Below are 56,787 nucleotides of genomic sequence, written 5' to 3' on the forward strand. Positions count from 1 at the left end.
CAGATCGCCGGTGGGAAACACGTGCGGATGGCGGCGGATCAGCTTGCGAGTGATGCTGTCGATCACCCCGGCGAATTCGAAGCGCCCTTCTTCCCTGGCCAACTGGCTGTAATAAACCACCTGAAACAGCAGATCGCCCAGTTCGCCCTGCAAGTGATCGAAGTCGCCCCGCTCGATGGCGTCGGCCACTTCGTAGGCTTCTTCGAGGGTGTGCGGGACGATGGTCGCGTAGGTTTGCTTGATGTCCCACGGGCAACCGTACTGCGGATCGCGCAGACGGCTCATCAGGTGGAGCAGGTCTTCAAGTGAATACATCTGTCTGTCTCTACAAGAACCTGTGGGAGCTGGCTTGCCAGCGATACAAACAACTCGGTCTCTCAGGAAAACCGAGGTGATGCAATCGCTGGCAAGCCAGCTCCCACAGGGATCGTGATCTCATCACGGGGTACGGTTACGCCGCGTCTCGATGATGTTCGGCAACTGCGAGATCCGCCCCAGCAAGCGTCCTAGTGCATCCAGCCCCGGGATCTCGATGGTCAGCGACATCAGCGCGGTGTTGTCTTCCTTGTTCGAGCGGGTGTTGACCGCCAGCACGTTGATGCGCTCGTTGAGCAGCACCTGCGAGACGTCACGCAGCAGACCGGAACGGTCGTAGGCGCGAATGACGATGTCCACCGGATAGGTGAGCACCGGCACCGGGCCCCAGCTGACCTGGATGATCCGCTCCGGCTCGCGCCCGGCCAGTTGCAGCACCGAGGCGCAGTCCTGACGGTGAATGCTCACGCCACGCCCCTGAGTGATATAGCCGACGATCGCGTCGCCCGGCAGCGGCTGGCAGCAGCCGGCCATCTGCGTCATCAGGTTGCCGACACCCTGAATCTGGATGTCGCCGCGCTTGCCCGGCTTGTAACCGGTGGCCTTGCGCGGGATCAGCTCCAGCTGTTCGTTGCCGCGTTCCGGCTCGACCAGTTGCTGCGCCAGGTTGACCAGTTGCGCCAGACGCAAGTCGCCGGCACCGAGAGCGGCGAACATGTCTTCGGCGGTTTTCATGTTGGCCTTTTCGGCCAGCTTGTCGAAATCCACCGCCGGCAGACCGAGGCGATTGAGTTCGCGTTCGATCAGAGTTTTACCGGCCGCGACGTTCTGGTCACGGGCCTGCAACTTGAACCAGTGAACGATTTTCGCCCGCGCCCGCGAGGTGGTGACGTAACCCAGGTTCGGGTTCAGCCAGTCGCGGCTCGGCGTACCGTGCTTGCTGGTGATGATCTCGACCTGTTCACCGGTCTGCAGGCTGTAGTTGAGCGGCACGATCCGCCCGTTGATCTTCGCGCCACGGCAGTTGTGACCGATTTCGGTGTGCACGCGGTAGGCAAAATCCAGCGGCGTCGCGCCTTTCGGCAGGTCGATGGCGTGGCCGTCCGGGGTGAAGATGTACACCCGATCCGGTTCGATATCGACCCGCAGCTGTTCGGCCAGACCACCGATATCGCCCAGCTCCTCGTGCCACTCGAGCACCTGACGCAGCCAGGAGATTTTCTCTTCGTAGTGGTTCGAGCCGGATTTGACGTCGGTGCCCTTGTAGCGCCAGTGCGCGCAGACGCCGAGTTCGGCCTCTTCGTGCATCGAGTGCGTACGGATCTGTACTTCCAGCACCTTGCCTTCCGGGCCGATTACCGCGGTGTGCAGCGAGCGGTAGCCGTTCTCTTTCGGGTTGGCGATGTAGTCGTCGAATTCTTTCGGGATGTGCCGCCACAGGGTGTGGACGATGCCGAGCGCGGTGTAGCAGTCGCGCATTTCCGGCACCAGCACGCGCACCGCGCGCACGTCGTAGATCTGGCTGAATTCCAGACCCTTGCGCTGCATTTTGCGCCAGATCGAATAGATGTGTTTGGCCCGGCCGCTGATGTCGGCGTCGACGCCGGTGGCCTGCAATTCGTCCTTGAGCTGGGTCATCACATCGCTGATGAACCGCTCGCGGTCCAGCCGTCGCTCGTGGAGCAGCTTGGCGATCTGTTTGTATTGATCGGGCTCCAGGTACCGGAAGGACAAATCCTCCAGTTCCCACTTGATATGACCGATGCCGAGCCTGTGCGCGAGCGGCGCATAGATGTCGAAAACTTCCCGGGCGACGCGGTTACGCTTCTCGTCATCGGCGGTTTTCACCGCACGAATGGCGCAGGTACGTTCGGCCAGTTTGATCAGCGCGACGCGAACATCATCGACCATCGCCACGAGCATCTTGCGCAGGTTTTCCACCTGACCCTGGGTGCCCATCACCATCGACTGGCGCGGGCTGAGGCTGGCACTGATCGCCGCCATGCGCTGCACGCCGTCGATCAGCTTGGCCACCACCGGGCCGAAGCGCTGGCCGACGGCCGCGAGCTCGATCTGGCCTTCGCGCACGCCGCGATACAGCACCGCCGCGACCAGCGAATCCTGATCGAGTTTGAGGTCGGCGAGGATCTCGGCGATCTCCAGTCCCGTGCTGAAACTGCCGGAGCCTTCGGCCCACAGATTCTTCTTGGCATTGGACTGCTGTTCGGCCTCGCGAGCGAACTCGCAGGCTTCCTTCAAGGCTTCGCGATCCAGTGCCATGTCGACACTGACCGCATGATCGAGCCAAGCCTCGAGATTGATACTGCCGTCAGTGTTGATCGGCTGGTGTGCTCTCACCTGTACCATGCTGCTTTACCTTCCCTACGACGCAGATTCAATGCGTCAAATCGCTGTCCCTCAACGCCCGTATGCGCTCGCGGGGCTAAAGCGAGCGCCGCCCGGACAGGTCAGACGGATTCAGACGAGCCATCCTGGCTCGCTTCAAATAACGCCATGGCCTCGACATGTGCCGTCTGAGGAAACATATCGAGAATCCCGGCACGTTTTAACCGGTAGCCCTGCTTGATCAATTCGACCGTATCGCGCGCCAGAGTTGCAGGGTTGCACGACACATAGACCAACCGTTTGGCACCCAGGGTCGCGAGCTTGCGCACCACCTCGAAAGCACCGTCACGCGGTGGGTCCAAGAGTACCGCAGAAAAGCCGTTTCCGATCCACTGGGCATCGGTCAAAGGCTGGGATAAATCGGCTTGAAAAAACTTTGTGTTATGCAAATTGTTGCTAGCAGCGTTTGCAGCGGCACGATCGACCATGGCCTGCACGCCCTCCACCGCCACCACTTCGCGCACGCTTTTGGCCAGCGGCAAGGCGAAGTTGCCCAGACCGCAGAACAGGTCGAGCACGCGCTCGTCACCGGTCGGCTTCAGCCAGTCCAGCGCCTGCGCGACCATCGCCTCGTTGACCCCGGCGTTGACCTGGATGAAATCCCCCGGCCGCCAGGCCAGATCCAGATTCCACTGCTCCAGGCGATAACCCAGCGACTGCGTGGCATCCACCGGTTGCGGCTCGCCTTCGCCATGCAGCCACAGCTGTGCTTCATGGAACTGGCAGAAATCCTTGAGGATCGTCAGGTCGGCTTCCGACAGCGGCGCCATGTGACGCAACAACACCGCCAGCGACGAACCACTGAACAACTCGACATGCCCCAGCGCCTGCGGTTTGCTCAAACGACGGAGCATCTCCGGCAAACGGGTCATGATCGGTTGCAAGGGCTGTACCAGCACCGGGCATTCATTGATGGCGACGATGTCCTGGCTGCCGGCGGCGCGGAAACCGACTTCAAGCTGCTTCGCCTTCATGTCCCAGCGCACGGCAATCCGCGCGCGGCGGCGATAGCCGAATTCCGGACCGGTCAACGGCGCCGCCCATTCTTCAGGCGCAACGCCTGCAACCTTCGACAACTGCTCGGCGAGCATGCGCTGTTTCAGGGCAAGCTGTTCGGTGTGGGGCAAGTGTTGCACGCTGCAACCGCCGCAACGGCCAGCGTGCTGACAGGCTGCCGGGCGACGCAACTCGCTGGCCTTGAACACGCGCTCGGTGCGCGCCTCGACCACTTTGCCGTGGGCGCCAAGCACCCGCGCCTCGACTTCTTCACCCGCCAGGGCGCCGAGGACGAACCAGGTTTTGCCTTCGAAAAACGCGATGCCGCGACCGTCATTGGCCAGGCGCTCGATGCTCAAGCGCTGTTTTTTGCCGGTCGGAATTTGCGCGGCCTTGCTGCCGCCGGTGGGCTGGAAGCGCAGGCCTCTCTCGTGCTTGGCCATCAGTTGGGCGCGTCGAAAATGCCGGTCGACAGATAACGGTCGCCACGGTCGCAGATGATCGCGACGATCACCGCGTTTTCAACTTCTTTGGACAGACGCAGCATCGCTGCCACCGCACCGCCCGAGGACACGCCACAGAAGATGCCTTCTTCGCGGGCCAGACGTCGGGTGACGTCCTCGGCTTCGCTTTGCGCCATGTCGACGATGCGGTCAACGCGGTCAGCCTGATAGATCTTCGGCAGGTATTCCTGCGGCCAGCGACGGATGCCGGGAATGGCCGAGCCTTCCATCGGCTGCAGCCCGATGATCTGCACGCTGTCGCTCTGCTCTTTCAAGTAGCGCGACACGCCCATGATGGTGCCGGTGGTGCCCATCGAACTGACGAAATGGGTGATGGTGCCCTGGGTCTGACGCCAGATTTCCGGGCCGGTGGTGGTGTAGTGCGCTTCCGGGTTATCCCCGTTGGCGAACTGGTCCAGCACCTTGCCACGGCCTTCGGCCTCCATCCGCTGGGCGAGATCGCGAGCGCCTTCCATACCCTCTTCCTGGCTGACCAGAATCAGCTCGGCACCGTAAGCGGTCATCGCCGCCTTGCGCTCGGCGCTGGAGTTGTCCGGCATGATCAGGATCATCTTGTAACCCTTGATCGCGGCGGCCATGGCCAGCGCAATCCCGGTGTTGCCCGAGGTCGCTTCGATCAGCGTGTCGCCGGCATGGATCTGCCCGCGCAGTTCGGCACGGGTAATCATCGACAGCGCCGGACGGTCCTTGACCGAACCCGCCGGGTTGTTCCCTTCGAGCTTGAGCAACAGAGTGTTGCTGGTGGCACCGGGCAGGCGCTGCAAACGCACCAGCGGAGTGTTGCCGACGCAATCGGCGATGGTTGGGTACTGCAGGGTCATGGCGTATTCGCAATCCAGACGTGCGGGGGCGCCTATCATACCGGCAAACGTTCGCAGGCCATATCACGCAAAGTGCGGTGCTTATGGTTTCTGGGAATAAGCAGAGAACTCAGCCTTCCTCTTGCCCTGCGACATTCATCGCATAGAACTCGTGCAATTTGGCTTGCAGCAATTGTTTGTCTGGCAACTGCACCTGATATTCCGCGATCAGCGCCGCAGACAAGCTGCGGTTGAGGGCGTACTCGACGACCTCATCCTCCTTGCTGGCGCACAGCAATACGCCGATGGCCGGATTCTCGTGAGGTTTGCGAACACCGCGATCCAGCGCTTCAAGGTAGAAATTCAGCTTGCCCAGATATTCAGGCTCAAAACGTCCGACCTTGAGCTCGATGGCGACAAGACAGTTGAGCCCACGATGGAAGAACAGCAGATCAAGGGCGAAATCACGGCCGCCCACTTGCACCGGATACTCCGAACCGACGAAGCAGAAATCGCGCCCCAACTCGATCAGAAATTCCTTCAGCCGCCCTAGCAAACCTCGATGCAGATCGGTTTCGGCGTGCACGCCGGGCAGATCGAGAAACTCGACCATGTAGGCGTCACGGAAGATCTCGAGCGCAGCGGGATGAGTCTGTTTGAGGACAGCAGAAGCCTTTGCTGGCTGGGTGACACTGCGTTCGAAGAGCGCAGCCTTGAGCTGGCGTTCGAGTTCGCGCTTTGACCACTTTTCCTGAATCGCCATGCGGACGTAGAACTCGCGTTCTTCTGGACGTTTGCTTTGGCTGAAAATGATCAAATTGTGAGACCAAGACAATTGTCGCACCAGTGGTGCGACTTTTTCTTCAGCGTGATAAGTCTCGTAGAACTGGCACATGCGGAACAAGTTCGAACGGGTAAACCCACGCAGCCCTGGCTGCGTTCGAGCCAGATGTTCGGCCAGTTGCCTAACCACCGCAGCGCCCCACTCAGCGCGAGCGATCTTGCGACTGATGTACCCCCCCACCTGCCAGTACAACTCGATCAGTTGAGTATTTACTGCCTGCACGGCTTGCTGCCTGGCGTTCTGAATCAGCGCCAGTACTTCATTGAAACGGTTATCGGAGGCATTGCCGGGGATGTCGGTTGCAGTCATGACCAGTTCCTTGAGGACGAGCGGAGCCCCGAGAATAAACGGTCAAGGACGGGTTAAAACGTCGATAAAGTCCTTTAGGAAAGGTCGTACAAAAATACGCGAACCCTCCCGCATGGGCTGACAGTGGTGAAGCGAAATTCCCTATCGCGAGCAGGCTCACTCCTACAGATGGCGTTTGCTATTCACACAATCTGCGGACGACCGACACCCACTGTGGGGGCGAGCCTGCTCGCGATAGCATCAGTCGATGCAACACCATCGTCAGCCACCAATCGCAAATTCAACCGCAACCCGGCCCCACCATTCTCCGCCCACAACATCCCACCCTGCCTTTGCACCGCATTCCTCGCAATGCTCAGCCCCAGACCAAACCCACCATCCCCCGGGCGCGAGCCGTCGAGGCGGGTGAAGGGTGAGAAGATCCGCTGCAGGTCGCCCTCGGCCACACCGCCGCCCTGATCTTCCAGCCACAGGTGCCAGTAGTCGCCATCGCGCCGCCCATCAAGACGAACGATGCCGCCCTCGGGGGAATGACGAATGGCGTTGCGCAAAATGTTCTCCAGCGCCTGTGCCAAAGTATTGAGATGGCCGCGCACCCAGCACGACGCCGGCACCGCGCATTGCAATTGCAGGCTCGGCCAGCCGCTTTCATAACAGGCATTATCGGTGAGCATTTCCCACAAGGCCTGAATCTGGATCGCCTCGTCCGGCAGCGGCGCACGTTCGGTGTCGAGCCACGCCAGTTGCAGGGTGTCTTCGACCAGTCGTTGCATGCCGTCGACTTCACGGCCGATGCGTTCGCGCAGTTGCAACAGATCCTGCTCGCTCTCACTGGCCACCCGCAGCCGACTCAACGGCGTGCGCAGCTCGTGGGACAAATCACGCAGCAGTTGCTGTTGCAGGGCGACGGTGGATTGCAGGCGTTCGGACATCGAGTCGAAGGCCCGGGCCAGCTCGCCGAGTTCGTCCGGGCGCTGGGTAATGCCGCTCGACAGGCGCACATTCAATTGATCGGCGCGCCACGCATTGGCCTGCTCACGCAGGTTGTTCAGCGGCACCACCAGCAAGCGATACAGGCCGACACACAGCAGCAAGGTGAACAGCCCCGGAATCACCCCGTTGGTGATCACCCGCCAGAACACCCGGTATTTCCCCGGCAGGAATCGCTCGGGCAACTCGATCACCAGACTGCCGGCAGACGGGTCCTGGGGAAACGGCACCCGCAGCCACGGCCGACCCTTCTTGTGGATCGGCCAGTCGAGGCCGCGCAAAAAGGTCAGGTGCTGGATTTCCTGTTCATTCAGCGGCTCGCTGCTCATCGACTGCAGATTGCGGTCGATCACCCCGACCCATGCGGCTTCGCGCAGCTCCATGCTCTGCAACCAGTTATCGACCCCGTCACGCTCGCCGCGTTGCCACGCCCGCTCGGCTTCGCCGGCATAGCGGCTCAGCGTGCCGCGCGCCTCATCGGAGAGGAACTGGTTGCGCTCTTCCATGTAGCGGCCCCACGACCAACTGAGCCAGATCATCAGCAGACAGAACGCCACCAGCAGAAACGCCAGTTTCCAGAACAGCGAATACCGTCCCGGCAGGTCAGAGACTTTCATCGGACGCACTCAGCACATAACCCTTGCCCCACACCGTGCGCACTTCCCGCTCGGTGTAACCGATGGCCTTGAGTTTGCGGCGGATCTGGCTGATGTGCATGTCGAGGCTGCGGTCGTGGGCCGCGTAGCCGCGCTGCAAAACGTGCTGATAAAGGAAAGCCTTGCTCAGCACTTCTTCGTCGTTGCGATTGAGGGTTTCCAGCAAACGGTATTCGCTTCGGGTCAGGCCGGCGGCTTGCGCGTTATAGAAGACTTCGCATTGTTCGTCGTCGAAACGCAGTGCGCCGTGGATCGCCGCTGGTGCAATGGCTGCCGGGCGCCGATCCAGCGCCACCCGACGCAGAATGGCTTCAATGCGCACATGCAACTCGGCCATGCTGAACGGCTTGGGCAGGTAGTCATCGGCGCCCAGACGAAAGCCGCTGATGCGATCGGCCTCGGCGCCCAGCGCCGACATCAGCAGCACTGGCGTCGAATGGCTTTGACGCAATTGCGTCAGCACCTTCAGGCCGTCGAGCCCCGGCAACAGAATGTCCATCAGCACCACGTCGAACGGCTGGTGACGCGCGATGTTCAGCCCCTCCTGACCGTTCTGGCACCAGGTCACCGCAAAGCCGCTACGGCCCAGATGTTCGTGAACGTAGGCGCCCAGCACCGGGTCGTCCTCGATGGCAAGAATGCGTGGCGAATCGATGGAGACAAGAGTCATGAGTATCTGCAAATAATTCTCAGTTGGCCGATTATTCAAGATTGCCCGCCATCGGGCAACCCAAGGTTGACCGGCCGGACAAACGAACCGTGACCTGCTGACCGATGCCGAGATGATTTTTCCGAAGATTGCCTGCCTGCAAATCGCTACACTGCGCCCATGTCGCGTGCCGGATGCACGTGCGAGTCAACAGTTCAGCGGGATGCAGGAGATGGGTGTGCTCAAGAAACTGGGAATCAAAGGTCGCGTATTGTTGCTGACCCTGTTGCCGACCAGCCTGATGGCGTTGGTCCTCGGGGGCTATTTCACCTGGATGCAACAGTCCGATCTGCAGACCCAACTGATGCAGCGCGGTGAAATGATCGCCGAGCAACTGGCGCCGCTGGTGGCGCCCGCCATGGGCCACGGCAACACCGATTTGCTGGAACGCATCGCCACCCAGTCCCTCGAACAACCCGACGTGCGCGCCGTCACCTTCCTCGCCCCCGACCGCACACCGCTGGCGCACGCCGGCCCGACCATGCTCAATCAGGCGCCTAGCGGCGACAGTGCACAACTGCAACGGCGCAGCGGCAATGACGCCACCCGCTATCTGATGCCGGTATTCGGCAAGCATCGCAACCTTGCCGGCGACGTCATCCCGCAAGAGTCCGAGCGCCTGCTCGGCTGGGTCGAACTGGAGCTGTCGCACAACGGCATGCTGCTGCGCGGTTATCGCAGCCTGTTTGCCAGCCTTTTGCTGATCGCCGCTGGCCTGGCCGGCGCGGCCCTGCTCGCGTTGCGCATGGGCCGCACCATCAATCGCCCGCTGAGCCAGATCAAACACGCGGTCGCCCAGCTCAAGGACGGTCATCTGGAAACCCGCCTGCCACCGCTCGGCAGTCAGGAACTGGACGAGTTGGCCTCGGGCATCAACCGCATGGCCGGCACCTTGCAGAACGCTCGCGAAGAACTGCAGCACAGCGTCGATCAGGCCACCGAAGACGTGCGGCAGAATCTGGAAACCATCGAGATCCAGAACATCGAACTGGATCTTGCGCGCAAAGAGGCACTGGAAGCGAGCCGGATCAAATCCGAGTTCCTCGCCAACATGAGCCACGAGATCCGCACCCCGCTCAACGGCATTCTCGGTTTCACGCATCTGTTGCAGAAAAGCGAATTGACGCCGCGCCAGCTCGACTATCTGGGCACTATCGAAAAGTCTGCCGACAGCCTGCTCGGGATCATCAACGAGATCCTCGACTTCTCGAAGATCGAGGCCGGCAAACTGGTGCTCGACCATATCCCGTTCAACCTGCGCGACCTGTTGCAGGACACTCTGACGATTCTGGCGCCGGCGGCCCACGCCAAGCAGTTGGAGCTGGTGAGTCTGGTCTATCGCGACACGCCGCTGTCGCTGGTCGGCGATCCGCTGCGCCTGAAACAGATCCTCACCAACCTGGTCAGCAATGCGATCAAATTCACCCGCGAAGGCACCATCGTCGCCCGCGCCATGCTTGAAGAAGAGCATGAAGACAGCGTGCAGTTGCGCATCAGCATTCAGGACACCGGCATCGGCCTGTCGAGTCAGGATGTGCGCGCGTTGTTCCAGGCCTTCAGTCAGGCCGACAACTCGCTGTCGCGCCAGCCCGGCGGCACCGGTCTGGGGCTGGTGATTTCCAAGCGCCTGATCGAACAGATGGGCGGCGAAATCGGCGTCGACAGCACCCCGGGCGAAGGCTCGGAGTTCTGGATCAGCCTGAGCCTGCCGAAAGCCCGCGACGACAGCGAAGACCTGCCAGCGCCGCCGCTGCTCGGACGGCGTGTGGCGGTGCTGGAAAATCACGAACTGGCGCGTCAGGCGTTGCAGCATCAACTGGAAGACTGCGGCCTCGACGTCACGCCGTTCAATACGCTGGAGAGCCTGACCAACGGTGTCACCGGCGCGCACCAGACCGATCAGGCCATCGACCTTGCGGTGCTCGGCATCACCAGCAACGACATGCTCCCGGAGCGCCTGAACCAGCACATCTGGGATCTGGAACACCTGGGTTGCAAAGTGCTGGTGCTGTGCCCGACCACCGAACAGACGCTGTTCCATCTCTCGGTGCCCAACCCACACAGCCAGCTGCAGGCCAAACCGGCCTGCACGCGCAAATTGCGTCGGGCGCTGGCGGATCTGGCCAATCCGCGCCAGCCGCGCAACGAGCCGGGCGAACCGCTGTCGAGTCGCGCACCGAAAGTGCTGTGCGTCGACGACAACCCGGCCAACCTGTTGCTGGTGCAGACCCTGCTCGAAGACATGGGCGCCAAGGTGCTTGCGGTGGAAAGCGGCTACGCGGCGGTCAAAGCGGTGCAGAGCGAGTCCTTCGATCTGGTGCTGATGGACGTGCAGATGCCGGGCATGGACGGACGCCAGACCACCGAAACCATCCGCCAGTGGGAAAGCGAACGGCATTGCACGCCGCTGCCGATCGTCGCCCTCACCGCTCATGCCATGGCCAACGAAAAACGCGCCCTGCTGCAAAGCGGCATGGATGACTACCTGACCAAACCGATCAGCGAACGGCAACTGGCGCAAGTGGTGCTGAAATGGACCGGTCTGGCCTTGCGCAATCAGGGGACGGAGCGGGCCAGCGACAGCGCGGCGGGCGCCAATGAGTTGCCGGTGCTCGACCACGAAGAAGGCCTGCGTCTGGCCGCCGGCAAGGCCGATCTGGCGGCGGACATGTTGGCCATGCTGCTCGCCTCGCTGGAAGCCGACCGCGAAGCGATTCGCGCCGCCAGTGAAGCGCGTGATCAGAACGCATTGATCGAGCGCGTGCATCGCCTGCACGGCGCGACCCGGTATTGCGGCGTCCCACAATTACGCGCGGCCTGTCAGCGCAGTGAAACCCTGCTCAAACAGGGCGATCCCAAAGCCGTGGCGGCGCTGGAAGAGCTGGAGCGGGCGATCAATCGCCTCGCGACCCAAGCCAGGATCAGCGCCTGATCCACGGCAATGCCGGCAACGGCATCCGCCGTTAAAGTGGTGGCCGTCAACGCTGACTCGCCACCCCGTTCCAGGAGGAATTCATGCGCACGCTCGTTTTCAGCAGCCAGACCTACGACCGCGACAGCTTCCTCGCCGCCGCCTGTCCGGCCGGGATAGAATTGCACTTTCAGCCGGCCCGGCTCAGTCTCGACACCGCTGCTTTGGCCGACCAGCATGAGGTGGTCTGCGCCTTCATCAACGATGACCTCAGTGCGCCGGTGCTGGAGCGCCTTGCCGCCGGTGGCACGCGGCTGATCGCCCTGCGTTCGGCGGGCTACAACCATGTCGACCTGCTCGCCGCGAAACGCCTCGGGCTGGCCGTGGTGCGGGTCCCGGCCTACTCGCCGCATGCGGTGGCCGAACATGCGGTGGCGCTGATTCTGGCGCTCAACCGGCGCCTGCACCGCGCCTACAACCGCACCCGCGAAGGCGATTTCACCCTGCACGGCCTGACCGGTTTCGATCTGGTGGGCAAAACCGTGGGGATTGTCGGCACCGGGCAGATCGGCGCGACGTTCGCGAAAATCATGCACGGTTTCGGTTGTGAATTGCTGGCCTACGACCCGTATCCAAACCCCGAGGTGGTGGCCTTGGGCGCACGTTACCTGAGTCTGCCGGAGCTGCTCGCGCAGTCACGGATCATCAGCCTGCACTGCCCGCTCAACGCCCAGAGCAAACACTTGATCAACCGCGAGTCACTGGCACACCTGCAACCGGGGGCGATGCTGATCAACACCGGCCGCGGCGGCCTGGTGGACACGCCGGCGCTGATCGACGCCTTGAAGGACGGCCAGCTGGGCTATCTGGGACTAGATGTGTATGAAGAGGAGGCGCAGCTGTTTTTCGAGGATCGCAGCGACTTGCCGTTGCAGGATGACGTGCTGGCGCGGCTGCTGACCTTCCCGAATGTGATCATCACCGCGCATCAGGCGTTTCTGACCCACGAGGCGCTGGGCGCAATTGCCGCGACCACCCTGCACAACATCGCGACCTGGGCCGCAGGCGCGCCGCAGAACCAGGTCGAAGGTTGAAGGCTTGCCGGTTTACTTCGGCGACAGCGAAGAAGCCAGGATCAACAGCGCCAGCCAGCCAAAACCGAAAAAGCGCTGCTTCATCGAGTGGCCGTTACGCAGCAGGAACCAGACAAAGACCATCGGCAACAGAAACACCATGATTTTCAACCAGCCTTCCACCAGCCGCGAACCGTCGGCGTTGGCTTGAAGTTGAGGTGCGGGTTCCGGTTGCCGACGGCGGCGACCGACCGCCGCCGGTGAAACTCGCGGCGCGGGCTCAGGGGCTGCTGGCGGGATAAACGCCTCGGGCACGGATTTGTTGCGCGGCAGGCTGCCAAATGAAATTGTCGCGGCGGCTTGCGCCGGTGTATGCGGGGGCTGCTGCGCCATCGGAGCACCACAATGAATGCACGCCTTGACTTCAGAGCTGATGCTCCGCTTGCATTCATAACATTCGATCAGCGCCATGTTCCGTTCCCTCAGAGTGAAGGGCGGCAGTTTGCCATGAGCGCCAGCCGATTTGAACCGGATCGAAGGTCGCACACGTACGCCATCCTGTAATCCAGCCCGTGCTAGCATGTCGCGCAGATTTGGAGGACCCATGGTCGAACACGATTTCCGCTACACCCTGATGAACCCGCAACACACCCTCACCGAATGCCGCGCCCTCGTACCGGGCCGCTATCAGGTCACCGGCAACGGTGGCTCGATCCGCAACGGTGACGTCCTGTTGGTCACCCTCAAAGGCAGCAAGGACTTGTCCATGCGCCTGACCGTCGACTCCGTGCGCCACCTGATCAATCCGCCGGGCCAATGGACCGCGGTGACCACCGGCCCGGTGTTCGGTGAACTGGCGATCCACACCTGGCAGGTCAACTGCGACAGCTGCGCCAAAGAGCTGAACTTCGAGTTCGCCGTGGACGCCAAGCTGGGCAAGACCGCCGAGAAACCGGCCGCCACGGCGCGCATCGCCGAGCTGGGCTGGAAAGCCGTCGGCGACAAGCATCTGTGCCCGAAATGTCAGGAGCCTGCGTGATGAAACGCCTTGCCCTGCCGCTGCTGGTCGGTGCCGCTCTGGTGGGCTGCGCCGCAGAGCCGGTGCAATTGCAGCAGAACCGCAGCTACATTCTGGAATGGATCGGCGAGCGGCCATTGATGGATTACAGCCATCTGACCGTGACCCTCGGCGACGATGGCCGCGCGTATGGCAATGGCGGCTGCAACCACTGGTTCGCACCGTACACCCTCGACGGCGACAAGCTGAGCTTCGGCCCGATCGGCAAGACCCGCAAACTCTGCGCGCCGGCGCTGATGGAGCAAGAACAACGCTTCCTGCAGGCGCTGCAAGGTGTCGAGCGCTGGGACATCTCGCCGATCGAACAGATGCGCTTCTGGCCGGCCGAAGGCAAGCCGCTGCGCTGGTGGCTGGAAGAGGGCTGATCGTTCAGCCACAGAAAAGATCGCAGCCTGCGGCAGCTCCTACAAGGTCATGAGTACACCTGTAGGAGCTGCCGCAGGCTGCGATCTTTTTTCTGAACGCCATTTACTGTGGCGAGGGAGCTTGCTCCCGCTCGACTGCGCAGCAGTCGCAAAATCGTCAACCGCACGTTGTCACAGACACCGAGTCAGCAGGGTTTGGGGCTGCTTCGCCGCCCAGCGGGAGCAAGCTCCCTCGCCACAAAAGCCCATTCAGCTCATTTTGTCGCCTGTAACGCCTCAAGCTTGGCCATCACCCCCGCCGCCGTCTGCTCGCCCATCAACTGTTCGCGCACCTTGCCCTTGTTGTCGATGATGTAGGTCACCGGCAGGGCTTCACTGCGCGGCAGGTCGAACAGGTCGGCCGGATCCTGCGCCAGCACGGTGAACTTGATGCCCAGTTTCTCGCTGGCGCTTTTCAGGTCTTCACCCTGGACGTTGTCGAAGTTGACCCCGAACACGCCGATGTTGTTGCCCTTCAGTTCGTCGGCCAGATGATTGAGCTCGGGAATTTCCGTGCGGCACGGGCCGCACCACTCGGCCCAGTAATTGAGCACTACCCATTGCTTGTCCAGACGCTCGGACGCGACTTTCTGACCGTTCTGGTCAATGCCGTAGTCGTTGCCGCAGCCCCCCAGCATCAACGCCCCGATTATCGTCAATGCCGCTGCCAATCGCCGTGTCATGTCATGTTCCCTGGTCAAAAATTGAAGGCGCCTGCGACCCATCGCCTCTGAAGGTTCTGGATTGCGCGCTGCACAGTTAGAATAGCCGCCACTTTACGCCAGAAGCGACCCGCCATGACCGATCTGACGCTTTATCACAATCCGCGCTGCTCGAAATCCCGCGGCGCGCTGGAACTTCTTGAGGCCCGTGGCCTGACCCCGAACGTGGTGCGTTACCTGGAAACGCCGCTGAACGCCGCGCAGATCAAGGCCTTGCTCGGCAAGCTGGGCATCAGTGCACGGCAACTGCTGCGCAGCGGAGAAGATGAATACAAAATGCTTCAGCTGGCTGACGAGAGCCTCAGCGAAGCGCAATTGATCGACGCCATCGCTCAGCACCCAAAACTGATGGAACGGCCAATTCTTGAAGTCGGCGACAAAGCCGTGATCGGTCGTCCGCCGGAAAATGTGCTGGAGTTGTTGCCGTGAGCTCGCCGTACATTCTGGTTCTTTATTACAGCCGCAGCGGCTCGACCAACGAAATGGCGCGGCAGATTGCCCGAGGGGTCGAACAGGCCGGCCTCGAAGCACGCCTGCGTACCGTGCCGGCAATCTCCACCGAGTGCGAAGCGGTCTCCCCGGATATCCCCGACGAAGGTGCGCTGTACGCCACCCTCGATGATCTGAAGAACTGCGCCGGCCTCGCTCTTGGCAGCCCGACCCGCTTCGGCAACATGGCTGCACCGCTGAAGTACTTCCTCGACGGCACCAGCAACCTGTGGCTGACCGGTGCGCTGGTCGGCAAACCGGCCGGCGTGTTCACCTCCACCGCCAGCCTGCACGGCGGCCAGGAAACCACCCTGCTGTCGATGATGCTGCCGCTGTTGCACCACGGCATGCTGATCACCGGCCTGCCGTACAGCGAATCGGCACTGCTGGAAACCCAGGGCGGCGGCACGCCGTATGGCGCCAGCCACCACGCCGGGGCCGATGGCAAAAAAGGTCTCGATCAACACGAGATGGCGCTGTGTCGCGCACTCGGCGCACGCCTGGCGAAAACCGCGCAAAAACTGGAGGGTTGAGCGTGGCGAAGAAGCCGAAAGTCCTGCCCTCCGTCGAGTGGCTCGAACCCCGCGTCAAGGCGATGCGGATCGTCAGCCTGTTGTGCTTCTTCGGCCTCGCCGGGCTGCTTGCCGCTTACTACCTGGTGTTCGCCGACCTGCATGGCGCCCGACCTTGGGTGATCCTGCTGGTCGAGCTGATCCCGTGGCTGATCCTTGCGCCGGGGATGCTGATGGGCAACGCGCGTGCGCACTCGTGGATGTGTTTTGTGGTGAATCTGTATTTCATCAAGGGCGCATTGGCGGCGTATGACCCGAACCGACAGCTGTTTGGCGTGCTGGAGATGGCCGCGAGCCTGGCGCTGTTCTGCTCGGCGCTGCTGTATGTGCGGTGGCGGTATCAGTTGAATCGCAAGCTGGCTGGCGAGGGCGAGATTTCCGTCGCTTGACAGATCGCTATCGCTGGCAAGCCAGCTCCCACAGTTTTTGTGTCGATCACAGAATTGTGATTCAACAAGGATCCTGTGGGAGCTGGCTTGCCAGCGATTGAAGCGACTCGATGTCAGTGATTGACGGTGTACGCCAGCATCATCGAAATCTGGCTCATCGGCCGACCGCCACTCTGTTCATGCCACTGGTTGAAAGCGTTCTGCACAATCGCCAGATCGCGCAGACTGGTCGGCACCTTGTCGACGATCTTCTGTGCATTCAGCGCGGCGACCACGTCGTAACTCGGCACGAAGGTGTCCTTGCCGACCATGCGCAAGAAGCGTGGTGCCGACAGCCCGCCCAACTGACTTCCGTGCTTTTTCAGATAGGTCCACAGACCGACGATATCGGTCACCGGCCAGTCGGCGATCAGCGCGCCGAAACTGCCCTTCTCCTTCTCGACATCAAGGATGAACTGCGCATTGCGCGGCACGCTCTTGAGCTTGCCCAGGTGACGAATGATCCGCGCATCCTGCATCAGGCGTTCGAGGTGTTCGGCGCTCATCAGCACGACTTTTTCCGGGTCGAACTTGAAGAACACTTCTTCGAAGGCCGGCCACTTGGCGTCCACCAGACTGTGCTTGAGTCCGGCGCGGAACACGCGCAGGGCCATGGTCGAGAGGTAGCGATCGTCGCTGATCTTGCGCAGTTGCGCGGGAATTTTGGGAACGGGCAGATGGGCTTCCAGTTCAGCCGCCGAACCGAAGCGGTTCAGACAGTATTCGTGCAGCCACTTGTAATCGCGCATGCCCTCTCCTAATGAATAAAACAAAAAACCAATGTGGGAGCGGCCCTGTGGTGAGGGGATTTAGCGAAACGTCGCACCGCCCCGATGGGCTGCGCAGCGGCCCCAGCTTTTCTGGGGAGCTTCGCTCCTCATCGGGGATAAATCCCCTCACCACAGGGCTCACTCCCACAATGATTGTGCTTACAGATTGACCACGTTGACAAAGCGCGAAGCCGCCGTCTCGTCGATCTTCAGGCTGGTGAAGTCGAACAGGTTGCGGTCGGCCAGTTGCGACGGCACCACGTTCTGCAGACTGCGGAAGATGCTCTCAGTTCGGCCCGGAGTCTTGCGCTCCCAGTCCTGAAGCATTTCCTTGACCACCTGACGCTGCAGGTTTTCCTGCGAACCGCAGAGGTTGCACGGGATGATCGGGAATGCCTTGAAGTCCGAGTAGGCCTGGATGTCTTTCTCGTTGCAGTAGGCCAGCGGACGGATCACCACGTTGCGCCCGTCATCGGCGCGCAGCTTGGGCGGCATCGCCTTGAGGGTGCCGTTGAAGAACATGTTGAGGAAGAACGTCTCGACGATGTCGTCACGGTGGTGACCGAGGGCCATTTTGGTCGCGCCGATTTCGTCAGCAAAGGTGTACAGCGTGCCGCGACGCAGACGCGAGCACAGCGAGCAGGTGGTCTTGCCTTCCGGCACCAGTTCCTTGACCACCGAGTAGGTGTCTTTCTCGACGATGTGGTACTCGACGCCCAGCTCTTTCAGGTAGGCCGGCAACACGTGCTCGGGGAAGCCCGGTTGCTTCTGGTCCATGTTCACCGCGACGATGTCGAACTTGATCGGTGCAACCTTCTGCAGGTGCAGCAGCACGTCGAGCATGGTGTAACTGTCCTTGCCCCCGGACAGGCAGACCATGACCTTGTCGCCGTCTTCGATCATGTTGAAATCGGCGACCGCTTCGCCGGCCAGGCGGCGCAGGCGCTTTTGCAGTTTGTTCTGGTTGACCGTAAGAGTGCCCATGACGCGAAATCCGTGAGGTGTGACGAAAGGCGGGCATTTTACGCAAAAACCCACCGGGGGCGAAGGGCCGCGGTCGCATTGACTCACCTCCCCTGTGGCGAGGGAGCTTGCTCCCGCTGAGGTGCAAAGCGCCTCCAAACCCGCACCCGCTATTTTCCTGACACACCGAACCGGAAGGATGGGCGACTGCTGCGCAGCCGAGCGGGAGCAAGCTCCCTCGCCACAGAAGTGATCCGGCCTCAAATGTGCAAGACCCTGCCGCGATTACGCCCCCTGTTTACAGCGCGATTTGCTCTAAGCCCCTAGTCCCTGTGCGGTTAAGTCCTTTCTATACTGCGACATAAGGTCGCACACATCTGAAGACCTGAATTTGCTCGGCCACCTTGGCCCGTAGGCGCTCCGCTGGGGGGCGATGGCAATAACAAGAGGAGTGACTGGCATGATCCATCACGTAGTGGGACTTTTTACCCACCCCGATCAGGAATGGAAGGAAATCCGTGGCGACCAAGAGGAAAGCATCAGCCACATGTACCTGACGCACACGCTGATTCTGGCGGCGATTCCGGCGATTTCGGCGTTTATCGGCACCACGCAGGTCGGCTGGGTGATCGGCAACCGCGCGCCGGTGATGCTCACCGTCGAAAGTGCGATCTGGATGACGGTGATGTCGTACCTGGCGATGCTCGGCGGGGTCGCGGTGATGGGCGCCTTCGTGCACTGGATGGCGCGCACCTACGACGCCAATCCGAGCCTGGCCCGTTGCGTGGCCTTCGCTACCTACACCGCGACGCCGTTGTTCGTCGGCGGGCTGGCGGCGCTGTATCCGCACATGTGGCTGGGGATGATCGTCGGCACGGCGGCCATCTGCTACACGGTGTACCTGCTCTACGTGGGGCTGCCGACGTTCATGAACATTCCGTCGGACGAAGGCTTCCTGTTTTCCAGCTCGGTGCTGGCGGTGGGTCTGGTGGTGCTGGTGGCCATCATGGCGTTCACCGTGATTGTCTGGGGCCTCGGCGTGGGGCCGGTGTACACCAACTGACAGGCTTCAACCCCGAGAAAAACAAGATCTGCCAATACAGGCCGCCGCAAGGCGGCCTTCTCGTATGCAGGATGACCATTCGGCAGGTCAGCGATTCGCAAGTCCGGGAGGTTGCGGCATACTCGACGCCTCTGGAGATCCATCAAGCATGCCCGAGCAACTCAATACCCGCGTCGAAGACTGTTACCAACTCGCTGAAGCCTTTTTCAAACGTCATTTCCAACGCCCCGTCGTCAGCCTCAAGCTGCGCGGGCAAAAAGCCGGTGTTGCGCATCTGCACGAGAACCTGCTGCGCTTCAACCCGCAGCTGTACCGGGAAAACACCGAACACTTCCTCAAGCAGACCGTGGCCCACGAAGTCGCGCACCTGATCGCCCATCAACTGTTCGGCGACCGCATCCAGCCCCACGGCGAGGAGTGGCAACTGATCATGCGTGGGGTTTACGAGCTGCCGCCGGATCGCTGCCACACCTACGCAATCAAACGCCGCAGCGTGACCCGCTACATCTACAAATGCCCGTGCGCCGACAGTGATTTTCCGTTTTCGGCGCAGCGTCATAGCCTGGTAAGGCAGGGGCGGCGGTATTTGTGCCGGCGTTGTCGCAACACCTTGGTGTTCAGTGGTGAGATGCGCGTCGAATAGCAGGTTCGTTGCTGCATTGGAGGGCCTCATCGCTGGCAAGCCAGCTCCCACAGGTTTTGTGTCGTACACAGAGTCTGTGAACACCCCGAAAAACTGTGGGAGCTGGCTTGCCAGCGAAGAGGTCGGTACAGACGCTAGAGAATCACCTTGGCACGCCGCAACTCGGCAATCCGCTCAGCACCAAACCCCAACTCCCCCAAGACCTGCTCCGTATGCTGCCCCAACCCCGCCCCGACATGCCGCGGCGCCGGCAGCGCCTCGGAAAACTTCAACGGACAGGCAATCTGCGCCTGGGTCGTGCCATCGCCACGCGGCACCTGAGTCACCAGTTCCCGCGCCTGCAACTGCGGATGCTGCAGCGCCTCGCTCAGGTTCAGCACCGGCTCGACACAAGCATCAACCCCGGCGAACAGCTCGCACAGTTCGGCAAAATCGTGTTTCTCGAATTCAACTTTCAGCGCGTCCTTCAATAACCGTTGCTGCTCGGGTTTTGGCGACAAGCCCTGCGCCGCCAGCTCCGGCCGGCCCAACGCCGAACACAGTTGCTGCATGAACCCCGGTTCCAGACTGCCCACCGACAACCAGCGCCCGTCGCGAGTGCGGTAGTAGTCGTAGAAGCTGCCGCCATTGAGCATCTGCTCTTCCCAGTGCGGCTCCTCGCCACAGGCCAGATACCCGGCGCCAGCCATGGCGTTCAGGCTGAAGGCGCAATCGGTCATGCTCACGTCCAGGTGCGTGCCCTGCCCGCTCTGCTGCCGGGCGATGACCGCCGCCAGCAGGCCGATCACCCCATGCAGCGAACCACCTGCGATATCCGCCACCTGCATGCCCAGCGGCAACGGCCCGCTGTCGGCACGACCGGTGTAGCTGGAGAGCCCGGCCAGTGCGAGGTAGTTGATGTCATGCCCGGCGCGATCCATGTACGGCCCGGTCTGGCCGTAGCCGGTGATCGACACGTAAATCAGTTTCGGGTTGATCGCCTTCAGCGCCTCGTACCCCAGGCCCAGACGCTCCATCACACCGGGACGAAACTGCTCGAGCACGATGTCGTAGTCGGCCAGCAACTGCCTGACCACCTCCAGCGCCTCCGGCTGCTTGAGATCCAGCGCTAGGCTGCGCTTGTTACGGTTGAGGTAAGCGTGGCTGGCGGACATGCCCTGATCGTGGGGCGGCAATACCCGCAGCAGGTCCATGCGCGTCGGCGATTCGATGCGCAGGACTTCGGCGCCCATGTCCGCCAGCAACAGCGAGGCGAACGGCCCCGGCAGCAGGGTCGAGAAATCCAGAATCTTCAGTGAGGCCAGCGGCGCGGACATGGGCGATCTCCTAGGGCGATACACCCAGCCTAGGCAGCGCTGCCGCGCACGGCAATCACCGGATGCATCAGCGGCAGTGACCGTAATGCTCAAATCGCAGGCAATAAAAAACCTGCCAAAGCAGGTTTTTCAGGACACCTGTGGCGAGGGAGCTTGCTCCCGCTGGGGCGCGAAGCGGCCCCGCTCGTCAAAGAGGGCCTGCTGCGCAGTCCAGCGGGAGCAAGCTCCCTCGCCACAAGGTATTAACAAATGCAGTTACTTGACGTTGCTTGGAGTAGCACCTTCAGCCACACCCAGGTCATCTTCCGGACGGGTATCAACGATACCGCGACCGCCCGAAGCCAGCTCGGATTGCAGCACGTCGGTATCCAGCTCTTTCACCCACTTGGCAACCACGATGGTCGCGACGGCGTTGCCGACCAGGTTGGTCAGGGCGCGGGCTTCGGACATGAAGCGGTCGATACCCAGAATCAGCGCCAGACCGGCCACCGGCAGGTGACCGACCGCCGACAGAGTGGCGGCCAGCACGATGAAGCCCGAACCGGTCACACCGGCGGCACCTTTGGAGGACAGCAGCAATACCACCAGCAGAGTGATCTGGTGCGTGATATCCATGTGCGTGTCGGTGGCCTGCGCAATGAACACCGCAGCCATAGTCAGGTAGATCGCGGTACCGTCGAGGTTGAACGAGTAACCGGTCGGGATCACCAGACCCACCACCGATTTCTTCGCGCCCAGACGCTCCATCTTGATCAGCATGCGTGGCAGTACCGATTCCGACGAGGAAGTACCCAGTACGATCAGCAGTTCTTCACGGATGTAGCGGATCATCTTCAGCACGCTGAAGCCGTGCATGCGAGCGATGGCACCCAGCACGATCAGGATGAACAGCACGCAAGTGATGTAGAAGCAGGCCATCAGTTGGCCCAGCTGCACCAGCGAGCCGACACCGTAGGCACCGATGGTGAACGCCATCGCACCGAAGGCACCGATCGGCGCAAGCTTCATGATCATGTTGATGATGTTGAACATCACGTGGGCGAAGCGATCGATGAAGTCGAGGATCGGACGGCCGTAGTCACCCAGGCGATGCAGGGCGAAACCGAAGATCACCGAGAACATCAGCACTTGCAGGATGTCACCGGTGGCGAACGCGCCGACGATGGTGGTCGGGATCACGTTGAGCAGGAAGCCGACTACGCTCTGGTCTGCGCCTTGCTGCACGTAGGTCGCGACTTTCGAGGCGTCCAGGGTGCTGACGTCGATGTGCATGCCGTTGCCCGGCTGCACGATGTTGACCACGATCAGACCGACCAGCAGGGCGATGGTCGAAACGATTTCGAAGTACAGGAGTGCGTAACCGCCGGTCTTGCCGACCGACTTCATGCTTTGCATGCCAGCGATGCCGCTGACCACGGTGCAGAAGATGATCGGGGCGATGATCATTTTGATCAGCTTGATGAACCCGTCACCCAGCGGCTTTACCGCCACACCGAACTGCGGGTAGTAGTGACCAAGCGCAATACCGATGATGATTGCGACGATCACCTGGAAATACAGGGATTTGTACAGTGGCTGACGAGTCGTCATTGCAAGTTTCCTCAAGCGTCCCGCGGGCAACATCCATCTGTTGAGCGCAGAACCTGAATTGCGAACCCTCCTGCACTGGAGGGATTTGTTGTTCGAGCGGCGCTTTTCCCGCGGGATAGACGCACACTTCTGTCGCTCTTATCGCAAACGCCGTGCCACTTTGGTGCAATTCGCTGCAAGCCTTTTGATATCAGGGGATGCAGACTATTTTTTGTCACTGCCCGGTGACGCCAGTGTGGCGGATTTCCGCCAACTCAGCGGATCTCGTCCTACAATTTGGCGGAAATCCGCCTTGTTGCCCTGCGCATGCCCCGGCTACCATCCGGCGCTTGAGGAAGGATCTGCCGCTTATGCGCGAACGTACCATCGCCAGTCATTTCGCCCGCGCCGCCCTCGGTGGCGCTCGCCGTTCGGGGTTCGACTATGCGCCGCTGCTGCAGCAACTGGGCATCAGCCCCGAGTTGCTGGATGAACCGCGGGCGCGCATCGCCCCGGAGCAATTCACTCAACTGATCCAGAGCCTGTGGCTGGCGCTGGATGACGAATACCTGGGTTTCGGCAATGCGCCAAGCAAGCCCGGCAGCTTCGCGATGATGTGCCACGCCCTGATCCACTGCCGCAGCCTGGAGAAGGCACTGCAACGCGGTTTATTGTTTTATAGCCTATTCCCCGACGCCCCGCGCCTGAGCCTGAGCCGCGAAGACGAATGGGTGCGCCTGAGCCTCGATGATGCGCAGTTGTGGGACCCGGATCACTTTCTCAGCGAGAGTCTGCTGGTGATCTGGCATCGCCTCGGCAGTTGGCTGATCGGCCAGCGCATTCGCCTGGAACAGGCCACCTTCAGTTACCCGAAACCGGCGCACGGTGCCGAGTACGACCTGCTGTTTCCCTGCCCGCTGGTGTTTTCGGCCCAGCAGAGCAGCCTGCTGTTTCACAGCCGCTATCTGCACATGCCGTTGTTACAGGATGAACGCACGCTGAAGCATTTCCTCGAACGCTCCCCCGCCGACCTGCTGTCACGCCCGGACGACGGCGACAGCCTCAGCAGTCGCCTGCGCCGCTTGCTCAGCCGCGACAGCGCGCAGTGGCCGGACCTCGAAGCCGTGGCCGCGCAGTTGCACATCAGCCCGCAAACCCTGCGTCGGCATTTGCGTGAGGAAGGCAGCAGTTTTCAGGAATTGAAGGATCAGTTGCGCCGAGACATCGCGATCTATCACTTGGGACGGGCAGATCTGTCGTTGCAACAGATTGCCGAGCAATTGGGGTTTTCCGAGCCGTCGGCGTTTCACCGGGCGTTCAAAAAATGGACCGGGCTGACACCGGGGGCGTATCGGGCGCAGGAGCAGTGATCTGTTCGCCGTCTGTGGCGCCTTGACTGGCCTCATCGCTGGCAAGCCAGCTCCCACAGGTTTTGATGTCGTTCAAGGAGTTTGTATACGACTCGGACACTGTGGGAGCTGGCTTGCCAGCGATAGCGCCCGAAAGACCAACACCTAAACAGCAGGAAACTGAATCCTGAACGCCGCCCCGCCCATCGGCGAATCCCCGAGCATCAGCTTGGCGTTATAGCTCTCGATGATGTCCTTGACCACCGCCAGGCCGATGCCCTGCCCCGGATGCTGACGATCCAGGCGTTCGCCGCGCTCAAGAATCCGCGCACGCTGATTCGGCGGCACGCCGGGGCCGTCGTCTTCGATGCACAACTCGATGCCGGCAAGGCTCTCGCGCACGCTGATACGCACTTCGCCCAGGCACAGGCGATAGGCGTTCTCCAGCAGGTTACCCATCATCTCCAGCAAGGCGCCCTGCTCGATCGGCACATAGCAATGTTCCGGCAGGTCGAACGCCACCCGTACGTGCTTGTCGCGATAGACCTTGTCCAGCGTGTCGCACAGGCTCTTGAGCACCGGTTGCAGACGCACCTGATGGCGCACCAGACCGCTTTTGCGCAGGCTGGCCCGTTGCAGTTGATAGCTGATCTGCTGGCTCATGCGCTCGATCTGGGTTTGCAGCACCCAGGCCTGATCGCGATCTTCCGGGCGTTGCGCCATGTCTTCACTGACCCCTTGCAACACCGCCAGCGGGGTTTTCAGGCTGTGCGCCAGATCATCAAGGGAGTCACGATAGCGGCTGCGCTGCTGGCGTTCGCTGTGCAGCAGACGGTTGAGCGAGCCGGTCAGGCGCAGCAGTTCGCGCGGATGCTGTTCGGTGAGGCTTTCACGGGTACCGCTTTCGATTTCGTCGAGTTCCTGGCTGAGCCGGCGTAGCGCCTTGAGGCCCCAGGTCAGACCGATCCACAGCAGCGCCAGCAACACCAGCAATGCGGCGCCAAAGCCCAGATACAGATTTTCACGCAGGCCTTCGAGGGTATTTTCGTATTCGCGCACCGGTTGCAGGGCGACGATACTGAAGGCCGCGCTCTTGCCGCCGAGCAATTTGACTTCGACGTCGTAGACGAAGAACTCCTGGCCGTTACTCTCGCGGATCCGCGCGAACTCGTTGCCCATGCCGTCGTAACGCGGCTTGTAATTGATCTGCTCTTCCTGCGTGCCTTTCGAGCGCCAGACCAGTTTGCCTTCGCGGTCATAGATGTAGCCGAGCAAGCGGTTGTCGGTGAGGTTGAAACGCTCATCCGGCAACTGCGCCGGCATCACCAGATGGCCACTGTCGACGCGTGCCGCCGAGATCAACGTGGTGACGTCCGACGCCAGGCGCTGCTCGATCGAGTCCTGCAGCGCCAGGCTGAACGCGCCCTGCATGGCCGGCAGCAAGCCGAGCATGAACAACACCGCCAACGTGGTGGCGGCGAGCATCAAACGAACGCGAAGAGAACGAATCAAGTGCAGCGCTCATTGAACAGGTAGCCGAGCCCGCGCACGGTGTCGATCGGCTTGAACCCGCCCGGGCCTTCGAGCTTGCGGCGCAGGCGACCGACCAGCACTTCGATCACATTCGGATCGCGCTCGTCGTCGTCCGGATAGAGCTGTTCCATCAGGCGATCCTTGGGCACCACTTGCTGGTGGTGGCGCATCAGGTATTCGAGGATGCGGTATTCGTAGGCGGTTAGCGCCAGCGGTTCTTCATCCAGCGACGCCTGCTTGCGATTGAGGTCGAGCAACAACGGCCCGGCAACGATGGTCGACTGGGTGAAACCGCTGGAGCGGCGCAGCAAGGCATTCAGGCGTGCGTCGAGTTCTTCGAACTGGAACGGCTTGACCACGTAATCGTCGGCACCGGCGGCCAGCCCCTCGACCTTGTCCTGCCAGTTGCCACGCGCGGTGAGGATCAGGATCGGAAAGGTCTTGCCGTTCGAGCGCAACTGCCGGATCAGGTCCAGACCGCCCATGCCCGGCAGACCGAGATCGATCACCGCCAGATCGAAGTTGAACTGCCCGGTCTGGTACAGCGCCTCTTCGGCATTGGCCACGGACTCGACCACGTGACCGCTCTCCGTCAGGCGGGTTTGCAGGTGATGGCGCAACAGCGCTTCATCTTCGACGACCAACAGTTTCATAACGCCCTCCCGGGTAAATCAAAAACTCCAACAACGCATGTGTGGGAGCGGGCTTGCTCGCGAAGGCGATGTACCAGCCAACATTGTTGTCGACTGATAGACCGCTTTCGCGAGCAAGCTCGCTCCCACAGGGTCTAGAACGAACCGCGCTTTAGAAAGCGTAGTTCGCCGACAGGTAAGTCTGGGCGCTGCTGGTCAAGTCCAGCGAGCCTTGCTTGCTGCCACCGCTCTCTTTCATTTCGGTGCTGGCGTTGCTCATCAGGTAACGGTAACCGAGTTCGACCGACACATTCTGCGCCACTTGTTGCAGCACACCGAGCTGGCCACCGACGGCGTAACCGATGTCGCTGTCGCGGCTGTAGCCAGGTGAATCCTGAGTCAGCTTGGTCAAACCGGCCGTGGCGCCACCGAACAACTTGGTGCTGCCGCCCACTGGGTAGAACAGATCGTAGCTGCCCAGCAGGTTTTCCTGGCGCAGTTTAATGCCATTGTGCGAACCGGACACGTTGTCGTAGGTCGCGTAGTAACGACCTTGCGAGTTTTGCTGGCCGAGGCGCACGCCGTAGGTGTTGTTGCCGTCAATCGCGCCGCTGGCATCCGGGTGGCCGAGGTTGTCGTTCAGTGCATGGGACTTTTTGATTTTGTCGCTGGTCTGGCCAAAGGTCAGGCCGGCGAAGTTGGTGGTGTCATCGGCGTGTGCCGCAATGCTGGAGCCTAACAAGGTGAAAGCCAGCAGCAGTTTGTTCAGACGAGTCATCGAGTTTCCTCTTTCTCAGTGCTGTTTGGGTATGGCGCAAGGTTACTGACCTGCCCCTGTACCGGCCCTGAACGTTCTCTGAACCTGCGCTGAATCAAATCAACTAGGCTGTCCTGACCACTTTCGATAAGGAGACCGCCCATGCGCCTGTTCCTCGCCCTCACCCTGCTCGCTGCCAGCAGCCTGGCCAACGCTGCGATCAAGACTCAGGAGATTCCCTACCAGAGCGCCGACGGCACAAAACTGATCGGCTACTACGCCTACGACGACGCGATCAAGGGCAAGCGCCCGGGCGTGGTGGTGGTGCATGAATGGTGGGGCCTGAACGATTACGCCAAACGCCGCGCCCGCGACCTCGCCGAACTGGGTTACAGCGCGCTGGCCATCGACATGTACGGCGAAGGCAAGAACACCGAGCACCCGAAAGACGCGATGGCGTTCATGCAGGCCGCGACCAAGGATGCCGCCGCGTCGAGCAAGCGCTTCGAGGCTGGTCTGAACCTGCTCAAGCAACAGCCGCAAACCGACGTTAACAAGATCGCCGCCATCGGTTACTGCTTCGGTGGTGGCGTGGTGCTCAACGCCGCGCGTCAGGGCGAGCCGCTGGCGGGCGTGGTGAGTTTCCACGGTGCACTGGCTACCACCACCCCGGCGACGCCCGGCAGTGTGAAGGCGAAGATTCTGGTCGAGCACGGTGCGCTGGACAGCATGGTCACTGCCGACAACGTCACCGCGTTCAAAGCTGAAATGGACAAGGCCGGCGCCGACTACAGATTCGTCAGCCTCGACGGAGCCAAGCACGGTTTCACCAATCCCGATGCCGATCGCTTGAGCCACGGCGATCACGGTGGCCCGGATATCGGCTACAACAAGGCTGCCGATGAAAAATCCTGGGCGGACATGAAGGCGTTCTTCCAGAAAATCTTTGGCTGACGACTGCCCCTGTGGCGAGGGAGCTTGCTCCCGCTCGGCGGCGAAGCCGTCGCAAAAACCTGCCGACGCGGTTTACCTGACAGACCTCGTCCACAGTTTTCTGGGGGGCTTTGCCCCCAGCGGGAGCAAGCTCCCTCGCCACAAAAGTGTGCAGCCTCTACCCAGTCGTGACTTCAACCGGCAAAATGCCCGCCATGAATCCCAGCCCGCCCCTCCCCGCCTGCTGCACCCCACTCGACGCCCACTGGCCGTTGCCCAACGTGTTGCCCGAGACCGTGCTGCTCAGTACCCGTTTCGACCCGAAGCAACTGCTCGGCGATGACTTCCAGCGCAGTGCCATCGAGCCGCCGCCGAGCATTCAGCGCTCGGTGGCCAAACGGCAGGCCGAGTTTCTCGCCGGGCGGATTTGCGCCCGGGCCGCGTTGCAACAACTGGAAGGCTCAAGCGTGATTCCGGCGATTGGCGAAGACCGTGCGCCGGTGTGGCCGGCGCACATCTGCGGCTCGATCACTCACAGCACCGGGCGTGCGGCGGCAATTGTCGCCAACAAGCAGCACTGGCGCGGCTTGGGCATGGATCTGGAAAACCTGCTCGAGACCGAGCGCGCCGAACGCCTGGCCGGGGAGATTCTGACGCCGGCGGAACTGCAGCGCATGGCCGCCAGTACGCGGGAACAACTGGCGTTGCTGGTGACCCTGACGTTTTCGGTGAAAGAGAGCCTGTTCAAGGCGCTGTATCCGATTGTGCAGAAGCGCTTTTATTTCGAGCACGCCGAGGTGCTGGAGTGGACGGAGCAGGGTCAGGTTCGGTTGCGTCTGCTGACTGATCTGTCTGCTGAATGGCGTCACGGCACCGAGCTGGAGGCGCAGTTTGGTGTGCAGGATGGGCAGTTGTTGAGTCTGGTGAGCATTCCTGCCTGAGGTTTTTCTGCGCCAGTGAGGCCCCCATCGCTGGCAAGCCAGCTCCCACAGTGTCCGTGGTGAGCACAGATTTTGGATACCCCCCTGAAACCTGTGGGAGCTGGCTTGCCAGCGATTGGGGCCGGCAAAACCGCCACAAAACTCAACGGCGCTCCTGATTCCGCGGCCAGCTCAGACTGAAGCAAGCCCCACCCAGACTCTTGCTCTTGTTGATCAGCGCCCGACCGTCATGCCAGTGGATGATCCGCCGCACAATCGACAGCCCCAGCCCGTGCCCACCAGAGGCCCGCGTGCGGCTGTCATCCAGACGCAGGAACGGCGTGAAGATTCGCTCCCACGCCACCTCCGGCACGCCCGGCCCGTCATCCTCGACATCCACCCGGCAGCGCAATTGCCCGACCTGATAACTCACCGTGACGTTCGAGCGCGCATGGCGCATCGCGTTGCTCACCAGATTCTGCAACGCGCGATGCAGGAAGCGCGGCTCGGCCTCGACCCAGGCACCGTCGTTATCGGCAGCGGACAGACACAACCCGCGCTGCACCGTGACCTCGGCACGCAACGGCGCCAGTTCTGCGATCACCTGATTGACCAGCGCATCGAGGTCAATGCGTTGAAAGGTCAGTGCCGGCGAACCCTGCTCCAGCCGCGCGTAAGTGAGCATTTCGTCGACCAGCTTATCGAGATCCTCGATGTCGTGATCCATGCCCTCGCGGTATTTTTCCAGCGCTTGCGGAGTGGTGGCAGAGCCGATCATCTCCAGGCCGAAACGCAGGCGCGCCACGGGTGTACGCAACTCATGGGACACCGCGCGCACCAGCTCGCGCTGGATCGCCAGCAACTGCTGCAAGTGCTCGGCCATGCCGTTGAATGCCGATGCGAGACGCCCGACCGAGTCAGCTCCGCGTGCCGGCACGCGGGTTTCCAGGCTGCCCTTGGCGATGCGTGTGGCTGCGGCTTCGAGTCCGCGCAGACGTCGTTCGAGCTGACGCACCAGCAAGTAGACGATCAGCCCGATCAAGGTCAGACCGAGGGCCGCAATCAGCACCAGCCATTGCGGCGGGTACGGATTCATCTGATACAGCGGACCGATCTCCAGCACCCACGGCGTGCCGACCATGCCGGCAAACACCCGGATCGAGTCGCCGCCCTTGCCCAGCGCCATTACCGTATCGCCCTCGGACACGCGGCGGCTCTGGTCTTCGTCCATGTCGGCCTCGTTGACCGTGACCAGTCGCAGATCGAAACCGAAGCCCTTCTCTTCTTTTAACTGCGCCAGCCGTTTGGGCTGCTCGCCCACCGGAAAACGCACCAGTTCGTCGGCCAGCAGATAAATAGTCGCGCGGGCCAGTTGCTCACTGATCTGTTGCACGTCACCGGTCAGCAGCAGTTGTTCCTTGTCGCTGACCAGTCGATAGACCCGCGCCGCATGCGGGCCGGTCTGTTCCACCAGCGCCTGACCGCGCTGCACCCGGGTGCGTTGGGACAAATCCAGATCGGTCTCGGAAAACTTCTTCAGCGCCAGCGGAATCCCCAGCAGACGCTCCCAGACCAGTAACGCCCGATGGCGCTCGGTTTCGTTCATCGGTTGCAGGTTGTCGGCCATCAGCGAAAACGTGCCATGGGCCAGGCGCTCGCGGTATTGCTCGCTGCGCACCTGATTGAGCAGGTGCAGCGCCAGCACACCAAGCACTGCCACCAGAATCAGCGCCGCGCACATGCCGCCATAGATGCGCAGGAAGATCGAGTTCACAACGCCAGATCCACACAGGCTTCAGGGACGAACAGATAGCCTTTGCTGCGGATGGTCTTGATCAGGCGCGGGTGATCGGGGTCATCACCGATTTTCGGGCGAATGCGCGAGATGCGCACATCGATCGAACGATCCTGGCCGTCGTAACCGATACCGCGCAGCGCAGTGAAGATTTCTTCGCGAGAGAGGATCCGCCCGGCGTTCGACACCAGCAGCCAGAGCAGGTCGAACTCGGCGCTGGTCAGTTCGATACCGTTGTCGCTGAGCCAGGCTTCGCGCAAAGCGTTGTCCACCACCAGCGGGCCGAATTGCAGACGACGGCTTTTTTCCGCGATCGGCTCGGCTGTGTCACTGCGTCGCAGCAAGGCCTGAATCCGCGCCAGCAACAGCCGTGGGCGCACCGGTTTGCACACGTAATCATCGGCACCGAGGTCCAGCCCCTGGATCTGATCGGCATCGTCGGTGCGCGCGGTGAGCATCAGGATCGGCCCGTCATAACGGTCGCGCACCTTGCGGCAGATGCTCAGGCCATCTTCACCGGGCAGCATCAGGTCGAGGATCACCAGGTCCGGCTGCTCCTTGATGATCCGCGCCGCCGCCAGCGCGCCGTTGCCTTCGATCTCCACGCGCAATCCATTGGCTTGCAGGTATTCGCGGGTGAGTTCGGCCAGACGCTGGTCGTCCTCGACTATCAATACCTGCCAGGCTTCTTGCTCCACCGGTGACCTCTGCTTGCTGTTGTTATAAATAAGGCAGAAACGCACTGCCCCCTGCGGCAGCGCCTACACGGGTGTGCGATTGCCCGCAGATTCGGATCCTCCGGTCTTTTTGTCATCTTTCGGGAGGATAAGAAAGGGTAAACACCGCTCGATTGTATAAACGGCGTACAGCCAGAACACAAGTCGCCAAATGCGTTCGGACAAGGCGGTTTTTTGTGATAGGGTTCGCGCCCTTAAAAATCCGCTGAAGCGTTTTTCCCGAGTGAAAAACAGTGACAAACGGTCTAGCTCAGCAGGTTCGCGGCCTACACGCGAATCAGCCCTTTCGCACACAATTTACGCACAGGTTTATCCACAGGCTATACGTTGCAATACTCCCCCAAAACGCATTATCTTGTAGCCCGTGCGTAAAAAACCCCTACATGTAGGGGTTTTCGCAAAAAACCAAACACAAACCGGACAGTGAATTCAAGGCTTTTTATTGCCATTGTCGGGTTGAACCAAACGTATTTTCCAAAGCCCAAACCGCGCCTGCGGATGGCTACCGTTTTTCAGTCGAACACGACGATAACGGTACGGGTGTTGCAGTGACGAATCTGCTCCCCGAAAGGAATGCGGTCTCACGCGTATCGCGCGAACCGAAGACTTCGGCATGGAAGCGGCGCCCACAAGGCCCCCTTCCTGAACTGTCCCGAAGTCGTTATGCCCGGCGCGTGCCGGTTGTAGTGCTTCAGGACGGAACGGTGGGCACCTTGATGGTGCCCAAACAAACATAGAGAACGTGGAGACACCCATGCAAACCGACACAACTCGCGAGAACCCGCAGGGCACCTTGCCGCAGGCCGCCGATTCGAATTCGGATCTGGCCGCCACCGCGCCTGGTCAACTGCGCGTGATCAAGCGTAATGGCACTGTCGTTCCTTACACCGATGACAAGATCACCGTCGCTATCACCAAAGCGTTTCTCGCAGTTGAGGGCGGCACCGCTGCCGCTTCGTCGCGAATCCACGACACCGTTGCCCGCCTGACCGAACAGGTCACCGCGACTTTCAAGCGTCGCATGCCGTCGGGCGGCACCATCCACATCGAAGAGATCCAGGACCAGGTCGAACTGGCCCTGATGCGTGCCGGCGAGCAGAAAGTCGCTCGTGACTACGTGATCTACCGTGACGGCCGTTCGAAAGAACGCGCTGCCCACGCCCCGGTGGAAGCTGCGGTCAACGCGCATCCGTCGATCCGCATCACCCGTGCCGACGGCAGCCTCGCGCCGCTGGACATGGGCCGCCTGAACACCATCGTCACCGAAGCCTGCGAAGGCCTGGCTGAAGTCGATGGCGACCTGATCCAGCGCGAAACCCTGAAAAACCTGTATGACGGCGTGGCCCTGAACGACGTCAACACCGCACTGGTGATGACCGCGCGTACGCTGGTTGAACGTGAGCCGAACTACTCGTTCGTCACCGCCCGCCTGCTGATGGACACCCTGCGCGCCGAAGGCCTGGGCTTCCTCGAAGTGGCCGAAAGCGCCACTCACCACGAAATGGCCGACCTGTACGCCAAGGCGCTGCCGGCTTACATCGCCAAAGGTATCGAGTTCGAACTGCTGAACCCTGTGCTGGCCACCTTCGACCTGGAAAAACTGGGCAAGGCGATCAACCACGAGCGCGATCAGCAATTCACCTACCTGGGCCTGCAGACCCTGTACGACCGTTACTTCATCCACAAGGATGGCGTGCGTTTCGAACTGCCGCAGATCTTCTTCATGCGCGTGGCCATGGGCCTGGCGATCGAAGAGAAGCAGAAAGAAGACCGTGCGATCGAGTTCTACAACCTGCTGTCGTCCTTCGACTACATGGCTTCGACTCCGACCCTGTTCAACGCCGGTACCCTACGTCCACAGCTGTCGAGCTGCTACCTGACCACCGTTCCGGATGACCTGTCGGGCATCTACCACGCGATCCACGACAACGCCATGTTGTCCAAATTCGCTGGCGGCCTGGGCAACGACTGGACGCCGGTTCGTGCACTGGGTTCGTACATCAAGGGCACCAACGGCAAGTCGCAGGGCGTGGTTCCGTTCCTCAAAGTAGTGAACGACACCGCCGTAGCCGTTAACCAGGGCGGCAAGCGCAAAGGCGCTGTGTGTGCCTACCTGGAAACCTGGCACATGGACATCGAAGAGTTCATCGAACTGCGCAAGAACACCGGTGATGATCGTCGTCGTACCCACGACATGAACACCGCCAACTGGATCCCTGACCTGTTCATGAAGCGTGTCTTCGATGACGGCAAGTGGACCCTGTTCTCGCCTTCCGAAGTGCCGGACCTGCACGACCTGACCGGTAAAGCCTTCGAAGAGCGTTACGAGTACTACGAAGCCCTGACCGAGTACCCGGGCAAGGTCAAGCTGTTCAAGACCATCCAGGCCAAAGACCTGTGGCGCAAAATGCTCTCCATGCTGTTCGAAACCGGCCACCCGTGGCTGACTTTCAAAGACCCGTGCAACCTGCGTAGCCCGCAGCAGCACGTCGGCGTGGTTCACAGCTCGAACCTGTGCACCGAGATCACCTTGAACACCAACAAGGACGAGATCGCCGTTTGCAACCTGGGCTCGATCAACCTGCCGAACCACATCGTCGACGGCAAGCTGGACACCGCCAAGCTGCAACGCACCGTGAACACCGCCGTGCGCATGCTCGACAACGTGATCGACATCAACTACTACTCGGTGCCGCAAGCGAAGAACTCCAACTTCCGTCACCGTCCGGTCGGTCTGGGCATCATGGGCTTCCAGGACGCTTTGTACCTGCAGCACATTCCTTACGGTTCCGACGCCGCCGTCGAGTTCGCCGACAAGTCGATGGAAGCGGTCAGCTACTACGCGATCCAGGCGTCCTGCGACCTGGCTGACGAGCGCGGCGCGTACGAGACCTTCAACGGTTCGCTGTGGTCCAAAGGCATCCTGCCGCTGGATTCGCAACAGATCCTGATCGAACAACGCGGCCAGAAGTACATCGACGTTGACCTGAACGAAACCCTGGACTGGGCACCGGTTCGCGCCCGTGTACAGAAAGGCATTCGTAACTCCAACATCATGGCCATCGCACCGACCGCGACCATCGCCAACATCACCGGCGTATCGCAGTCGATCGAACCGACCTACCAGAACCTGTATGTGAAATCGAACCTGTCGGGCGAATTCACCGTGATCAACCCGTACCTGGTTCGCGACCTCAAGGCACGCGGTCTGTGGGACTCGGTCATGATCAACGACCTGAAGTACTACGACGGTTCGGTGCAGCAGATCGAGCGCATCCCGCAAGAACTCAAAGAGCTCTACGCGACCGCGTTCGAAGTGGATACCAAGTGGATCGTTGACGCCGCCAGCCGTCGTCAGAAGTGGATCGACCAGGCCCAGTCGCTGAACCTGTACATCGCCGGCGCATCGGGCAAGAAGCTCGACGTGACCTACCGCATGGCCTGGTACCGTGGTCTGAAAACCACCTACTACCTCCGTGCCCTGGCCGCGACCAGCACCGAGAAGTCGACCATCAACACCGGCAAGCTGAACGCTGTTTCCAGCGGCGGCAACCACGGCGACGATTCGGTTCTGGCAGCTCCGGCAGGTCCGGCGCCAGTGCCAAAGGCTTGTGCGATCGACGAGCCGGATTGCGAAGCTTGCCAATAAGCTGAGCCGGGTCAGGCGTCGCGAGACGCCTGATTCTTCCAGACAAAAGAAACCCCCGACAGACTTCTGGTTTGTCGGGGGTTTTCTTTTGTCCGCCATTTATTTGTAGGAGCTGTCGAGTAGAACGAGGCTGCGATCTTTTGATCTTTACTGCTACAGCCAAAGATCAAAAGATCGCAGCCTTCGGCAGCTCCTACAGAGGATGAGTACATCTGGCAGGCCGCCATCGCCAGCAGGCTGGCTCCCACACAAATCAACAGACCACCGCATCCGCTTTTCACCACTCAACAGGATGAGCGCAAGCTCGGCTGCAGCTCTTGATCTTGCCGTACCGGCCCCGTCGGCAGGCTGAGTGGAGGGGTTTATCCGGGGGGTGGGAGCGCAGCGACCGTTTGGCGCAGCCAAACACATCGAGAGGAGGTGCAGCGAAGCAAACCGTAGGCGATGCCCCCGGATGAATCCCGCAGCGAAGGAACCCGAGCCTAAGCGAGGGCCGTACGCCGGGGCCCAGCGTTTTGGTTACTTTTGGGCGTCTGCAAAAGTGACTCGCCGTAAGGGCGAAACCGCCAGCCGCAGCATCCGAAGCAACGGATATTCACCCAATCAAAACCACCGCCACCCGATAGCCGTCCACAAAAAAGCCCCTCAAAAAGAGGGGCTCCCTTGCACAACCAGAAACCGCAATCAGGTCATCTGAATGATGGTCTGCATGATGGTGCTCTGGGTCGAAATGGTCTTGGCGTTCGCCTGATAGTTGCTCTGGCCCTTGATCAGATCCACCAGCTCGTTGGTCAGGTTAACGTTCGACTCTTCCAGCGAGTTGGAAGCGATTGAACCCAAGGTACCGGTTTCCGGTGCATCGTAACCCGGGATACCCGAAGCGAAAGTCTCTTTCCAGCTGGTACCGCCGACCGCCTGCAGGCCTTGTTCGTTGGTGAAGCTGGCCAGCGCAACCTGGCCGATGGCCTTGCTCTGGTTGTTGCTGAAGTTGGCGAACAGCGTACCGGTGCCGTCGATGGTCAGGTTGGTGATCTGGCCAGTGGCATAACCATCCTGAGTCGGGATCGAACGCGCGGTATCAGCATTGAACTGAGTGGTCTTGGCCATGGAAATGGTCACGCCATTGGCGTTGGCAGACGCGCCGTTAGGCGTGAAGGTGCCGTCAATCACTTTACCCGGTACCCAGCCGGTCAGCTTCAAGTCGCTGCTGATGATCGGCTTAGTCGGATCTGCCGGGTTAGGCGTGCTGACCTGAGTGAGATTGCCCGAACTGTCGAACGTCAGTGTCGAAGCAGTCGGGGCGGTCTTGGTTGGATCGCTGCCGGTTGCATCTGGATTGCGCCCGTCCACCAGGGTGTAGACTTTCCAGGTGTTTTGGCCGGTTTTCACCATGTACTGATCCATGACGTGCGAGTTGCCCTGAGAGTCATAGATAGGCGTGCTGAAGGACTTGGTGTAGGTTTCGAGTTTTGCCGGGTCGAACTTGCCTGCCGCCACTGTGTCGTCGATCACGGGTGCCGACGAGTTCAGGTTGATGGACGAAGTCACCAGCGAAGTCGATTTCGGCGCCAGGTTCGAAGTGTCGATCTTCAGGTCGGTCAACACGCCGTTGATGATCTTGCCGTTGGCATCCACACCATAACCTTGCAGGCGCGAGGTGTAGTCGGTGTTGGTGATGAAGCCGTTGTTATCGACCTTGAACGTACCGGCACGGGTGTAGGTGATCGCGCCGTTGTTGCTCATGGTGAAGAAACCGGAACCGTTGATGCCCATGTCCAACACGTTGCCGGTGTTGTTGATGTCACCCTGGGTGAACTGCTGGGAGACGTTGGCCAGGCGCACACCGTTGCCGATGACCTTGCTGCCGCTGCCCAGGCGAGTGGCCGAGTAGACGTCTTCGAATTCTGCACGGGACGATTTGAAACCGGCGGTCGCGACGTTGGCGATGTTGTTGCCGGTCACGTCCAGTTGTTTGTTGGCTGCATAGAGACCGCTAAGGCCGATATTGAAAGACATATTCCACTCCTTTGTGCCGGTTAGTCGGCTCTATATACCAATGGTTTGTACTTTGGACAGGGCAACGGTGCCCTTGCCGGACAGGTTGAGCATCAGCTCGCCACCGGTCTGGCTGATCGTGACACTGGTGACCGTCGCTGGCAGGTAGGTCGCCAGGTCGGTGGAAGTGCCATTGATCGATGCGTTGGCCTTGACGGTATAAGTGCCGGCCTTGACCAGATTGCCGTCCTTGTCCTTGCCGTCCCAGGTGAAGCTCGCGTTGCCGGCTGCGCGACTGCCCAGGTCGATGGTGCGAATCGCCGTACCGCTGCTGTCGGTGATGGTGACCGTGCCGCCGGCAATCGACGACGGAACGGTGACCGAACCGGTCATGCCTTTGCTCGGGTCGTCCATCTGAACGCTGTTGGTCTGCACGATCACGTTGCGACCGACCAGCGACGACGCCTGCAAGGCTTGCGAGGAGTTGTAGTTGCCGGCCAGCGAACTGACGGTGCTGTTGAGGGTGGTAATGCCCTCAAGGCTGCTGAACTGCGCCAACTGCGCGACGAAGGCACTGTTGTCCTGCGGGTCGAGCGGATTCTGGTTCTTCAACTGGGTAACCAGCAGTTGCAGGAACGCGTCCTTGCCCAGGGCCTGGCCGCCGGTGGAGCTGTTCGTGGCCGAAGCAATGCCATCGGCGGTCGAACTGGTCTTTTTCGACGAGTTCGCCAGGATGTCATTCATGCTCAGGCTGCTGGTGGTATCGGTAACGCTCATGGCAGTCGCCCCTTATTACTGACCGAGGGTCAGTACCTTCTGCATCATGGTTTTGGCGGTGTTCATCATTTCGGCGTTGGTCTGGAACGACCGGCTCGCGGAAATCATGTCAGCCATTTCTTCCACCACGTTGACGTTCGGGTAGTAGACATAGCCCTTGGCATCAGCGGCCGGATGGTTCGGCTCGTAGCGCGCTTCGAGGTTGCTCTGGTCTTCGACCACGCCGAGTACCTGCACGCCCTGCCCTGCGGCGTCCTGGCTCTGGAACAGCGAGTTGCTGCCGGTGTTCTGGCCGCCCTGGAACATGGTGGCGAACACCGGGTGACGGGCGCGGTAAGTCTGATCGATGCTCGACGAAACGGTTTCGGCGTTGGCGATGTTCGAAGCCACGGTGTTCAGACGCGTGGTTTGTGCGCTCATGCCGCTGCCGGCAATGTTGAAAACGCTGGACAGGGACATGGATTACTCTCCGCGCAGGGCTGACACCAGCCCTTTGAATTTGCTGTTGAGCAGGGTGAAGCTGGCCTGGAAGCCGACTGCGTTTTCCGCGTAGTTCGACTGCTCAAGCTGAGCGTCCACGGTGTTCTGGTCGATCGAAGGCTGCATCGGCGTGCGATACATCAGCGACTCGTCGCCATTGCCCAGGCCTTCAGCTTCGATGTGACGGCTGTTGGTCATGTTCAGGGCAATGGTGCCGTTGGCGTTCTTCTGGGTCTGTGCTTCAAGCACTTTGGAGAAGTCCAGATCCCGAGCCTTGTAATTCGGGGTATCGGCGTTGGCGATGTTGTTGGCCAACACTTCAGCGCGCTGGGCGCGGAAGCCCAATGCCTTTTCGTGAATGCCGAGCGCTTTATCGAAGCTGATGCTCATGTCGGGAACCTTCGGGTGACCGGTTTTTCGTACCTGAGCTTTAGCAAGGCGCGTGCCAAACAGAACAACCCCCGTAAACCGGGGCTTTGCGGGGCATCGGCAAAGCGGCAATGCCAGAAAAGCGGCAACCGGTTTCCGCCGAATGCCGCTTTTCTGCCGCTTGACTGCCTTCTATCAGCCAACACTGAAACCCTGTGGGAGCGGGCTTGCCCGCGATGGCGGTATGTCTGGTTAATCTAAATCGACTGACACGACGCTATCGCGGGCAAGCCCGCTCCCACAGGGATTTGTGGTGTCAGGGAGAAATTCATCGGGCACAAAAAAACGGCAGGCCTTTGCGGGCCTGCCGTTTTTTGCTGTTGCCGATGCAATCACTTCGCCTGGTAGATGATCCCCGGGCTGCACTGGACCATCTGGTAATGATCCGGCAAACCGTTCAGCGCTTCGGAAGCGCCAAGGAACAGATACCCGCCCGGCTTCAGCGTGCTGTGAATGCGCAACAGGATGTCTTTCTTCACCTCGGCGGAGAAGTAGATCAGCACGTTGCGGCAGAACACGATGTCGAACTTGCCCAGACTCGCGTAGCTGTCGAGCAGGTTGAACGAACGGAATTCCACCCGGTTCTTGATCGGCGCCTTGATCACCCAGCGCCCCGGCCCTTTCGGGTCGAAGTAGCGCTGCAGACGATCGGCGGACAAACCGCGACCGATTGCCAGGCTGTCGTACTCGCCGGTCTTGCAGTTGGTCAGCATGCTGCCGGACAAGTCCGTGGCAACAATCTGCACGCCCATCTTCAACTGACCGAGGTTGCTGCGCTCGAACTCATCGATCGACATCGACAGCGAATACGGTTCCTGCCCCGACGAGCACGCCGCCGACCAGATCCGCAGACGCTGGTTGGGACTGGCCTTGATCGCCTCGGGCAGCACCTTGTTCTTCAAGACTTCAAACGGATAGGTGTCACGAAACCACAGGGTTTCGTTGGTCGTCATGGCATCGACCACCTGCTCGCGCAAACCGCTGCGCGGCTGGGTCTGGATGCGCTGTACCAGCTCACCCAGGGACTTGATGCCTTGCTGCTCCATCAGTTTGTTGAGACGGCTCGAGACCAGGTACTGCTTGTTTTCACCGAGCAAAATGCCACAGGCTTTTTCCAGGAAGACCCGGAATTGTTCGAAATCCAAATTACCCGTAGACAATGATGCCGCCTCTTAAATCGTGTTGACCGCCAGGGACAAAAGGTCCCTAGCTGATATCTGCTGCTTTGATCCGGTCGACTACCCGGGATGCCAGGTCATCAGGACGGAATTTGGCCAGGAAGTCATCGGCACCGACTTTCTTGACCATCGCCTGATTGAATACCCCCGACAACGAAGTATGCAGGATGATATGAAGCTTTTGCATGCGCGGGTCGCTGCGGATCTCCGCCGTCAGGGTGTACCCGTCCATCTCCGGCATCTCGATGTCGGAAATCATCATCAGGAACTCTTCTTCCGGCTTCTTGCCCTCATCGACCAGCTTGCGCAGGTAATCCAGTGCCTGCTTGCCGTCGTTCAGCGCCACCACCTCGACCCCGACCGTCTGCAGGCAACGCGTGACCTGCTTGCGCGCCACCGACGAGTCATCGACCGTCAACACCCGCAGCGACAACGCCTTGCTCTGGGTCTCGACATCCACCACGCCGACCGAAATCGCTTCCGGCGTCGGCGCGACTTCCGCCAGCACCTTCTCGACATCGATGATTTCGACTAACTGATTGTCGACCCGAGTCACAGCGGTCAGGTAGTGATCGCGACCCGTGCCCTTGGGCGGCGGATGGATCTCTTCCCAGTTCATGTTGACGATGCGCTCCACCGAGCGGACCAGGAAACCCTGGGTCTTGGTGTTGTACTCCGTGATGATCACGAACGGACTGTTCTTGTCTTTCAACGCCCCAGAACCGGTCGCCATTGCCAGATCAAGGATCGGAATGGTCGCCCCCCGGATATTCGCCACCCCGCACACGACAGGACTGGACTTGGGCATCAACGTCAGCGACGGGCATTGCAGCACTTCCCGCACTTTGAACACGTTGATTCCGTAGAGCTGCTGACCGTCGAGACGGAACAACAACAGCTCCAGGCGATTCTGCCCTACCAGTTGCGTGCGCTGGTTCACCGAATCCATTACACCAGCCATGCCCAGACTCCTACACCAACGCCAAGTGTTGTTGCGACGCACATTCATTGCTAAACGGCACGGCGCTTGCTTTTTAACTCGTATGAACGCTCAAACGACATTTTTCCGACGCCTGACCTCCCGCACCCGCAAAGCGCTGTGCGCGACGTCTGCCGTCTGCTTGTTTTTCGCTGGCAGCCCTGCCGGTGCTGATACGGTTACCTTGCCTGACATGCTTATCGGCGTCACCCAGGGCTTTCTTGAGTTCACCGTAGAAGACTATCTGGCTACCAGTCAAACGGAAGGTCGCTACGAAATCGAGGTCAACCAGCTCGACCCGCGTATGCGCATGCCTATGTGCGACAAGGAATTGACAGCGTCGCTGGAGAGTCCGGCACGCCCGCTGGGACGGGTTACGGTCAAGGTGCGATGCGAGGGAAGCTCGCCGTGGACGGTGTTCGTGCCCGCTCAAGTCCGCCTGTTTCGCGAGATTGTCACCACCACCCGCCCGCTGAAACGCGCCGGAATTATCGAGCCGCAGGACGTGACCTTGCGTGAACGCGACATCAGCCAGATCAATCAGGGTTTCCTGACGTCGGTGGATGAAGCCATCGGGCAGAAATTAACCCGACCAACGGTCGCCGATCAGGTGATCACTCTGGTGCATCTGGAACAGGCTGAAGTGGTGCGCAAGGGTGATCAGGTGGTCATCATCGCCCGCAGCGGCACACTCGCCGTGCGCATGCCCGGCGAAGCCCTGGCCAATGGCGGTCTGAAAGAACAGATCCGGGTGAAAAACCTCAATTCCAACCGGGTGATCAAGGCGCAAGTCATCGCACCGGGCCAGGTGGAAGTGGCCATGTAAAACGCTCAGGCAGAAAACTGGCGCCGATCTCGACGCTTCCCTAAACTGTGCCGAAGCAGAACACGCTTCGGCACATGCAGCTCATTGCAAAGTGAGCCTAAAGTTTTCCAGGGAATGGCCGAGAACATGGCAAGCGTCCAAATTCCCAGAGGTTTTTAACATGGTCATCGATTTCAGCCGTTTGAACAGCTCCTCGTCACTTACGGGCAGTACACGTACCAGCAACGCCAAGGAAACCGCCGAATCCGGCACCTCCGCGCCGCTGAATACCCAGGCCGAAACGGCCAGTACCGCAAAAAGCGGGGAATCGGTACACCTCAGCAATGAGGCTCAACAGTTGCAGAAGGTCACTGACAAGCTGCGCGATCAGCCTGCCGTCGACAAAGCCCGCGTGGCCGAGTTGAAAGCAGCGATTGCCGATGGCAGCTATAAAGTCGACAGCAACCGTGTAGCCAGCAAACTGCTCAACTTCGAAGCCCAGCGCTAGGCTTTTGCCGGCGCCAGGCTTTTGGACGCTTAGAACCCAAGGCCAGCCATGCACGACACTAATTTATTGCAACTGATCACCGACGACTTTGCTCCAGCTCAACAATTGCTGGAGTTACTGCAAACCGAGTCCCTCGCCTTGCACGGTCGCGACATGCCTTTGCTCGAAGATATTCTGGCGCGCAAACAGGCATTGATCATTCTGCTTGAACAGCATGGCCGCAAGCGCAGCGAAATCCTCGCCAGCCTCAACCTGCCGCTCGACCGTCAGGGCCTGGAGCAACTGGCCAGCCACTCGAGCATTGGCGACCAGTTGCTGGCTCAGAGCGACGTGCTGACCGACCTGATTGCCCAGTGCCAGGCGGCCAACGTCAAGAACGGCCAGTCGATCCAGATTCAACAGGCCGCCACGGCCAATCAGTTGAAAATCCTCACCGGGGGCGAGCCGCCAGCGTTGTATGACGCCTCGGGCACTTTCGCCAAACCCACCAAGCCGCGTACGCTCAGCCAGGCGTGAGCCATTCGACGTGCCTGCACTATCAACCCGCGAAACATGCTGGCAAAATGCTGGCTAGTCGTAGTCAAATTTTGTCTGGAGATTGAGAAAACGTGCCAAACGCCCTAAGCGCGGATGACAGTCCGCAGCCCCCAAAGGTGCTGACCACGCCCCTGGAAATCTCCAGCAACCTGCGCCAGCTGCAAGAAAGCCACGATCCGCTGATCATCACGTTCCATGAGCGCAGCCAGCGCTTTCAGAGCTACCTGATCAAGGTCGACCGCGATACCGCGACCATCGCCCTGGACGAAATGATCCCGCGCGATGGCGAGCGTTTTCTGCTGGCGGGCGAACCGTTCAAGGTCGAAGGCTTCCACGAGGGCGTGCGCATCGCCTGGGAATGCACCGGCACGCTGAACATCGAAGAGTCCGAAGGCGACCGCTTCTACACCGGCGACCTGCCAACCGAAGTGGTTTACCACCAGCGTCGCAACGCCTTTCGCGCAGCCCTGAAGCTGACCGATCTGGTCAGCGTCGAACTCGGCGGCGAAAAGCTCAAGGCGCCGATCAACGGCAAACTGCTGGATATTTCCGCCACCGGCTGCAAGCTGCGCTTCGAAGGCGACATTACTGATCGCCTGCAACTGGGCCAGGTCTACGACCGCATGATCGCCACCCCGCTGTTCGGCAATCAGCCCATCTCGGTCGAACTGCGTTATCTGCACTTCGAAGAAAAGCTCAACATCACCTTCGCTGGTCTGCGTTTCCACAACATCAGTGGCCAGGCGGCGCGCAACGTCGAGCGCTTCGTCTATCAGCTGCAGCGTGAAGCACGCCGGTTCGATAAAGACGATCTGTGATTCGTACAGGCAAATAGAAAGGGCAGTCCCTCGCGGGACTGCCCTTTTTTCTGGCGGAAATTTTTCTGCCAGCACCGAACACCTGTGGCGAGGGAGCTTGCTCCCGCTGGGGCGCGAAGCGCTCCCTTTATCTGGCAAGCGGGGCCTGCTGCGCAGTCCAGCGGGAGCAAGCTCCCTCGCCACAGTTACAGCCACAGCCACAGCCACAGCCACAGTTACAGTTACAGTTACAGCGTCTGCCTCTGAACAGCCTTACCCTCACCCGACTCAGGGCCTGGCCCCACTGATGTCCGGTGTCGGTTTATCGCCGCCATCCGTCGGATCAGTTTCCACCGCCGCTTCAGGCTGCACTTCGGGTTCTGGCTCAGGCTCAGGTTCCGGCGTAACCGTGGTCTGCATCTGCTCCTGTACCACCTGCTCATCCACTCGCGGATCGAGCGCTGCAACCAGCGGCGAACTCGACATGCTGTCCGGCATCGCCACGTGATGCAGCGGTGCGTCGTCGACCTGATGCAGATTGGTCACGGCTTTCGGGCGGATGCGCCACACCAGCACCAACGCGAAGAAGCTGAAGAACGCGTACAGGCTCTGACTGCCGAACAGCTTCATCAGCACGCCCGCCAACAGCGGGCCGATACTTGCGCCGACCCCGTAGGTCACCAGCAGCATCGCCGTCAGCGACACCCGGCGATCGCCCTCGACGTGGTCGTTGGAGAACGCCACCGCCAGCGGATACAGGCAGAACTGCACCAGCGAACACATGAAGCCGACGACAAACAAAACTTCCAGCGGCACCTGCGGCAGGATCGCCAGCGGCAACGCCGCGACCGCGAGGAACCCGGCAAAGCAGCGAATCAGCAGCGCCCGGTCATAACGGTCGGACAACCAGCCCAACGGCCACTGCACCAGCAGTCCGGCAAAAATGCAGCTACCCATGAACAGACCGACCTGCTCGGTCGACAGCCCCTGCTGCGAGGCATACAGCGGCGCCAGACCGTAGAACGAGCCGATGATCAGACCAGCACCGAGCACCGTGCTCAACGATTGCGGCACGCGCTTGATAAAGAAGCGCGGTTCCATCGGTGCCGGATGCAGCGGCGCCGGGTGAATCCGGCGGGTCAGCGCCACCGGCACCAGACACAGGGCAAAACACAGCGCGACCAGCATCAGCAGCTCCAGGCCGAGGCCCGGATGCATGACCAGAATCAACTGACCGAGCACCAGCCCCAGATACGAAGCGATCATGTAACCGCTGAACACCAGCCCGCGCTGATTGGCATCGGCCTGCTCGTTGAGCCAGCTCTCGATCACCATGTATTGGCACATCATGCCCAGACCGACGATGGTCCGCAGCACCAGCCACGCCGGAAGCCAGTCGACCAGGCCATGCCCGAGCACCGCCGCGCCGACGATCCCGGCACACGCCGAATACGCTCGAATGTGTCCGACCCGGGCGATCAAGCGGTGACCGATCTTGCCGCCCAGCACCAGGCCGAAATAGTTGGCCGCCATCAGCGCACCGACCCACAGCCCGTCGACATGGTCAGCAGCCAGGCGCAATGCCAGATAAGTAGATAGAAGGCCCGAGCCGATCAACATCATCAGCGAGGCGAAATACAGCGCTCGAAAGGATTTCCAGATTTGGCGCATCGGCGTTCCGAGCGGCTCCTTGCAGTAAGTATCGGGCTATCCAAACGATAGCCCGACGACGACAGTTCGTCAGGCCTGGGCTGCTAGAACACGCCGTTCCCAGGGAGTGATTTCATCAAAGAAGCTGGTCAACTCCATGGTCTTCGAAGCGATGTAGCCTTCGATGAACTCCTGTCCGAACAGTTCCCTGGCCAATTGACTACGTTTCAGACGCTCGAGCGCGGCATGCAAGGTACACGGCAGCGAAAGATTGTCCGGCACTTCGAATTCGCCCTGAATCGCCGCGGTCGGTTCCAGCTCATGCTCGATCCCATGCAAGCCTGCGGCCAGACTCGCGGCAATCGCCAGATACGGGTTGGCATCGGCGCCGGGCAAGCGGTTTTCGACGCGCCGGGCCACTGGTGAACTGGCTGGAATCCGCAGCCCGGCGGCGCGGTTGTCGTGAGACCAGCAGGCATTGTTCGGCGACGCATACGGGTGACACAGACGCTGATAAGAGTTCACGTTCGGCGCGAACAGCGCAGTGAAATCAGCCATGCCCGCCTGCTGCCCGCCGATGAAATGGCGGAACATCGCCGTCGGCTCGCCGCTCTGGTCGCTGAACACATTGTTGCCGGTGGCGATCTCGACGAGACTCTGGTGAATGTGCATCGAACTGCCCGGCGTGTGCGCCAGCGGCTTGGCCATGCACACTACGCTCAGACCATGCTTGAGCGCGACTTCCTTGAGCAGGTGTTTGAACAGGAAGGTCTGATCGGCGAGCAACAGCGGATCACCATGCAGCAAGTTGATCTCGAACTGGCTGACGCCCATTTCATGCATGAAGGTATCGCGCGGCAGACCGAGGGCGGCCATGCATTTATAGACTTCGCTGAAGAATGGCCGCAGGCCATTGTTGGAACTGACACTGAACGCCGACTGACCATCCTCGCGGCGTCCATCTAGGCCTACCGGCGGGCGGAACGGCTGAGTCGGATCGGTGTTCGGGGCGAAGACAAAAAATTCCAGCTCGGTCGCCACCACCGGCGCGAGACCGCGCGCGGCGTAACGGGCGATGACTTTTTTGAGTTGACCGCGGGTCGACAGATTGGAGCTTTCGCCGCTCAGTTCGTCGGCATCGCAGATGGCCAGGGCACGTAGCTCGTCGCTCCATGGCAGGGGATGGATCATGCTCGGCTCGGCCACCAGCGCGAGGTCGCCGTCATCGCTGCCGTAAAACCGCGCCGGCGGATAACCGCCCATGATGCATTGCAGCAGCACTCCCCGCGCCATCTGCAAACGCCGCCCTTCGAGGAAACCCTCGGCGGTCATCACCTTGCCGCGCGGCACGCCGTTCAAATCCGGCGTGACACATTCAATCTCATCAATGCCGGTCAGTCGCTGCGCGAGTGAACGCTGGCCATCGGTTGTCATGACGCAATCCTTGTTATTGTGCGAGCCGCGAACGGCGACCGTACAAAATAGGCTCCGGCTGTTCGGAATATCAAGCAGCGTCAAACAAAAAAACCACCTTGCATTTTTCCCTGTAGGAGCTGCCGCAGGCTGCGATCTTTTGACTTTGTTTTTAAGATCAAAAGATCGCAGCCTGCGGCAGCTCCTACAGGGGGCATGCCTTCACGGCAGGTAGAGGCTGAAGATGCCACCACCCAACGGCCCGCCATTGCGAATTTCGGTGTGCCCGACCACGCCATTGCGCTGATGCAACGCAGCAATACGGTTGGCGAAATACAGGCCCAGGCCAGTGCTGCCGCTGCCGTGATTGATGCCTTGCACGTAATCGGCCTGACGCTCGAGCATTTCGGCCGGGTAACCGTCGCCGTCATCGTTGATGCTCAACACCAGTTGCCCGGCCTCGTCGCTGACGGTAATCAGCAGCGACTCGCGGGCATGACGAATGGCGTTGTTGATGCAGTTGCCCAACACCGAGGCAACCAATTCGCGATCGAAGAAACCCAGCGGGCTCAGCGGATCAACTTCGTAGGTAGCAATGATCCCGCGACTGGCAAACACCTCTTGATGCGCGGCCAGTTGCGCCTCGATGAAATCATCCAGCTCGTGATACGCCGGTTGCAACGGCAACTGGTTGACGCCGAGTTTGTACAGCCCGAGCAACTGCACCAGCATGCCGTTGAGGTGGGCAAACTCGAAGTCGATCACGCCCTGCTCCGCCCCTCCACGCTGCCCCTCGGGCAAACGCGCCAACCACTGGCTATGGGCCTGCGTCAGCATCGCCAGCGAGTTCTTCATGTCGTGAACGGTGGAGGCGATCACCGTGGAAAAATCCAGCGCCTGCTCGTCTTGGTTCATTCGCCAAACGCCTTGCTTTTCAGCTTCTGATAACGCGCATAACGCGCGTCGGTGTCGGGCATCAGGCCGACCATTTTCAGGCAGGCCCGACATTCTTCCAGCTCCGCCGACGGCACACTGGTGTCGGTGCCGTGCAGCAGCGACTGGGCCATGTTCAGCGCGATACTGATGTTCTTCGGTTGCATCTTCAGCGCCTTGCGGAACACCTCGCGGGCCTCCACCAGGTTGCCGGTCTTGTACACGCGCACGCCCTGCCGGTTGAGGTCGGCAGCGGCGTTGCTCGAACTGAGGATAGTCGGGTCGTCGGTGAGCTTGGCGATGTCTTTCATCACCGCCGGATCGTCACCGTAGATCTCCGCACAGCTCTTGAGCATCGAAGTGCCCGCCTCGGCCTGACCGAGCATCTGCAATTGCTTGGCGACCAGCAGCGCCGCTTCAGGGCTCATGAACTGTTCCATGCCGTCGAGGCGCATCAGCGCTTGTTCGGTGAGCTTGTCGGCGGTCTCGGCATCGTTGAGCAGCAGACTGGTGGCCTTCATCAGCCGCGCACGAATCTGCAGGCCCGGGTCAGACGGGTTCTCTTTGGCGACGGCGCTGAGCGTGGTGTTGATCTCCAGCCGCGTGCGCGTGTCGAGCCCGCGCTCACTGCCCTTGCTGATCAAGGCATGGGCCAGACCGAGGTTGCTTTCCGGGTCCTTGAAACGCGACTGCGCACCCTGCGCCACCGCCTGACGATAGGCCCGGGACGCGGTGTCGAAGTCTTCGTTGGCCATCGCCAGTTTGCCGAGCAACGCCTGCCGGCGCACCGCCAGCGGCGACAAACGAATCGCCTCCTCCAGCACCCGCTGCGCGCCTTTGGTATCGCCCTCGGCGACCAGCACATCGGCCATGCCGTCGTACAGCGCCGGCATCATCGGGAACACCTTCAGGGCTTTTTCGTAGACACCCTTGGCCTGCGCCACTTGCCCACGCTTGAACAGCAACTTGCCCAGCCCGGCAAACGCCCACGGCAACGGCCGGTCAGCGATGATGCTGTCATAGAGGCGTTCAAGGGCTTCGTTCTGGTTCATGTCGCGCAGCGCATCGGCGCGATAACGCAGGCACAGCGGCGAATAACGAATGTCCTGCTTGCACAGCGCAATACAGGCATTGAGCACCTCGACCGGCTTACCGCGATCAAGGGCTTGCAAAATCGGTTTGAGCAACGTCTTGCGCTGCTCCAGACGCTCCAGGCGCTGGGCCAGGCCGGAGCGGTTGAACGGCTTGGTCAGGTAAGCATCCGGCTCGTGCTCCAGGGCACTGAGCACCATCGCCTGACTGGTCTCGGCGGTCACCATGACAAATACCGCTTCATGGCTGATGAGCTTTTCCGACATCAGGTCTTCGAGGACCTGCTGGCCGTTCTTCTTGCCGTCGCCGAGGTGAAAATCCTGCAGAATGAAGTCATAAGACTTCTGCGCACACATCTTCAGCGCCTGCTCGCCGGTATCGGCGGTATCCACATCCTTGACCCCCAGTTCGCGCAGCATCGAGCGTACGGAACTGCGGAAATCCGAGAAATCATCGACGATCAGAAAACTCTTTTGGTGATACGACAGCATCGAGGATTTCCAGGCAATTGAAGTAGGTGAACCGGGGGGCGTTTTCACAGGCGCGCAGATGATAGCTGGAGGCTAAATGCTATCAAGCGATTTCGTGCGAGTCTGAGGTCGCCGAATGAGTTATCGGCAAGGGGTGGGGTTCTCTGAAGTGGAGAGGTTCAAGATTGCTTGTGCAGCGATTACCCTGCGCGCCGGGTCATCTTTTCAATACAAGGCTTATCTCGACTGGCGACACGGGCGAAGCGCTGAAGGCTATCGACGTCAACCGTTCCGGTTTCGTGGATCTCCTCGCGGATGCGAGACGAGGGGGCCTTGTATTCGCGGTTTCCGGAATCGGAAGAAGGTTGGCGAGAATGAATTGAAGATGGGGGGTGCCAAGGAGATTGGGATGTCATGGAGAGTAATCCTCCCAGCCGGGCCCTCCATAAGGCGTCTTATCCAGCTCGGGAAAATCCGTCGTCCACTCCCCCCAGTCCATGTACTCATAGTACTTGTTCATCGCTTCAAAGCGGCTTGCCGCCTCAACTTCCCAAATCAGTTTTGACCCCGGCTCAAGGAGCGCGCGCGATTCATCACCCTGAGGCCCGGAGGGACAAAACAATTGTAAGCCATCGGGTTCCAGCCATAGTTCATGATTCAAGGTTCATCCTCATTGGTCTGAATGAGCCATTGGCTGTATTTCACTGCGAAACGAACCTTCAACCCAAGCCGAGAGACGCAAGTTCGGTAGTTAGAAATAGTCTACGTCAGCAGTAGCTAACGTCGACCAAAGACTCAGCTCTTCTTGCAGAGCAATACCTTGGTACGAGGTCGCGATTACTAAAAAGCCCCGACAGGCAATAACCTGAGCGGGGCTCTTTGCATGCTTGGAGCGATCCTTTTGCCCCCCTCTGCACCCACGAGGCTCGGACGTTCGTCGCTTAAATCGCTGGAAGCATAGATATATATGGTGTCCCAGGGCAGGTTCGAACTGCCAACCTTCCCCTTAGGAGGGGGATGCTCTATCCAATTGAGCTACTGAGACACTGAGTTGTCGTGGCCGGACACGGCGCGACGGACGGCGTGCATGTTAACGGCCAGCCCTTGATTTGTCATGTCGTCCGTGGGCTTTTTAAGTGTAGGCAGGCGCCCTGCGATGCTGCGGGAACATTTATCGTGCAATTTGCACTGCCGCGAAAAAGCCATCATTGCACATTGCAACCCGAAGCTTGGGAAAAACCCTTGCAAATCCTTGTTTTTAAAGGACTTCACAGCGGTTAGACTGTTGGCACGCCGGCTGCTTTGTCTGTTCTCATAACAGCACAAACGGAGTCCGCCCCATGAACAGCACTCTCCTGCTCGCAAACGCAATCGCACTGGCGGTTTTGGTCGGCTTTCATTTTGTTCCCGAGAGTGCTGAACCGGTGGCTCAGCGTATGCCGCATTACTTGCAGGTGCAGAAAGCGCCGCAGTGGGCGGTGTTGAGCGATCAGAACGACTTCGCGGCGCAGGCGGTCAATGAGCCTGAGCAAGTACTGCCGACGCGCGACACCGAACGTCTGGTTTTTTGAAATATCTTCAGGAGTACAGCATGTCCAAATCAGCCGCAGGATTTCTGATCCTCGCCTTATTGAGTGGCGTTGTGCATTTTTCGCTGTTCGAGGAAACCACAGTCACCCTGCCCTTGATCGGCTGCGGCGTGTTTGCAGTGTTGTTTGTACTGGCCCTGGTGGCCGGGCGCAAAATCAAGTTTGATCCGGTGCTGCGTTAAACCGGATCAATTCCAGCAGTTGCTTGACGGCGTCCGCCAGGTCGCCGGAATTGTCGATCAGATGCACGGGCAAGTCAGTTGCCCTTCTGTCTTTGAACAGCGCATTGCGCGCCAGCCTCGCATCGATCTGCTCGGGCGTCTCCCGGCCACGTCTAAGCAGACGTTCACGCAAGACCTCATCCTTGACCGTCAGCAAAACCGGCAGCAGGCTTGGATAGCGCTCAAGCGCCTGACGCAGGTTGGCGCGTGAGCCGTTCACCAGTACGGATTGCCCAGCGCGTAACCGTTCGTCCATTTCTGCCGGAATGCCATAAGCCAGCCCATTGGCCTGCCAGGCCAGCGAGAAATCCCCGGCTTGCTGGCGTCGCTCGAACTCTTCGGGCGTCACGCCGATGGCATCCTCACCCACCGATTCCGCGGATCGGGTAATCACCCTGCGAATGATTTCACAGTTCAACTCGCGCAAAGACTCACGCGCGGCCTCGATCAGGCTGTCCTTGCCTGAACCGGAGGGTCCCATCAGATAAATAAGCCTGCCATCCATCCTGAAAACGCCCTCCAACGGGTGTTTGCCCTAGTAAATCGGCAGATTGCCACTATCCTGTACAGGTAAGGAACAAGGATTGAAAATCCGCATAGCATGCACGTTCTGACGTCATCGGACATCAACAGATGTGCACCCGGAAGCGGTCAGTGATGCGGGCCAGGGCAAAGATTTCAAACCAGTCCGCATTTCTGATAATTGGTGCTGGCATTACGCCTTTACCCAGCTCAATATTTGTCACAGAATTGACGCCAATGATCTGGCAATTTTGAGGCATGATGCGCGCCTCTTAACAATTCAGGTTGAACCATTTGGCGCGGATGCTTGTCCTACCACACATCCTGCGGCCAATCCCGAGAACCGCTCCCCTGAACTAACCGGTTAAATATATGCGCCCATTGAAACAGGCAATTTATTCCAGCCGTACGGCTGACAAGTTCGTCGTACGTCTGCCAGACGGGATGCGTGAACGCATTGCCGAGGTGGCTCGCAATCATCATCGCAGCATGAACTCCGAAATCATTGCGCGCCTTGAGCAGAGTCTTATTCAGGAAGGCGCATTGGGCGAAGAGCTGAGCATGCGCCTGGACAGCCCGGAGCTGTCGCTGCACGAGCGCGAGCTGCTGCAACGCTTCCGTCAGCTGTCTCACCGTCAACAGAACGCTCTGGTGTCGCTGATCGCTCACGACGCCGAGATGGCCGCAGACGCGTCCTGAGTTACACCGAACATCTCAAGCCAGCTTAAGTGCTGGCTTTTTTTTGCCCAGGTTTTAATCACGACAATCCGAGGCAGACTTTGTAGTGAGGGGATTTATCCCCTCACCACAGATAAATACACAGGCACAAAAAAGCCCGCCAATTGGCGGGCTTTTGCATGGCAATGAATCAGAGCAGGAAGATCGTCGCCAACCCCAGAAAGATGAAGAAGCCACCGCTGTCGGTCATGGCCGTGATCATCACACTGGCGCCCATCGCCGGGTCGCGGCCCATCTTGGCCAGCGTCATCGGGATCAACACTCCCATCAGCGCCGCGAGCAGCAGGTTGAGAGTCATCGCCGCCGTCATCACCACACCCAGCGACCAACTGCCGTAAAGCAGGTAGGCGACCACGCCGATCACCCCGCCCCAGACCAGACCGTTGATCAACGCCACCGCCAGCTCTTTGCGCATCAAACGCGAGGTGTTGCCGGTGCTGACCTGGTCGAGCGCCATGGCACGCACGATCATGGTGATCGTCTGGTTACCGGAGTTACCGCCGATACCCGCCACGATCGGCATCAGCGCTGCAAGCGCCACCAGTTTTTCAATCGAGCCTTCGAACAGACCGATCACCCGCGACGCGACAAAGGCCGTGATCAGGTTGATCGCCAGCCACGCCCAACGGTTGCGCAGGGATTTCCAGACCGAGGCGAAGATGTCTTCCTCTTCGCGCAGACCCGCCATGTTGAGGACTTCGCTTTCGCTCTCCTCACGAATCAGGTCGACCATTTCGTCGATGGTCAGACGGCCGATCAGCTTGCCGTTCTTGTCGACCACCGGGGCCGAGATCAAGTCGTAACGCTCGAACGCCTGAGCAGCGTCATAGGCGTCTTCGTCCGGGTGAAAACTCACCGGATCACTGGCCATGACTTCAGCAACCTGTTTCTCCGGGTCGTTGACCAGCAGACGCTTGATCGGCAGCACGCCCTTGAGCACACCGTCGTAATCGACCACGAACAGTTTGTCGGTGTGGCCCGGCAGCTCTTTGAGACGACGAAGGTAACGCAGAACCACTTCGAGGCTGACATCCTCACGGATGGTCACCATCTCGAAGTCCATCAGCGCACCGATCTGCTCCTCGTCATAGGACAGGGCCGAACGTACGCGCTCGCGTTGCTGCTGGTCGAGCGTCTCCATCAGCTCATGGACGACGTCTCGCGGCAGCTCGGAGGCCAGGTCAGCAAGTTCGTCGGCGTCCATGTCCTTGGCCGCAGCCAGGAGCTCGTGATCGTCCATGTCGGCGATCAGCGTTTCACGAACGGAATCGGATACTTCGAGAAGAATGTCGCCGTCGCGATCAGCCTTGACCAGTTGCCAGAGCGTCAGACGGTCGTCCAGCGGCAAGGCTTCAAGGATGTAGGCAACGTCGGCGGAGTGCAGATCATCGAGTTTGCGTTGCAGCTCGACGAGATTCTGCCGGTGAACCAGGTTTTCGACCCGGTCGTGATGCGCGCCTTCCTGGCGATGAGTCAGGTCTTCGACGACCTTCTGGCGCTGCAGCAGCTCAACGACCTGAGCCAGGCGATCCTGCAGGCTTTCCTGGGTTTTCTTTACTTCGATTTCGGACATAGGCGAACTCCACTCCCAGCAGCGGGGCACGCCGGAAGGATCAATCAGTCAATTCATGATTGGTGAAACGGGCTACTGAGTAACTACTGGGTAAGTCCATGGAGGTTTTCCATAAGCCCCGGCGGGGCTGACGGGCGCAATGATACACCGCCTGACGGTTTTAAACGTTAAAAAATCGCGGTTGAAACAAGCGCTTGCGCGACAAAGCTGAGCGCTGTCCTGACCCGTCCAGATGCGACGACTCATCTTGAAAAGAAAACACAACGGCACTGAAAAATGTAGCGACTACCCTTGAGCGTAGACCGTCATGGAGGACGTCGAATGCTATCCAGAACATCCCGTTTTGTAGTCGCCAGCCTGCTCTGCCTGCCGCCCGCCGGGGCCGCCACCAGCCTTCACCGCTGCGAAGCGCCCGACGGCGGCATCACCTTCACCAGCCTGAGCTGCGCGAGCGACGAGCAGCTTTCAGAGCAACAGGTTCATCCCTACTCGCCCGGATCCGTCATACCGATCATGCCGGAACACAACCACGAGGAAATATCCGGTATGACAATCAGGGGACGTGAACCGGGTATTGTTGGCCGCCTCGAGGACAAATGCGGCAACCTGATCGATGCCCGTCAGCGCCGCGCAGCGATCATCAACCGACGGGTGATTGCCGGCATGAGCCAACAGGATGTCGAAAGCGCGCTCGGCAAACCGGACAAGGTGAATATTCGGACGTCGACAACGAGCTATCGCTACGACCTGAAACGAGGCCGCAGTGCTCAAGTCGATTTTGACGAGCAGGGATGCGTGAAAGGAAAAGCCAAATCGCAGGCAACAAAAAGCCCGCGTTAAACGCGGGCTTCTTGAATATGGTGCACTCGACAGGATTCGAACCTGTGACCGCTCGGTTCGTAGCCGAGTACTCTATCCAGCTGAGCTACGAGTGCATTTTGTGTTTTTAGACCAGATCACAACTGGTTGAAGCCAAGTTGCCTGTATTGCTACAAACGACTCTTAAATGGTGCACTCGACAGGATTCGAACCTGTGACCGCTCGGTTCGTAGCCGAGTACTCTATCCAGCTGAGCTACGAGTGCATTTGTGTTTTTAAACCAGACCACAACTGGCTGAAGCCGAGTTCTTTATATTGCTATAAACAACTCTTAAATGGTGCACTCGACAGGATTCGAACCTGTGACCGCTCGGTTCGTAGCCGAGTACTCTATCCAGCTGAGCTACGAGTGCATTTGTTGCGCCGCATTATAGCCCGTCTAATCTCTATTCCAACCACTTTTTCTAATAAATTCAAGAACTTACAGAAAAAGCCAGATTACAACGTACTAAGCAAATAATGGCGGAGAACGGGGGATTCGAACCCCCGACACCCTTTTGAGGTGTACTCCCTTAGCAGGGGAGCGCCTTCGGCCACTCGGCCAGCTCTCCGCAACACGGGGCGTATATTAACCACCTTCTTCCCCGTTTGCAAACATAAAAATCGATAAAAATTAATGGCTTGGTTCTTCGTCCTTCTCTTTCTTTATACGCAGGTAAATTTCCTCACGGTGCACGGCAACCTCTTTCGGGGCGTTGACGCCGATGCGCACTTGATTTCCTTTGACGCCGAGCACGGTCACGGTGATTTCGCCATCACCGATAATCAGGCTTTCTGCGCACCGACGAGTCAGAATCAGCATACCTTTCTCCTCACGCATTTCATTTCAGGGACAACAGTCTGCAAAAAAAAGGCACCCGACCTACAACCGGAGCGATCGTAGCCCTACATGCCTGAGTATTGACCAGCGCGAGCAAAAGAACAGTTCAGGGCTCGCGCCATTCAAAAAATAAAGGGCGCGGTCAGACCGCGCCCTTCAGATGACCGGATTACTCGCCCTGACGGGCCGGCGCGTCCAGTTCGAAAGCCGTGTGCAGGGCGCGCACGGCCAGTTCCAGGTACTTCTCCTCGATCACTACGGAAACCTTGATTTCCGACGTCGAGATCATCTGGATGTTGATGCTTTCCTTGGCCAGGGATTCGAACATGCGGCTGGCCACGCCTGCGTGGGAACGCATGCCGACGCCGACGATCGAGACCTTGGCAATCTTGGTGTCGCCCACCACTTCCCGGGCACCGATCTCACGAGCGGTGTTTTCCAGCACGGTCTGTGCGGCCTGGTAGTCGTTGCGGTGCACGGTGAAGGTGAAGTCGGTGGTGTTATCGTGCGCAACGTTCTGCACGATCATGTCGACTTCGATGTTCGCGGCACTGATCGGGCCGAGAATCTTGAACGCCACGCCCGGGGTGTCTGGCACGCCACGGATGGTCAGCTTGGCTTCATCGCGGTTGAAAGCGATGCCGGAAATGATCGGCTGTTCCATGGTTTCCTCTTCATCAATAGTAATGAGGGTGCCCGGACCCTCCTTGAAGCTGTGCAGTACGCGCAGCGGAACGTTGTACTTGCCGGCGAATTCCACCGCACGGATCTGCAGCACCTTGGAACCGAGGCTGGCCATTTCCAGCATCTCTTCAAAGGTGATCTTGTCCAGTCGCTGAGCGACCGGCACCACACGCGGGTCAGTGGTGTAGACACCATCGACGTCGGTGTAGATCTGGCACTCATCAGCCTTCAAGGCAGCCGCCAGTGCCACGCCCGTGGTGTCGGAACCGCCACGGCCGAGGGTGGTGATGTTGCCGTGCTCGTCGACGCCCTGGAAACCGGCGACAACCACCACGCGACCCGCTTTCAGATCACCACGAATCTTCTGGTCATCAATCTGCAAGATACGCGCTTTATTGTGCGCACTGTCCGTCAGGATCCGCACCTGATTACCGGTGTACGACACCGCCGGCACACCGCGCTTGATCAGCGCCATGGCCAACAGGGCAATCGTCACCTGCTCACCGGTGGAAACGATCACGTCCAGCTCACGCGGAACCGGTTGCACGTCGCCACTAATTTGCTTGGCCAGATCGATCAGACGGTTGGTTTCGCCGCTCATTGCAGACAGCACAACCACCAGGTCATCGCCGGCATCGCGGAATTTCTTAACCTTGTCGGCGACCTGCTCGATTCTCTCGACAGTACCGACCGAGGTGCCTCCAAATTTCTGTACGATCAAAGCCATTTCAAAGCCGCCTCTGCCCATGAAGGGCGCCCAATAATCACTCGAACAGCCGCCGGGCCCGCCACTAGACTGCGGGTCCGGCGGGCCGTCTTATAAACCCTGCTCGACGAATGGAACGGTCAGCGCCAGTGCGCCA

General features: G+C 60.1%; 55 protein-coding genes and 5 tRNA genes (2 of these 60 only partly in view). 21 read left to right on the top strand and 39 right to left on the bottom strand.

What is annotated here, in order from left to right:
* The 7 genes from mazG to ABV589_RS07225 all read right to left on the bottom strand — a co-directional run.
* Nucleotides 1-315, bottom strand: the beginning of a protein-coding gene (gene mazG / locus ABV589_RS07195; RefSeq protein ID WP_367085399.1) for a nucleoside triphosphate pyrophosphohydrolase. Its footprint begins 519 nt before the window's first position; 315 of the gene's 834 nt are visible here — the first part of the coding sequence; its start codon is at nt 313-315; its stop codon lies off the left edge, out of view.
* Between the two features lie 123 nt (nt 316-438).
* Nucleotides 439-2,682, bottom strand: a complete 2,244-nt coding sequence (relA, locus tag ABV589_RS07200; RefSeq protein ID WP_007968720.1) for a GTP diphosphokinase — start codon at nt 2,680-2,682, stop codon at nt 439-441.
* Between the two features lie 101 nt (nt 2,683-2,783).
* On the bottom strand, nt 2,784-4,160 hold the full coding sequence (gene rlmD, locus ABV589_RS07205; protein ID WP_367085400.1) for a 23S rRNA (uracil(1939)-C(5))-methyltransferase RlmD: 1,377 nt from the start codon (nt 4,158-4,160) through the stop codon (nt 2,784-2,786).
* Entirely contained in the window at nt 4,160-5,062 is a 903-nt protein-coding gene (cysM, locus tag ABV589_RS07210) for a cysteine synthase CysM (RefSeq protein WP_027612303.1), read from the bottom strand. Before cysM ends, rlmD begins: the two co-directional genes overlap by 1 nt.
* A 109-nt stretch (nt 5,063-5,171) precedes the next feature.
* Nucleotides 5,172-6,194: a PDDEXK nuclease domain-containing protein gene (locus ABV589_RS07215; RefSeq protein ID WP_367085401.1), complete on the bottom strand. Its 1,023-nt coding sequence runs from the start codon at nt 6,192-6,194 to the stop codon at nt 5,172-5,174.
* Nucleotides 6,195-6,376: 182 nt separating this feature from the next.
* A complete protein-coding gene (locus ABV589_RS07220) occupies nt 6,377-7,801 on the bottom strand; it encodes a sensor histidine kinase (protein ID WP_367085402.1) in 1,425 nt (474 codons plus the stop codon).
* Entirely contained in the window at nt 7,788-8,510 is a 723-nt protein-coding gene (locus tag ABV589_RS07225) for a response regulator transcription factor (protein WP_367085403.1), read from the bottom strand. Before ABV589_RS07225 ends, ABV589_RS07220 begins: the two co-directional genes overlap by 14 nt.
* A gap of 217 nt (nt 8,511-8,727) precedes the next feature.
* On the opposite strand from ABV589_RS07225, the gene ABV589_RS07230 reads away from it, so the two are divergent.
* Complete coding sequence (locus tag ABV589_RS07230; protein WP_367085404.1) at nt 8,728-11,481, top strand: response regulator; 2,754 nt, start codon at nt 8,728-8,730, stop codon at nt 11,479-11,481.
* Between the two features lie 83 nt (nt 11,482-11,564).
* Nucleotides 11,565-12,554 (top strand): 2-hydroxyacid dehydrogenase, encoded by a 990-nt coding sequence (locus ABV589_RS07235; RefSeq protein ID WP_367085405.1) that lies wholly within the window; start codon nt 11,565-11,567, stop codon nt 12,552-12,554.
* 12 nt (nt 12,555-12,566) lie between these two features.
* On the opposite strand, the gene ABV589_RS07240 is transcribed toward ABV589_RS07235, so the two are convergent.
* Nucleotides 12,567-13,004 carry a hypothetical protein gene (locus tag ABV589_RS07240; protein WP_367085406.1) on the bottom strand — a complete coding sequence of 146 codons (438 nt, stop codon included), beginning with the start codon at nt 13,002-13,004 and terminating at the stop codon, nt 12,567-12,569.
* Nucleotides 13,005-13,137: 133 nt separating this feature from the next.
* Between ABV589_RS07240 and ABV589_RS07245 the strand changes: the two genes are divergently transcribed.
* Both ABV589_RS07245 and ABV589_RS07250 read left to right on the top strand, forming a co-directional pair.
* The gene (locus ABV589_RS07245; RefSeq protein ID WP_367085407.1) at nt 13,138-13,572 is read left to right on the top strand and encodes a hypothetical protein; all 435 of its coding nucleotides are present in this window, start codon (nt 13,138-13,140) and stop codon (nt 13,570-13,572) included.
* Nucleotides 13,572-13,976 carry an META domain-containing protein gene (locus ABV589_RS07250; RefSeq protein ID WP_007968709.1) on the top strand — a complete coding sequence of 135 codons (405 nt, stop codon included), beginning with the start codon at nt 13,572-13,574 and terminating at the stop codon, nt 13,974-13,976. The genes ABV589_RS07245 and ABV589_RS07250 overlap by 1 nt, the downstream gene beginning before the upstream one ends.
* Before the next feature lie 254 nt (nt 13,977-14,230).
* Here ABV589_RS07250 and ABV589_RS07255 read toward each other — a convergent pair whose 3' ends face one another.
* A complete protein-coding gene (locus tag ABV589_RS07255; protein ID WP_367085408.1) occupies nt 14,231-14,698 on the bottom strand; it encodes a TlpA disulfide reductase family protein in 468 nt (155 codons plus the stop codon).
* 114 nt (nt 14,699-14,812) lie between these two features.
* Between ABV589_RS07255 and arsC the strand changes: the two genes are divergently transcribed.
* The 3 genes from arsC to ABV589_RS07270 are packed head-to-tail and all read left to right on the top strand — an operon-like array spanning nt 14,813 to nt 16,187.
* On the top strand, nt 14,813-15,166 hold the full coding sequence (gene arsC, locus ABV589_RS07260; RefSeq protein ID WP_367085409.1) for an arsenate reductase (glutaredoxin): 354 nt from the start codon (nt 14,813-14,815) through the stop codon (nt 15,164-15,166).
* The gene (gene wrbA / locus ABV589_RS07265; protein ID WP_367085410.1) at nt 15,163-15,759 is read left to right on the top strand and encodes an NAD(P)H:quinone oxidoreductase; all 597 of its coding nucleotides are present in this window, start codon (nt 15,163-15,165) and stop codon (nt 15,757-15,759) included. The genes arsC and wrbA overlap by 4 nt, the downstream gene beginning before the upstream one ends.
* Nucleotides 15,760-15,761: 2 nt before the next feature.
* On the top strand, nt 15,762-16,187 hold the full coding sequence (locus tag ABV589_RS07270; RefSeq protein ID WP_135296356.1) for a DUF2069 domain-containing protein: 426 nt from the start codon (nt 15,762-15,764) through the stop codon (nt 16,185-16,187).
* A 113-nt stretch (nt 16,188-16,300) separates the two neighbouring features.
* On the opposite strand, the gene ABV589_RS07275 is transcribed toward ABV589_RS07270, so the two are convergent.
* A complete protein-coding gene (locus tag ABV589_RS07275; protein WP_367085411.1) occupies nt 16,301-16,975 on the bottom strand; it encodes a DNA-3-methyladenine glycosylase I in 675 nt (224 codons plus the stop codon).
* Between the two features lie 180 nt (nt 16,976-17,155).
* Nucleotides 17,156-17,980, bottom strand: a complete 825-nt coding sequence (ttcA, locus tag ABV589_RS07280) for a tRNA 2-thiocytidine(32) synthetase TtcA (protein WP_047599702.1) — start codon at nt 17,978-17,980, stop codon at nt 17,156-17,158.
* A 439-nt stretch (nt 17,981-18,419) separates the two neighbouring features.
* Between ttcA and ABV589_RS07285 the strand changes: the two genes are divergently transcribed.
* Complete coding sequence (locus ABV589_RS07285; RefSeq protein WP_053122787.1) at nt 18,420-19,022, top strand: Yip1 family protein; 603 nt, start codon at nt 18,420-18,422, stop codon at nt 19,020-19,022.
* 148 nt (nt 19,023-19,170) lie between these two features.
* On the top strand, nt 19,171-19,665 hold the full coding sequence (locus ABV589_RS07290) for a SprT family zinc-dependent metalloprotease (RefSeq protein WP_003227192.1): 495 nt from the start codon (nt 19,171-19,173) through the stop codon (nt 19,663-19,665).
* Nucleotides 19,666-19,799: 134 nt separating this feature from the next.
* Here ABV589_RS07290 and ABV589_RS07295 read toward each other — a convergent pair whose 3' ends face one another.
* A complete protein-coding gene (locus ABV589_RS07295) occupies nt 19,800-20,981 on the bottom strand; it encodes a CaiB/BaiF CoA-transferase family protein (RefSeq protein WP_367085412.1) in 1,182 nt (393 codons plus the stop codon).
* Between the two features lie 255 nt (nt 20,982-21,236).
* On the bottom strand, nt 21,237-22,571 hold the full coding sequence (locus ABV589_RS07300) for a dicarboxylate/amino acid:cation symporter (RefSeq protein ID WP_367085413.1): 1,335 nt from the start codon (nt 22,569-22,571) through the stop codon (nt 21,237-21,239).
* Between the two features lie 350 nt (nt 22,572-22,921).
* On the opposite strand from ABV589_RS07300, the gene ABV589_RS07305 reads away from it, so the two are divergent.
* Nucleotides 22,922-23,920 (top strand): AraC family transcriptional regulator, encoded by a 999-nt coding sequence (locus ABV589_RS07305; RefSeq protein WP_367085414.1) that lies wholly within the window; start codon nt 22,922-22,924, stop codon nt 23,918-23,920.
* A gap of 144 nt (nt 23,921-24,064) precedes the next feature.
* Here ABV589_RS07305 and ABV589_RS07310 read toward each other — a convergent pair whose 3' ends face one another.
* The 3 genes from ABV589_RS07310 to ABV589_RS07320 form a co-directional block, all read right to left on the bottom strand.
* Nucleotides 24,065-25,411, bottom strand: a complete 1,347-nt coding sequence (locus ABV589_RS07310) for an ATP-binding protein (protein WP_123588768.1) — start codon at nt 25,409-25,411, stop codon at nt 24,065-24,067.
* Complete coding sequence (locus ABV589_RS07315) at nt 25,408-26,085, bottom strand: response regulator (protein WP_007965967.1); 678 nt, start codon at nt 26,083-26,085, stop codon at nt 25,408-25,410. The genes ABV589_RS07310 and ABV589_RS07315 overlap by 4 nt, the downstream gene beginning before the upstream one ends.
* Nucleotides 26,086-26,236: 151 nt before the next feature.
* Entirely contained in the window at nt 26,237-26,842 is a 606-nt protein-coding gene (locus ABV589_RS07320) for a hypothetical protein (RefSeq protein ID WP_367085415.1), read from the bottom strand.
* Nucleotides 26,843-26,983: 141 nt separating this feature from the next.
* Here ABV589_RS07320 and ABV589_RS07325 point away from each other — a divergent pair, with 141 nt between their 5' ends.
* Together ABV589_RS07325 and ABV589_RS07330 are read left to right on the top strand one after the other, a co-directional pair.
* Complete coding sequence (locus ABV589_RS07325; RefSeq protein ID WP_367085416.1) at nt 26,984-27,775, top strand: dienelactone hydrolase family protein; 792 nt, start codon at nt 26,984-26,986, stop codon at nt 27,773-27,775.
* 194 nt (nt 27,776-27,969) lie between these two features.
* Nucleotides 27,970-28,695 (top strand): 4'-phosphopantetheinyl transferase, encoded by a 726-nt coding sequence (locus tag ABV589_RS07330; protein ID WP_367085417.1) that lies wholly within the window; start codon nt 27,970-27,972, stop codon nt 28,693-28,695.
* A gap of 142 nt (nt 28,696-28,837) precedes the next feature.
* Here ABV589_RS07330 and ABV589_RS07335 read toward each other — a convergent pair whose 3' ends face one another.
* Together ABV589_RS07335 and ABV589_RS07340 are read right to left on the bottom strand one after the other, a co-directional pair.
* The gene (locus tag ABV589_RS07335) at nt 28,838-30,448 is read right to left on the bottom strand and encodes an ATP-binding protein (protein WP_024164442.1); all 1,611 of its coding nucleotides are present in this window, start codon (nt 30,446-30,448) and stop codon (nt 28,838-28,840) included.
* Nucleotides 30,445-31,167 carry a response regulator gene (locus ABV589_RS07340; protein WP_007968483.1) on the bottom strand — a complete coding sequence of 241 codons (723 nt, stop codon included), beginning with the start codon at nt 31,165-31,167 and terminating at the stop codon, nt 30,445-30,447. Before ABV589_RS07340 ends, ABV589_RS07335 begins: the two co-directional genes overlap by 4 nt.
* Nucleotides 31,168-31,960: 793 nt before the next feature.
* On the opposite strand from ABV589_RS07340, the gene ABV589_RS07345 reads away from it, so the two are divergent.
* The gene (locus ABV589_RS07345) at nt 31,961-34,855 is read left to right on the top strand and encodes a ribonucleoside-diphosphate reductase subunit alpha (protein WP_007968485.1); all 2,895 of its coding nucleotides are present in this window, start codon (nt 31,961-31,963) and stop codon (nt 34,853-34,855) included.
* A 684-nt stretch (nt 34,856-35,539) separates the two neighbouring features.
* On the opposite strand, the gene flgE is transcribed toward ABV589_RS07345, so the two are convergent.
* The 6 genes from flgE to ABV589_RS07375 all read right to left on the bottom strand — a co-directional run bounded on the left by flgE (nt 35,540) and on the right by ABV589_RS07375 (nt 40,675).
* Complete coding sequence (gene flgE, locus ABV589_RS07350) at nt 35,540-36,871, bottom strand: flagellar hook protein FlgE (RefSeq protein WP_367085418.1); 1,332 nt, start codon at nt 36,869-36,871, stop codon at nt 35,540-35,542.
* Between the two features lie 30 nt (nt 36,872-36,901).
* The gene (gene flgD / locus ABV589_RS07355; RefSeq protein ID WP_367085419.1) at nt 36,902-37,627 is read right to left on the bottom strand and encodes a flagellar hook assembly protein FlgD; all 726 of its coding nucleotides are present in this window, start codon (nt 37,625-37,627) and stop codon (nt 36,902-36,904) included.
* Between the two features lie 15 nt (nt 37,628-37,642).
* Nucleotides 37,643-38,086, bottom strand: coding sequence for a flagellar basal body rod protein FlgC (gene flgC, locus ABV589_RS07360; protein ID WP_007963049.1), 444 nt, complete (start codon nt 38,084-38,086; stop codon nt 37,643-37,645).
* A 3-nt stretch (nt 38,087-38,089) separates the two neighbouring features.
* Nucleotides 38,090-38,497 (bottom strand): flagellar basal body rod protein FlgB, encoded by a 408-nt coding sequence (flgB, locus tag ABV589_RS07365; RefSeq protein ID WP_007917581.1) that lies wholly within the window; start codon nt 38,495-38,497, stop codon nt 38,090-38,092.
* A 371-nt stretch (nt 38,498-38,868) separates the two neighbouring features.
* A complete protein-coding gene (cheR, locus tag ABV589_RS07370; protein WP_007963053.1) occupies nt 38,869-39,696 on the bottom strand; it encodes a protein-glutamate O-methyltransferase CheR in 828 nt (275 codons plus the stop codon).
* A gap of 46 nt (nt 39,697-39,742) precedes the next feature.
* A complete protein-coding gene (locus tag ABV589_RS07375) occupies nt 39,743-40,675 on the bottom strand; it encodes a chemotaxis protein CheV (RefSeq protein WP_041074300.1) in 933 nt (310 codons plus the stop codon).
* 82 nt (nt 40,676-40,757) lie between these two features.
* Here ABV589_RS07375 and flgA point away from each other — a divergent pair, with 82 nt between their 5' ends.
* The 4 genes from flgA to ABV589_RS07395 all read left to right on the top strand — a co-directional run bounded on the left by flgA (nt 40,758) and on the right by ABV589_RS07395 (nt 43,361).
* Nucleotides 40,758-41,519, top strand: a complete 762-nt coding sequence (gene flgA / locus ABV589_RS07380) for a flagellar basal body P-ring formation chaperone FlgA (protein WP_081755196.1) — start codon at nt 40,758-40,760, stop codon at nt 41,517-41,519.
* 160 nt (nt 41,520-41,679) lie between these two features.
* Nucleotides 41,680-42,006: a flagellar biosynthesis anti-sigma factor FlgM gene (gene flgM / locus ABV589_RS07385; RefSeq protein WP_007917589.1), complete on the top strand. Its 327-nt coding sequence runs from the start codon at nt 41,680-41,682 to the stop codon at nt 42,004-42,006.
* A gap of 48 nt (nt 42,007-42,054) precedes the next feature.
* Nucleotides 42,055-42,522, top strand: coding sequence for a flagella synthesis protein FlgN (locus ABV589_RS07390; RefSeq protein ID WP_007963060.1), 468 nt, complete (start codon nt 42,055-42,057; stop codon nt 42,520-42,522).
* A gap of 92 nt (nt 42,523-42,614) precedes the next feature.
* Nucleotides 42,615-43,361 carry a flagellar brake protein gene (locus ABV589_RS07395; RefSeq protein ID WP_007963062.1) on the top strand — a complete coding sequence of 249 codons (747 nt, stop codon included), beginning with the start codon at nt 42,615-42,617 and terminating at the stop codon, nt 43,359-43,361.
* A gap of 267 nt (nt 43,362-43,628) precedes the next feature.
* Here the strand turns inward: ABV589_RS07395 and ABV589_RS07400 are convergent, their stop codons facing one another.
* From ABV589_RS07400 to ABV589_RS07425, 6 genes are all read right to left on the bottom strand, one after another.
* Nucleotides 43,629-45,011 (bottom strand): MFS transporter, encoded by a 1,383-nt coding sequence (locus ABV589_RS07400; protein WP_367085420.1) that lies wholly within the window; start codon nt 45,009-45,011, stop codon nt 43,629-43,631.
* 69 nt (nt 45,012-45,080) lie between these two features.
* Nucleotides 45,081-46,322, bottom strand: a complete 1,242-nt coding sequence (locus ABV589_RS07405) for a glutamine synthetase family protein (RefSeq protein WP_367086176.1) — start codon at nt 46,320-46,322, stop codon at nt 45,081-45,083.
* Between the two features lie 303 nt (nt 46,323-46,625).
* Nucleotides 46,626-47,318 carry a HAMP domain-containing sensor histidine kinase gene (locus ABV589_RS07410; RefSeq protein WP_367085421.1) on the bottom strand — a complete coding sequence of 231 codons (693 nt, stop codon included), beginning with the start codon at nt 47,316-47,318 and terminating at the stop codon, nt 46,626-46,628.
* A complete protein-coding gene (locus ABV589_RS07415) occupies nt 47,315-48,919 on the bottom strand; it encodes a tetratricopeptide repeat-containing response regulator (RefSeq protein WP_003227240.1) in 1,605 nt (534 codons plus the stop codon). The genes ABV589_RS07410 and ABV589_RS07415 overlap by 4 nt, the downstream gene beginning before the upstream one ends.
* A 391-nt stretch (nt 48,920-49,310) precedes the next feature.
* On the bottom strand, nt 49,311-49,559 hold the full coding sequence (locus tag ABV589_RS07420; RefSeq protein WP_007963068.1) for a hypothetical protein: 249 nt from the start codon (nt 49,557-49,559) through the stop codon (nt 49,311-49,313).
* Between the two features lie 307 nt (nt 49,560-49,866).
* Nucleotides 49,867-49,943, bottom strand: a tRNA-Arg gene (locus ABV589_RS07425).
* 295 nt (nt 49,944-50,238) lie between these two features.
* Here ABV589_RS07425 and ABV589_RS07430 point away from each other — a divergent pair.
* Nucleotides 50,239-50,469, top strand: a complete 231-nt coding sequence (locus ABV589_RS07430; RefSeq protein WP_367085422.1) for a hypothetical protein — start codon at nt 50,239-50,241, stop codon at nt 50,467-50,469.
* Between the two features lie 20 nt (nt 50,470-50,489).
* Nucleotides 50,490-50,669 (top strand): PA3371 family protein, encoded by a 180-nt coding sequence (locus tag ABV589_RS07435; protein ID WP_367085423.1) that lies wholly within the window; start codon nt 50,490-50,492, stop codon nt 50,667-50,669.
* On the opposite strand, the gene phnN is transcribed toward ABV589_RS07435, so the two are convergent.
* Nucleotides 50,644-51,213, bottom strand: coding sequence for a phosphonate metabolism protein/1,5-bisphosphokinase (PRPP-forming) PhnN (gene phnN, locus ABV589_RS07440; protein ID WP_367085424.1), 570 nt, complete (start codon nt 51,211-51,213; stop codon nt 50,644-50,646). The two genes, ABV589_RS07435 and phnN, sit on opposite strands and share 26 nt — an antisense overlap.
* 389 nt (nt 51,214-51,602) lie before the next feature.
* Between phnN and ABV589_RS07445 the strand changes: the two genes are divergently transcribed.
* A complete protein-coding gene (locus ABV589_RS07445; protein WP_003178899.1) occupies nt 51,603-51,929 on the top strand; it encodes an Arc family DNA-binding protein in 327 nt (108 codons plus the stop codon).
* Between the two features lie 169 nt (nt 51,930-52,098).
* On the opposite strand, the gene mgtE is transcribed toward ABV589_RS07445, so the two are convergent.
* Nucleotides 52,099-53,541 (bottom strand): magnesium transporter, encoded by a 1,443-nt coding sequence (gene mgtE / locus ABV589_RS07450; RefSeq protein WP_367085425.1) that lies wholly within the window; start codon nt 53,539-53,541, stop codon nt 52,099-52,101.
* A 321-nt stretch (nt 53,542-53,862) separates the two neighbouring features.
* On the opposite strand from mgtE, the gene ABV589_RS07455 reads away from it, so the two are divergent.
* Nucleotides 53,863-54,381: a cell envelope protein SmpA gene (locus ABV589_RS07455; RefSeq protein ID WP_367085426.1), complete on the top strand. Its 519-nt coding sequence runs from the start codon at nt 53,863-53,865 to the stop codon at nt 54,379-54,381.
* 18 nt (nt 54,382-54,399) lie between these two features.
* On the opposite strand, the gene ABV589_RS07460 is transcribed toward ABV589_RS07455, so the two are convergent.
* The 7 genes from ABV589_RS07460 to alaS form a co-directional block, all read right to left on the bottom strand.
* Nucleotides 54,400-54,476, bottom strand: a tRNA-Arg gene (locus ABV589_RS07460).
* Nucleotides 54,477-54,548: 72 nt separating this feature from the next.
* A tRNA-Arg gene (locus ABV589_RS07465) sits at nt 54,549-54,625 on the bottom strand.
* 71 nt (nt 54,626-54,696) lie between these two features.
* Nucleotides 54,697-54,773, bottom strand: a tRNA-Arg gene (locus tag ABV589_RS07470).
* 107 nt (nt 54,774-54,880) lie between these two features.
* Nucleotides 54,881-54,971, bottom strand: a tRNA-Ser gene (locus tag ABV589_RS07475).
* A 62-nt stretch (nt 54,972-55,033) separates the two neighbouring features.
* Nucleotides 55,034-55,222, bottom strand: coding sequence for a carbon storage regulator CsrA (gene csrA, locus ABV589_RS07480; protein WP_002554426.1), 189 nt, complete (start codon nt 55,220-55,222; stop codon nt 55,034-55,036).
* Nucleotides 55,223-55,409: 187 nt separating this feature from the next.
* On the bottom strand, nt 55,410-56,651 hold the full coding sequence (locus tag ABV589_RS07485; protein ID WP_025112914.1) for an aspartate kinase: 1,242 nt from the start codon (nt 56,649-56,651) through the stop codon (nt 55,410-55,412).
* A gap of 90 nt (nt 56,652-56,741) precedes the next feature.
* On the bottom strand, nt 56,742-56,787 hold the 3' portion of the coding sequence (alaS, locus tag ABV589_RS07490; RefSeq protein WP_007963082.1) for an alanine--tRNA ligase. It continues 2,573 nt past the right edge of the window; only the last 46 of its 2,619 coding nucleotides appear in the window; its start codon lies off the right edge, out of view; its stop codon occupies nt 56,742-56,744.

The organism is Pseudomonas sp. HOU2 (assembly GCF_040729435.1).
Lineage (GTDB): Bacteria > Pseudomonadota > Gammaproteobacteria > Pseudomonadales > Pseudomonadaceae > Aquipseudomonas.

Coding starts and splice junctions, on each gene's coding strand:
- cysM (WP_027612303.1), bottom strand. CDS start 5,062: ATGACCCTGCAGTACCCAACCATCGCCGATTGCGTCGGCAACACTCCG.
- ABV589_RS07320 (WP_367085415.1), bottom strand. CDS start 26,842: ATGACTCGTCTGAACAAACTGCTGCTGGCTTTCACCTTGTTAGGCTCC.
- ABV589_RS07405 (WP_367086176.1), bottom strand. CDS start 46,322: ATGACCGCCGAGGGTTTCCTCGAAGGGCGGCGTTTGCAGATGGCGCGG.
- ABV589_RS07275 (WP_367085411.1), bottom strand. CDS start 16,975: ATGCGCGATTACAAGTGGCTGCACGAATACTGTCTGAACCGCTTCGGT.
- ABV589_RS07400 (WP_367085420.1), bottom strand. CDS start 45,011: ATGCGCCAAATCTGGAAATCCTTTCGAGCGCTGTATTTCGCCTCGCTG.
- ABV589_RS07295 (WP_367085412.1), bottom strand. CDS start 20,981: ATGTCCGCGCCGCTGGCCTCACTGAAGATTCTGGATTTCTCGACCCTG.
- ABV589_RS07290 (WP_003227192.1), top strand. CDS start 19,171: ATGCCCGAGCAACTCAATACCCGCGTCGAAGACTGTTACCAACTCGCT.
- ABV589_RS07445 (WP_003178899.1), top strand. CDS start 51,603: ATGCGCCCATTGAAACAGGCAATTTATTCCAGCCGTACGGCTGACAAG.
- ABV589_RS07300 (WP_367085413.1), bottom strand. CDS start 22,571: ATGACGACTCGTCAGCCACTGTACAAATCCCTGTATTTCCAGGTGATC.
- ABV589_RS07325 (WP_367085416.1), top strand. CDS start 26,984: ATGCGCCTGTTCCTCGCCCTCACCCTGCTCGCTGCCAGCAGCCTGGCC.
- ttcA (WP_047599702.1), bottom strand. CDS start 17,980: ATGGGCACTCTTACGGTCAACCAGAACAAACTGCAAAAGCGCCTGCGC.
- arsC (WP_367085409.1), top strand. CDS start 14,813: ATGACCGATCTGACGCTTTATCACAATCCGCGCTGCTCGAAATCCCGC.
- phnN (WP_367085424.1), bottom strand. CDS start 51,213: ATGGATGGCAGGCTTATTTATCTGATGGGACCCTCCGGTTCAGGCAAG.
- ABV589_RS07345 (WP_007968485.1), top strand. CDS start 31,961: ATGCAAACCGACACAACTCGCGAGAACCCGCAGGGCACCTTGCCGCAG.
- ABV589_RS07415 (WP_003227240.1), bottom strand. CDS start 48,919: ATGCTGTCGTATCACCAAAAGAGTTTTCTGATCGTCGATGATTTCTCG.
- flgM (WP_007917589.1), top strand. CDS start 41,680: ATGGTCATCGATTTCAGCCGTTTGAACAGCTCCTCGTCACTTACGGGC.
- ABV589_RS07240 (WP_367085406.1), bottom strand. CDS start 13,004: ATGGCGCTGATCGAATGTTATGAATGCAAGCGGAGCATCAGCTCTGAA.
- ABV589_RS07215 (WP_367085401.1), bottom strand. CDS start 6,194: ATGACTGCAACCGACATCCCCGGCAATGCCTCCGATAACCGTTTCAAT.
- ABV589_RS07250 (WP_007968709.1), top strand. CDS start 13,572: ATGAAACGCCTTGCCCTGCCGCTGCTGGTCGGTGCCGCTCTGGTGGGC.
- ABV589_RS07315 (WP_007965967.1), bottom strand. CDS start 26,085: ATGAAACTGTTGGTCGTCGAAGATGAAGCGCTGTTGCGCCATCACCTG.
- ABV589_RS07455 (WP_367085426.1), top strand. CDS start 53,863: ATGCTATCCAGAACATCCCGTTTTGTAGTCGCCAGCCTGCTCTGCCTG.
- ABV589_RS07225 (WP_367085403.1), bottom strand. CDS start 8,510: ATGACTCTTGTCTCCATCGATTCGCCACGCATTCTTGCCATCGAGGAC.
- relA (WP_007968720.1), bottom strand. CDS start 2,682: ATGGTACAGGTGAGAGCACACCAGCCGATCAACACTGACGGCAGTATC.
- flgA (WP_081755196.1), top strand. CDS start 40,758: ATGAACGCTCAAACGACATTTTTCCGACGCCTGACCTCCCGCACCCGC.
- ABV589_RS07245 (WP_367085407.1), top strand. CDS start 13,138: ATGGTCGAACACGATTTCCGCTACACCCTGATGAACCCGCAACACACC.
- csrA (WP_002554426.1), bottom strand. CDS start 55,222: ATGCTGATTCTGACTCGTCGGTGCGCAGAAAGCCTGATTATCGGTGAT.
- ABV589_RS07430 (WP_367085422.1), top strand. CDS start 50,239: ATGAACAGCACTCTCCTGCTCGCAAACGCAATCGCACTGGCGGTTTTG.
- ABV589_RS07235 (WP_367085405.1), top strand. CDS start 11,565: ATGCGCACGCTCGTTTTCAGCAGCCAGACCTACGACCGCGACAGCTTC.
- flgB (WP_007917581.1), bottom strand. CDS start 38,497: ATGAGCATCAGCTTCGATAAAGCGCTCGGCATTCACGAAAAGGCATTG.
- ABV589_RS07255 (WP_367085408.1), bottom strand. CDS start 14,698: ATGACACGGCGATTGGCAGCGGCATTGACGATAATCGGGGCGTTGATG.
- ABV589_RS07305 (WP_367085414.1), top strand. CDS start 22,922: ATGCGCGAACGTACCATCGCCAGTCATTTCGCCCGCGCCGCCCTCGGT.
- mgtE (WP_367085425.1), bottom strand. CDS start 53,541: ATGTCCGAAATCGAAGTAAAGAAAACCCAGGAAAGCCTGCAGGATCGC.
- ABV589_RS07435 (WP_367085423.1), top strand. CDS start 50,490: ATGTCCAAATCAGCCGCAGGATTTCTGATCCTCGCCTTATTGAGTGGC.
- ABV589_RS07390 (WP_007963060.1), top strand. CDS start 42,055: ATGCACGACACTAATTTATTGCAACTGATCACCGACGACTTTGCTCCA.
- rlmD (WP_367085400.1), bottom strand. CDS start 4,160: ATGGCCAAGCACGAGAGAGGCCTGCGCTTCCAGCCCACCGGCGGCAGC.
- flgE (WP_367085418.1), bottom strand. CDS start 36,871: ATGTCTTTCAATATCGGCCTTAGCGGTCTCTATGCAGCCAACAAACAA.
- ABV589_RS07485 (WP_025112914.1), bottom strand. CDS start 56,651: ATGGCTTTGATCGTACAGAAATTTGGAGGCACCTCGGTCGGTACTGTC.
- ABV589_RS07375 (WP_041074300.1), bottom strand. CDS start 40,675: ATGGCTGGTGTAATGGATTCGGTGAACCAGCGCACGCAACTGGTAGGG.
- ABV589_RS07220 (WP_367085402.1), bottom strand. CDS start 7,801: ATGAAAGTCTCTGACCTGCCGGGACGGTATTCGCTGTTCTGGAAACTG.
- ABV589_RS07285 (WP_053122787.1), top strand. CDS start 18,420: ATGATCCATCACGTAGTGGGACTTTTTACCCACCCCGATCAGGAATGG.
- ABV589_RS07410 (WP_367085421.1), bottom strand. CDS start 47,318: ATGAACCAAGACGAGCAGGCGCTGGATTTTTCCACGGTGATCGCCTCC.
- ABV589_RS07330 (WP_367085417.1), top strand. CDS start 27,970: ATGAATCCCAGCCCGCCCCTCCCCGCCTGCTGCACCCCACTCGACGCC.
- flgD (WP_367085419.1), bottom strand. CDS start 37,627: ATGAGCGTTACCGATACCACCAGCAGCCTGAGCATGAATGACATCCTG.
- flgC (WP_007963049.1), bottom strand. CDS start 38,086: ATGTCCCTGTCCAGCGTTTTCAACATTGCCGGCAGCGGCATGAGCGCA.